The organism is Exiguobacterium sp. s101, from assembly GCF_018617835.1.
Classification (GTDB): Bacteria; Bacillota; Bacilli; order Exiguobacteriales; family Exiguobacteriaceae; genus Exiguobacterium; species Exiguobacterium marinum.
Genome location: NZ_JACSKX010000007.1, coordinates 57431 through 113500 on the forward strand (window position 1 = coordinate 57431; position 56070 = coordinate 113500).

The window sequence follows — 56070 nt, forward strand, 5'->3', positions numbered from 1 at the left end:
ACGACAGCCACTCTAATCCGACACCGATTTGGACGAGTCGACGCCGTGCCGTATGGTCCGCCCATACACCAGTCGGTACTTCTAACAGAACGATGATGAGCGCATACACCATCTCTAAATAAACGACTTCCTGAATGGAGATGCCCCGTGACTCCCAGAACAGCCGTTCAATCACGTATGCATGAATCAGCCCTTCAAACCAACGAACCCACCCTAGTCGGACAACGTTTCGACGAACTTAACTCGGTGAACGTGCTCGTTTTCTCACTTGAATCTCCTCCTTACTTGTCTATTCCCGAAAACACAAAAAAACCACGAGACGAATCTCGTGGTCGACGTGTTATTTTAATAAGTTGAGAATCTCGCGGTTGAACGCTGGAATGTCATCTGGCTGACGGCTCGTCACGAGCTGGTTTTGGCAGACAACGACTTCTTTGTCCGCATATTTCGCTCCGGCATACTCCATGTCGACTTTAATCGATTTGTAGCCGGTCGCATCACGACCTTCAAGCGTCTTCGCCGTAATCAATAGCTGTGGTCCGTGACAGATGGCAAACACAGGCTTCTTCGCGTCCATGAAGGCTTTGGCGAACGAAACGAACCGCTCGTCTTCACGTAACAAGTCAGGAGAGAATCCGCCTGGTAAGAGAAGGGCGTCAAAATCTTCTGGCGATACATCGTCAATCGATTGATCGATGTTCACTTTCGCCTCTCCTTGTTTTCCTTCTACCGTATTGCCTGCTTTCTTCTCGATTGTCACGACGTCATGTCCCGCATCCACCAATGCGTCACGGGGACCCGTGAATTCTACATCTTCAAACATATCTGTAATGAGCGTTGCTACTTTTGCCATGTTCTAAACACTCCCTCTGTTTGTTTTATGCACATAGGGACTGTTCCACAGGCATGAATCACTTAAACATCACTGCATGCATTCAACGGAACTTCGAGACGTACGGATTGTCGCGTTCAAAGAAGCGATACGGGTAGTCACGAGCCTCGCCCGTATTCGGAATCCCGATACGTGGACCCGCCTCGATCACCATTTCGGTCTCACCTTCCGCAATATAGAGCGGGTCTTGTTGGAACGAGTGTCCGTATAAATCCATCGTGATTCCGAGTGCTTTCGTCAACTTCCCCGGACCGTTCGTTTGGTCATATCGCTTCACCCCAGGACGGTTCGCCGCAACCCAGTCGTGTCCTTGAATCGGTTCGACGGCCCGAATCAACACGGCTTCCGGTGTGCCGACCGGTCCACTGACCACGTTCAAGAGCGTATGTGTATGCATTTGATACGTGTATACATGTCCCGGTTTTCCGAACATGACTTCCGTTCGCTTCGTCCGACGTCCCCCGAAACTGTGTGCCGCTCTGTCGATGGCACCGAGATAAGCTTCTGTCTCGACAATCTTTGCGATGATGTCGCCTTCCGGGTGTCGTCTCACCAAATATTGACCGAGTAAGGAGCGGGCCAAATCGAGTGTCGGTTGTTCATAAAATGCCACATCGAGTCGCTTCATAGTTCCACCTCCGTTTGTCCCATTTTCTCAAAAGTCGTATCCTTCATACAAAAAAGATGCCCTGCACGGCAGGACATCACTCATTTACGATGCGATTTTTAGTGATTCATGCTGCTTCCCCAACCGAACGTATCCCAAAATGATAGAGAAGACCGGGCTGAGCCAAAGGAAGAACGCAAATGGTGCATATTCCAATACAGGTACACCGAGCGTCGCTGCGAAGAACGCTCCGGAGACACCCCACGGAATGAGTGGGTTAATCACAGTCCCACCATCCTCAAGCGCACGTGACAAGTAGCGTGGGTCAATCCCGCGATCGATGAATCCTTGTTTGAACGCCTGTCCTGGCAAGAGAATCGATAAGTACTGCTCTCCCGCGAGCAAGTTGACACCGATTGAACTGAGGACGACCGAGAGGACCGAACTTCCTGGTGATTTCAACCGCTCGAGCAACGATTCAACGATGGCTTGGAAGACACCGAGTTCGCGCAACAAGCCGCCGAATGCAAGGGCAATCAAGACGAGACTGACCGACCAAAGCATCGATTCAAGACCACCACGATCGAGTACCGTCGCAATCGTCTCGTTCTCGACACCTGACTTGAATCCAGACTGCATGACGCCGAGCCAGTTCGAGATGCTCCAGTTTCCTTGAACGAATCCAGCCGTCAACACACCAGCGAACATCCCGACGAGCATCGTCGGCAAGACCGGCATGCGGCGAAATGCAAGCACTGCGACAAGAACAGGGGCAATCAACGTGAGCCAAGAAAGATCAAATCGTCCGCCGAGCGCTGTCTGTGCTTCCGCGATTTGTGTCGTATCGGCAGTTTGACCACTGCGTCCAAGGAATGTGAATAAAATCAATGTGATGATAAACGCTGGAATCGTCGTCCCCATCATAAAACGAATGTGGTCGAACAGTTTGACACCTGCCACTGCCGGAGCAAAGTTGGTCGTATCCGACAACGGGCTCATCTTGTCTCCGAAGAGCGCACCCGACACGATCGCACCTGCGGCGAGAGCCGGCGAGATGCCTAGCGCCGTCCCGATTCCGAACAAGGCGACACCGACCGTACCGACTGTCGTAAATGCGCTTCCTGTGAATGTCGAGACAATCATCGTAATTAATAAGACACTTGGTAAGAACCATTCAGCAGAGATTGTATTTAATCCGATGGAGAGGATCGTCGCGACCGTTCCGGACATTTGCCATACCCCGATGAGCATCCCAATCAACAACAGAATCAACACCGGCATAATCGCTTCACGAATCCCGTTGATCATTGCTGTTTCAATCTGTTTGAAGTCGCGTGAACGATAATACGCGTATCCACCTACTATTACCATTGTGCCAAAAATCGCCATGTGTGGCGTCGCTTTGGCCAAAAACATCAGTGCGAGCAAGGTGATCCCGCTCATTAACACGACGAATACAGCTTCTTTTCCTTTCATCTGCATCGACGTCCCCTCCTTTCGTTATATCCTGATTATTTATTATTCCACCTAACCGCTTAAACGCTTTTATGCACAAAAGCGTATTAGTGATGTTTTTTACTATACTCGCTTCCTTTCTCCCTGTCAAACGACTTTTTATGATAAATTAAATGCTTGAGGGTGACCTCCGGAGTTCGTAACCTCCTCCGACATCAAAACTAGCGAAAAGGAAGTGTGCTTCATGCAACACGAAAAAGCATTGGTCGTCTTTAGTGGTGGCCAAGATTCAACCACTTGCCTGTTTTGGGCAAAACAACAATTCTCTCATGTGGAGGCGGTGACGTTCGCATATGGTCAACGCCATGATGCGGAAATCGAGGTCGCAAAAGAAATTGCGACAGAACTCGATGTCCCACACCACATCCTCGATTTGTCCCTACTCGGACAACTCACATCGAATGCGCTCACGAGACACGATCTCGACATCGACAATGCGGACGTCCCAAACACGTTCGTTGATGGACGCAACCATCTATTTTTATCATTCGCGGCCGTCATGGCCAAACAACTCGATATGCACCACATCGTGACCGGTGTATGTGAAACGGACTTTTCAGGCTACCCGGATTGCCGAGACCAATTCATCAAATCACTCAACGTGACACTCAATTTAGCGATGGATTATCCATTCGTCATCGACACACCACTCATGTGGCTCGATAAAAAAGAAACGTGGGCACTCGCCGACAAGCTCGGTGCGTTCGACTATGTCAAAGAACGCACGCTCACTTGCTACAACGGTGTCATCGGTTCAGGTTGTGGAGAATGTCCGGCGTGTATCCTTCGCCAAAACGGACTCACAGCTTATGAGGAGGTGCGCGTATGAAGCATGCTCCGTTCCTCGCTCCGACAAGTGTCGAATCAAAACAAGAAGGATCGCTCATCTACTGTCCGCATCGCGTTCAAATCGTCAAAGAAGTGACGTTCGACGCGGCGCACCATCTATTTGATTATGACGGCAAATGTCGTGCCCTTCATGGTCATACGTACAAACTCCAGATGGGTGTCAGCGGCTTTCTCGACAATCGTGGGATGACACTCGACTTTGGTGACTTGAAGACCATCTTTAAAGAAGAGCTTGAGCCTTATCTCGATCATCGCTATTTGAACGAGTCACTCCCTTATATGAATACAACTGCAGAAAACATGTGCTATTGGATTTTTGAACAGTTGGCGACACACTTGCCGAATGAACGCGACGTCCGCGTCGAATTCGTCCGTTTGTATGAAACGCCGACGTCGTACGCTGAGTTCCGCCGTGAATGGTTGGTGGAATCGTGAAAATCCCTGTTCTTGAAGTGTTTGGACCGACCTTCCAAGGAGAAGGCCGCGCCATCGGACAAAAGACGATGTTCGTCCGGACCGCCGGTTGCGATTACCGCTGTTCGTGGTGCGATTCCGCCTTCACGTGGGACGGTTCAGAAAAACCGGATATGCTGACAGCAGACGAGGTGATCGCACGCCTTGACGCACTCGGTATGTATGATTACCTCACCATCTCGGGGGGCAACCCGCTCCTCATCGCAGCCATGGAAGACCTCGTCGTGAAGTTGAAAGAACGTGGCATCACATTAGCTGTCGAGACACAAGGTAGCCGCTATCAAGACTGGATCACACAAATCGACGACGTGACCCTCAGTCCGAAGCCCCCGTCGTCTGGTATGAAGACAAACTGGGAACAACTCGACGCGATCGTCGAACGGTTGCGTCCGGAGCAAACGACATTTAAAGTCGCCGTGTTTGATGAAGTGGATCTTGCCTATGCAAAAGAAGTGCAACAGCGCTACTCACCGGACGTCATGTATTTATCTGCCGGTAACCCAGATCCGGGTGCTGATGGTGATATCACCGATGCCCAGCTTCGTCGCTTGAAACAGCTGTGGGAAGACGTCGCACGCGACCCGTCTTGGCAAAGCGTCCGCGTCCTACCGCAACTACACACATTACTGTACGCCAACGAACGTGGCGTGTAAGGAGAATGAACATGAGATCAGAAGACTTACAAGACCTCTCGCTCCTCGGACAGAAGAGCGTCCCTTATATTTTTGAATACACACCGGACGTACTTGAGGCGTTCCCGAACCGTCACCCGGAGAATGATTACTTCGTCAAATTCAACGCACCGGAATTCACTTCCTTGTGCCCGATTACGAATCAACCGGACTTTGCGACAATCTACATCTCGTACATCCCGGATGAGAAGCTCGTCGAGTCGAAGTCGTTGAAACTGTACTTGTTCAGCTTCCGTAACCATGGCGACTTCCACGAGAACTGCATCAACGTCATCGGGAAAGACCTCGTCAAGTTGATGGAGCCGCGCTATCTCGAAGTGTGGGGGAAATTCACACCGCGTGGCGGCATCTCGATCGACCCATACTACAACTACGGAAAACCGGACACGAAATACGAAAAAATGGCAGAACATCGTCTGTTCAACCATGACCTCTACCCTGAGACGATTGACAATCGTTAATTGAAAAGTAGGCGCTCCATGTGGAGTCGCCTACTTTTTTTGATAGCGATGAATCTGTCGTTTAATCGGTTCACGAAACACCGTCGCGATGAGCGTCAATACGAGCATGATTCCGAATGCCAAGGCGATGAGCGTCCAATCACCGCTAGCGATACTACTTCCGAGAAAATTGTTTGCGAACGCCCCCGGAATCATGCCGACGACGGTCGCAAACAGATACGCCGGCACCTTTACTTTCGCCAAACCTGAAGCGTAGCTGACCAAATCGAAATTGACGAGTGGAATGAGGCGTAAGATGAGGACATAAAAGAATCCGTCTTCTTCGATTTTTTGTTGAATCGCTTCATAGTTCGTCGATTCAAAATGATGCAGGAAACGATCGCCGAAATAGATAGCCACATAATAAGCGACGAGAGCACTTAGCGTCGCTCCGATGACAGTATAGATGACGCCAGGTATGATCCCGAATGCCAAACCGCCTGCGACCGACAGGACCGATGTCGGAAAAAGGATGAGCGGTCGAATGGTGAATAAAATGATATAGATCAAGGGAGCCAACCATCCGAATTGAATGATGTAGTCCCGAATGTCGCCTGGACTTATGTCAATCCACTGATACAGGAACGTCGCTGTCCCAAACAAGAGTAGGACGAATGCGATCATCCACTGTGTTTTCCATTTTTTCATCGTCCCGCCTCCTTTCTATTTGTTTTTATTCCCCTAATCCAGGATGTCATCCACCTTTTTTCGGCCATCTCGATGTGGTACGGTTAGAAAAAGCAGAAGGAGGAAATCGATATGAACCTTGCAGATGCCCTAATATTAAAACAGTTGCTCCATGAGCAAATCGATACATTGACCGAAGAGATTGAGAACGTAGCGTTCATCTCAATCGAAGCGACTGAATCCATTCCGACGATTCAGTCCCGTTCTCTTCAAGACATCGAGATGGAACTGGAACATATCCGTCTTGACTTACGCCAACTCGACCGCTTGATTCAAGAGGAGAACGTCCGATCCGTCGTCGAAACACACGACGGTCCACTCCCACTCGTCGAAGCGATTGAGCTTGCCATTCAGTTACGTGTTCAGGCACGGCTTTATGAAAAGTTGTCACTTCGTCCGAAAAAAGAATATGTACACGGGGTCGCCGTAATCAAACATGCCTTGTACGACCCAGAACTATATCGTTTGAAGGCACGTGACATTAAGAAACGGGCCATCCGAATCGAAAGTGCCATCCAAGCTATCCGTCATCAAGCAGACATTGAATTTGATGCATCACGATACATGTAAAAAGCGAAGGAACCCCTTCGCTTTTTACATGTGATTATGGTGATTGTGATGGATGTCGTGGTGACTCGACGAGGAACGGCTACGCGGGGGTGCTTCATCGGCAAATTTCTCCCCGTCCAAAATCCCGAGACGTTTATATTGTCGGTCGACCCGCTCTTTCGTCTCCTCACGAATGGAATTAGACTCCATAATCAGTTGATAGCACCCGAGCGCGACACGGAACGGCTCCATGCGTGTACGCTCAATGGAAAAGGAATCGATTCCTCGTAAATAGTCTGCCAATCGTTCGGCCGTATCGTCGTCTGGGTCATCGGCGAGCTGAGAGGCGAAGCGCTGTAAGTCTTTCAACGTACTTGATGTTTTAGAATAGTTCATTCCTGATTTGATAAACGCAAAAATAATCAGACCGAACACAACCATGAAAATGATTGGAAACACGCCAAATAACCCATTAAAGAATGAATCCCCTATCGAGTTACTAAACGGATCTCCACTAAATCCAAACACTTTCATTCCAAATTCCCCCTTTTTCTTTATGTACGTTCATTCAATCGAATTGGTTTCATCAAAAAACCGCGATCAAACGACCGCGGCATTTATTCAACTATTCAATTGTTTCTCCATCATGATGCGTGGCTCTCCATCTTCTGTGTAGGCGCCCATGATGTCATATCCACAAAGGAGGTTCAAGATGATGACTCCTTTGTTCGTATTGCGTGCTTTCGTCCGAATCGAATGGAACCCTTGCGCTTCGACCCACTCGAGTTGCGTGTCCATCAGCTTGCGACCGATACCATGCTTTTGAAAGTCCGGGTGTACGCCGCCCGCCCAGCTATAAAATCGATAAGGCTCTGCCTCATAGCCAATCTTAAAGCCGATTAGCTGATCTTCTGAGAATGCTAAGAGCACTAACGGATTAGCGTGTCGATACAGGCGCTCTTTAAATCGTAACTGATCGAGATCGCCATATAACGTACGATACAGTCGGAAGAAATCCTCTTCAAAATCTTTAAAGTTGTTTGTCACATCTTTTACGATAAATGAACTCGTCGTACTCATCGTTCCATCCCCTTTCAGTTTCTGGACAAAGATTCCGTACGTCTTTTCCTTTCGCCGTTCATTCCGAATTTCCTGTCTCCCGTTCGAAAGCCGTGACGCCTTTTTGTTTATATAGTCCGAGCGAACGTTTCGGTAGACTCTTGACCATCCAGTCTTTAAAGATGCGTGCTTGATCCTCGACAGGCAGTTCATAGCCATCCGTCACGATATGACGAGACCGTGTCGTGACATCATACAAGGAGATCGCAGCCGCCACGGAGATGTTCAAGCTTTGTACGTACCCTTGCATCGGAATGACAAAGTTCCCGTCCGCCTGCTTCAGTGCCGCTTCCGACACACCACTATGTTCATTCCCGAATAGAAGAACGGTTGGCTTCGACACATCGACTTTATCGAGTGGGATTGCTTCCTCACTTAATGCCGTCGCATACACTTGATAGCCGCCTTCTTTTAAGGAGTCAATCGCTTCTTCAATGGAGCCATGCTCTACGACGTCCACCCAGCGATCTGCGCTCTTGGCGATGATCGAGTTCGGTTTAAACTTCGCTCGCCCTTCGACCACGTGTAATGTCTGTACCCCGAACGCATCGGCCGAACGTAAGACGGCAGATTGGTTGTGTGGATCGTCCACACCTTCCGTTAAAATCGTGATATGGTTCGTTCGTATATTTAATACTTCATACATCCGTTTGATTCGGTCCGGCATGAGCATCTCATAGAGAGGAAGATCCTCTTTCAATAAGACACCTTTCTGTAGCAACTCTTCTTTTAATTCAATCTGCTCCTCTTTCGTCAAAGCAGATGTAGTCTGTCTCCATCCCATCTTTCTCGCTCCCTTCAACCTATCATATTGTAGCTAGATTCGATTCGACTGACAAGTTTGCCCCTATGTACCCCAATCCGTTTAAAGAATGAAAAAAATGAAAATAGCGAAAACGGTTGCACGAATTTATGCAATCGATTACAATTATTAATGCAAGCGATTGCACTATTGGCAAACATAAAAATAGACAAAACTCCCTCACAGGAAGGAAGCGTATAGTATGAAAAAAATGATCTCATTCGATTTCTGGCAGAAACTTGGCAAGGCCTTAATGGTCGTCATCGCCGTTATGCCAGCTGCCGGTTTGATGATTTCGATTGGAAAACTGATTGGAATGTCAGCCGGAGATGTCGGTATTTTATTAACGACGGCTCGCATCATTGAAGATTTAGGTTGGGGAATCATCGTCAACTTACATATCCTCTTCGCAGTCGCAATTGGTGGTTCGTGGGCAAAAGATCGTGCAGGTGGTGCGTTCGCAGCACTCCTCGCCTTCATTTTGATTAACCGTGTCACGGGAGCCATCTTCGGTGTCAACGGCGCCATGCTTCAAGACCCTGAAGCGACAATCGATTCACTATTCGGTGCAAACCTTGTCGTCGCGGACTACTTCACATCTGTACTCGGTTCACCTGCCCTCAACATGGGTGTGTTCGTCGGGATCATCGCCGGTTTCCTCGGTGGTGCACTTTATAACCGTTTCTACAACTTCAACAAGTTGCCGAACGCCCTCTCGTTCTTTAACGGGAAGCGCTTCGTACCATTTGTCGTCATCCTTGGTTCGGTCCTTGCTGCCCTCGTTCTATCGATTGTATGGCCAACCATCCAAGGGGCGCTCAACAGCTTTGGTGAGTGGATTGCCACATCTCGTAACACGGCTCCAGTACTCGCTCCATTCATTTATGGGGCACTCGAACGTCTACTCTTGCCGTTTGGCTTACACCATATGCTCACAGTACCAATGAACTACACGGAACTCGGTGGAACGTATACGATTTTAACAGGTGCGACAGCTGGATCGGTCGTTGCCGGGCAAGACCCGCTCTGGTTGGCATGGGTGACGGACCTCGTCAACTTGCGTGCTGCTGGTGATACTGCCGCATACAACGCGCTTCTCGCCGATGTCGTTCCGGCCCGCTTCAAAGTCGGTCAAGTCATCTTGTCATTCGCTGCGTTGATTGGTGCCGCATATGCGATGTATCGTAACGTCGATGCAGAGAAAAAAGAACAGTACAAGCCGATGTTCTTGTCAGCCGCACTCGCTGTCTTCTTGACAGGTGTCACAGAACCAATCGAGTTCATGTTCATGTTCGTCGCACCAGTTCTTTACGTCGTCTACGCACTCATGGCGGGTGCTGCCTTCGCCTTGGCAGATATCATCGACCTACGTGTTCACGCTTTCGGTGCGATCGAACTTTTGACGCGCATCCCGATGATCGTCAAAGCAGGACTTCTTCAAGACTTGATCAACTTCGTTCTCGTTTCTGTCGTATTCTTCTTCCTCAACTTCGGTGTATTCAACTTCTTCATCAAGAAGATGAACTTGCCAACGCCAGGACGTAACGGGAACTACATGGAAGAGACGACAGAGAAGTCGTCTGTGACAGGTAACGAACAAGTCATGGGGATTATCACGCTTCTCGGCGGGGAAGAAAACATTGAGGATGTCGACGCATGTATGACTCGTCTTCGCGTGACCGTTAAAGACGTCTCACTCGTCTCTGACGAACAAGAATGGAAGAAAAATGGCGCTATGGGTCTGATTGTGAAAGACCGTGGGGTCCAAGCCATCTACGGCCCGAAAGCCGACGTATTGAAATCAGACATTCAAGACGTCATCGGTGCATAATCTACCGGCCAACTCGCTCGAGAGTTGGCCTTTTTCTAAAGGAGGACTATCGTGAACATTTTAACGCTCAATTGTCATGCCTGGTTAGAAGACCGCCAACAAGAGAAAATTGATGCCATCATCGAACGCATTGCGAGCGAAGAGTACGATCTCATTGCGCTTCAAGAAGTCAATCAACATAAAGAGGCTCCAATCCTCTACGGGAACATCCGTGAGAACAACTTCGCACACGTCCTCGTCGAGCGCCTGAAAGAGTTAAATCTTCCCTATCACATGACATGGGACTTTGCTCATTACGGATATGACATTTATGAGGAAGGCGTCGCCATCTTGTCACGCACGCCGTTTCTATCGATCAATTCATTCTTCGTATCGAAGACGACGGACCCTGACAATTACAAGTCCCGTAAGATTGTCAAAGCTGTCATCGAAGGAGCAGATGCTCCGACGACCGTCTACTCGTGTCACCTCGGATGGTGGCATGACGAAGAAGAACCGGTGAAGCATCAACTCGATGAACTGCTGCGTCGCGTCGAGCATGACGATCATGCTCTTCTACTCGGTGATTTCAACAACGATGCCTTCATTCGAGGCGAAGGATACGATTATTTGATGGAGAAAGGGCTCCAAGACTTGTTCCATCTCGCAACGGAACGCGAAGGCGATGCGACCGTCCAAGGGAAAATCGCTGGATGGGATGAAAACAAGAAATCGCTCCGCATCGACTTGATGTTGACGAATGCACCGATTCACGTCTCCCGTCATGCCGTCGTTTTCGATGGCGAGAACGGGCCCGTCGTCTCCGACCACGCCGGTGTCGAAGCGACCGTGTTTTGGCGCTGATTCACCTTTTTCTTCCGACTTGGGAGAAAAGGGTTTTTCTTTTGGGGAAAATCTTGTAACGTGATAAAAGACTGATGTCTAACTACTAATGAATGAAATAGAAAGAAGTGTTTGAACATGAAGACAAGCTCGCTCAATCGAAGCGACTGGACCCTAGTCCTATCCCTCTCCTTATTAACCTTCGTTCTCGGAACGAGTGAATTTGTCATCGTCGGCATTTTGCCTGATATCGCAAGCGGTCTATCCATTTCCATCGCGACGGCAGGAAGTCTCGTATCGGCATTCGCCATCAGCTTCGCCGTCGGCACACCCATCATGATGTCCTTGACGAGTCATCTCCCAAAACGTAAATTGATGCTCGGTCTGACCATTCTGTTCACTATTCTGAACTTGTTGAGCAGCCTGGCCCCACTGTATGAATGGTTACTCGTCTTACGCATGTTGACGGCCGTCGTCACAGGTGTCTTGATTTCGCTCGCCATGCTCGTCGCCAGTGAAAGCGTCCCTCCAGCAAAACGAGGTGTGGCTGTGTCCTTTATTTTCGGTGGCTTCACGATGGCTAACGTGTTCGGTGTTCCAATCGGGACGTTTATCGGACAGCAGGCAGGTTGGGAATCCACATTTTTATTAACGACTACACTCGGTGCAGTCGCCTGGATCGCCATTTATCGTGTCTTGCCGAACCAGTTGTCTCAAGAAAAAGCATCACTCCGTGAACAAATGGCACTCCTGACGAATCCGCGCATTTTGATTGCCTTCCTGATTCCGGCGTTCGGTTTCGGGGCAACGTATGTCGTGTATACGTATCTCGTGCCGATTTTAAAAGATGTACTCGGTGTACCGGTCGCTTGGGTCAGTCCGATTTTATTCGCATACGGATTCATTTCGATTTTCAGTAATATCGCTGCCGGAAAAATCGCTAGTCACAATCCAATCGGACGCCTACGGTTCGTCTTTCTCGTCCAGGCGTTCGTCCTGGCCGCGCTATTTGTGACGACGTCGAATGTGACGCTCGGTCTTCTCAATATCGCACTCATGTCGTTCATGGCAATTTTATTGACGACATCGACTCAGATTTATTTGATTGATTTGGCAGAGAAGTTCAATCCGAACGCCAAAGGTCTCGCCTCGTCACTCATGCCAGTGGCAAGTAATGTCGGAATTGGACTCGGTTCCGCTCTCGGTGGTGTCGTCTATGCGACGAGTCCGATCATGACGCTCGCGCTCGTCGGCGGATTGGTCGCCCTCGTCACAGCCGGGTTGACTGCAATCAGTTATTCGCTCGACCAACGCTAAAACGTGCGCACCTCGATGCAGGTGCGCACGTTTTTTTATAACCATTCGAGAATCGCCGAAAGGACTTCGTCCAATTGTTCTTTCGATGTAAGCGGACTTTCCTGATCTCCTTTTTGTGGACCATACATCCCGAAGTTCGCATGATTCCCGTCTTCAATTTGCACGAATTGACTATCGTCAGGAAGATCGTTTCGACTCGCATCGATGTCTTCCGGGACAGCCAGCCCATCCAATTCACCTGAAATCGATAGCACGCGTAAATCACTATCGACCATCGAACTGATCGGATACGAGGCGAGGAAAATCACACCGTCCACCAACTCTTGATGCTCGAGCGCGTAACCCGATGCCGCCGAACCTCCGAGCGAATGACCGGCCACGATCCAGCGTTCAATCTCCGGATGTGCCTCGATGATTGAATCGGCTGCGTCGATATCTAAAATGCCTAAGTTGAGACGAAGCGACGGAATGGCGACGAAAACACCTTCCTCGGCTAATCGTGTTCCATAATACGCATACGCCTCTTTCTCGACTTTTGCCCCTGGGTAGAGAATGACCCCGACCTCGCTCGCCGTGTCTCCGAACTCGAGACGATTGTCAACCAAGGTCCCTTCTTCCGCATACTGCGTCGCTTCATCGGTCGGTCCATACGTGAACTGTGTCCAAATGAAAAAGCCAGCGACCGCGATGACAAGCAGTCCTAAGACTACCAGTCCTGCCCATTTAAAGAATTTCTTCATTATATAGCCTCCATTTGCATCCACTTCATCATAACGTTACACTAATAAGAAAAAGTATGATCAGGGGGACACCATGACCAGAAGTAATGTAACCACGACGATTCAGTGGTTTATTTTTATTTTAGCTACAAATATTGTACCACCACTCTCCATCGCCGCCTTGTTTGAACTGTCACCAGGTGAGACGATGACCTTCATATCCCGCTCACTCTTCATCTTCGCACTCTTTAGCATCGTTCAGACGATGCTCGGACATCGCCTCCCGATTCTCGAAGGACCTGCCGGCATTTGGTGGGGTGTCTTCACCCTGTACGCATCCATCGGTCCCGCCCTATATGGAAGTCAGCAAGAGACGCTGCAGGCACTCGGTTTTATGTTGTTCTTAAGCGGGATCATCGGTGTATTGTTGACCGTCACCGGCATCCTGAGACGCATGCTTTCCCTGTTTACACCGCAAGTGCTCGGCGTCTATATGATTTTGCTCGTCCTCCAATTATCAGGGGCTGTCATCAAAGGCGGCTTCGGGGTGACGGAAGACGGGATCAACATCGTCCAAGCCGTCGCGACGGCTGGTCTCGTCTTGTTCGCACTCACGCTCGAGCAAAGTCGCTTCAAGCAATATGGACTCGTCATGACACTATTCGTCGGATTCGGTTTGTTTCACTTACTCAACCTCGGGAATCCAATCGTTCGTTCGGAATCCTTCTTCCTCGTACCGGAATTGCTTCCGTTCGGAAATTGGGTGTGGGATTGGAACTTGTTGCCGACGGCTTTCGTCATCACCTTGCTTCTCATGACGAACGTACTCGCGAATATCAAGTTGATCGAGCGCATCGTCAGTTCTCGTGAAAAACGAGAAATCAAAGGGAACGTTCCCGCGTCGGGTGTCGCCAGTGGTGTCAGTCAAATCGTGGCCGGTCTCTTCGGTACACCGGGTCCTGTCGCTATTTCAGGGACGGCCGGATTCCTCTCTTCTACGGAGAGCGTCCAACGCGCCCCTCATCTGATTGCTCACGCCCTCATGATGGGGTTAGCACTCATCGGTCCATTCGTCTCGTTGATTGCGAGTATCCCGGCCGCTGTCGGCTATGCGATTGTGACTCCGCTCATCGCGACGATGATCATCATCGGAATCAATGAGGCAGCCTTTGAATTAAAACAATCAACGGCTTCTCTCACGGTCGGTCTCCCGCTCGTCATCGGTGCCGGAGCAATGCTTCTGCCACCTGGTTCGATGAATGATTTGCCACCGCTCCTTGCGACCGTCTTCTCTAACGGACTCGTCCTTGGAACAATTGTTGCCTTAACGACGGCCATCTTAAGTAAAATCAAGGATTAAAAAAAGAACTGGCCTATGGTCAGTTCTTTTCACGTACATGCATATGGTAACGGGCATCGTGCGGTAATACGGCGCCTTCTTCTTGTTCGAAATGCGCACGGTCTTTCCAATAACGAACTGCTGACGAGGTGTCACGATATAGGGCGCGCTGTAACGCCTGCTTCGCCGTGACAGCCGTGCCGTCATCATTTTTCAACTCGAGTCCCATCAGTTTATAGCCGATTGTTTGTCCTCCTCGACTCATTTGGCAAGCTTCCATCACATACGTTAATAGCGTCGGTGTCACGACCGCATGTACGAACTCGCTCTTCACTTTCTTTCGAACAAGTTGTTCTACGCCATAACTGACGAACCCTGCGATGACACTGTCAATCAAGACCGCTTTCGTTCGTTTCTTCGTCAATGTATTCATCGGCTCATCCTCTGCATCATCCCCGACGTCAACACTTCGATTCCTTCACCTTCTTCAGACGCCATGATCAAGGCACGTGCAACGTGCAGCGCTTGAATCGGTGCGACTTCCGGTGTCTTCTCAAGCAAAAGTGACTGGAACGGTCGACTGATGACCTCGGCCGCTTTCTCCCCAAGTCGGAAAGAATCACGCTCTCCGAGTAATAGAGAAGGACGTGCGATAATCAAATGACGGAAGTTGAAGACGCGTAACGCGTTCTCGAGTTCCCCTTTCACACGGTTGTAAAAGAAAGATGAACGCAACGACGCACCTTGTGCCGATACAACTGCATAGCGCGTCGCACCATGTGCCTTGGCGACACGAGCAACTTCAAGTGGTAATTCTAAATCGACTTGTTTGAACGCTTCCTGCGAGCCGGCTACCGCAATCGTCGTGCCGAGTGCACAGTACACGTCGTCGATCTGTGGAAGCGCTGCATCCATCTCCTCGAATCCGACGACCTCATGTAGCTTCCGATGACTCCAACGCTTTGAGCGTCGGACGACAATCCAGACCGCATCATAACGGTCACTTTCTAACAACTGTTCAACCAATTCGCGGCCAATCAAACCGGTCGCGCCTACGACAAATGCAGTTTTCCCCATCTATGACTCCTCCTAGACTACTATTTCCTTCAGTCTAGCCGACTTGTCGTTCCTCGGCAATGATCGTCGTGGGACGATAACGGTCCATCGTACGGAAGAACCCGTTCAAGAGGAGCGCTGTGAACGAACCTGCTACGATGGCGCTATCTGTGAACAGCTGAAGCCATTCCGGCATGTTTGCGACGATAGCCGGGTTTGCCGTAATCCCGAGTCCGACACCGATTGAGAGGGCAATGGTGATCAAGTTCTCGTTTTTCGAAAAGTCGACCTGGCTCAGAATCCGAATTCCAGAAGCGGCGACTGTTCCGAACATGACGAGCATCGCCCCCCCAAGCACTGGTTTTGGAATCAATGTCGTGAACGTAGCGACTTTCGGAAGGAAGCCGAGCAAGATGAGCAACCCACCTGTCCAAAAGATGACACGCCGTGATTTCACACCTGACAATTGGACGAGTCCAACGTTTTGACTAAACGTCGTGTACGGGAAACTGTTGAAAATCCCTCCGAGAATCGTCGCGACTCCTTCCGCACGATACCCCTTCGTCAATTCTTTCGCACCGATTGGCTTTTTCGTGATATCGCTGAGCGCCAAAAATACACCGGTCGATTCAATCATCGAGATGATGGCGACGAGCATCATGACGAGGATGGCGGACACGTCGAATGTCGGCATCCCGAAATAGAACGGCTGGACCATTTGGAACCAACCCGCCTCACGGACAGGACTGAAGTCGACGAGCCCGAGTGAAGCGGCGACCCCCGTTCCAATCAGTATGGCAAAGAGGACAGCCGCGGCACGTGTGAAGACGGTCCCGACACGATTCAAGACGAGAATGAGTACAATCGTTAAACCACCTAATCCGAGATTTTGCATCGATGCGAACCCAGGCTCACCCGGCATCACGCCGCCGATGTCATTGATGGCGACTGGGATGAGTGAGAGACCAATGATTGTCACAACAGAACCGAGAACGACTGGTGGAAAGAAGCGTGCGAGCTTCCCAACAAATCCGGAGATGAGGATGACGATCAGTCCGCTCGCAATCAACGCGCCATAAATGGCCGTAATTCCGTTCGCGCTGCCGATGGCGATCATCGGACCGACCGCCGTGAACGTACATCCGAGGACGACCGGCAATCCGACACCGGTAAAGCGTGTCGTCCATACTTGTAGTAACGTCGCCACCCCACACATGAATAAATCAATTGCGACGAGATAAGCGAGTTCGGTTGGACCTAGACCAATGGCACCACCAACGATGAGCGGGACGATTGCCGCTCCCGTGTACATGGCGAGTAGATGTTGGAATCCTAGACTTGCCGTCTTGAATGTATTCATCGAACGACCTCCACGAATGAGATGTGATTTTTCTCTAATTTCGCGATGCGTGCCAGCGATTCGACGTGATAGCCACGCTCGATCAATTTATCGCGCCCCGGTTGGAATGACTTCTCGATGACGATGCCAACCCCTGCGACCTCCGCACCTGCCGCTTCGACGAGTTGTGTCAGTCCGAGTGCCGCCTCCCCATTCGCGAGGAAGTCGTCGATAACGAGAACGCGTTCGCCTGGTAAGACGAAGCGTCGACTTAAGCTGATGCGGTTCGTCTCTTGTTTTGTGAACGAATAGACGTCTGCCTCCACGAGGTCATCTTGGAGTGTCAGCGATTTTCGTTTACGCGCGAATACGAACGGGATACCCATCTCAAGTGCCGTCATCATCGCCGGCGCAATTCCACTCGATTCGAGTGTGACGATTCGGTCGATGTTGGCGTCTTTGAAACGCTCTGTAAATTCCTTTCCGATAGCTTGCATGAGCACCGGATCGACCTGATGATTCAAGAAGGCGTCGACTTTCAACACTTGGTCGGAAAGGGCCCGACCCTCTTCACGGATTTTGTCTTCTAACTGCTTCATTGTTTTCCCTCCAATAAAAAATGCGATTCGTCACCCCTCATCGGGAGGCAACGAACCGCATGGAAATCAAAGATAGCATACGACAAGCGCCACCCGTAGTCGAACCATTTACGGTAGTTCGGTAGAGACTTGCGGACCATATTTCCGCTGATATACGAGTGCGAATCTATTTATTTAAGATAGACCTTATTGTAGACGAGCTGACGAGAAATGCAATAGGTTGGAATCAAACGGTGAAATGTTCGATTTTTCTGAAACTGCTGTATACTGTATATATTGGATATGAGAGAGGAGCCCTACCCTTATGAAGTTATTCGTATTAGGCGCAACCGGTCGGACCGGACATCAATTCATCGATCAAGCCATCGAGCACGGTCATGATGTCACTGCGTTCGTCCGTGAACAGAAAAAGCTGATTCGGACGCCACAACTTGAAATCATCGAAGGCGACTTATATGACATCGATTCGTTAACGGAAGCGATGCACGGTCACGACGCAGTCGTCAGTTGTCTCGGAACGGATTTGAGCGACCCGGACTTTTTAGCGAGTGTCACGGACAAGCTCGTCCCAGCGATGAAGACGAATGGCATCTCACGCGTCGTCTATTTGGCCTCAGCCGGTATTGACAATGAGATTCCGGGACTTGCGGGGAAAGCCATTACGTTTATGCTTCGGAAGCCGCTCCGCGATCATCGAGCAGCCGTGGACTTATGGCGCAATTCGTCATTCGATTATACGATTGTACGACCGATGCAATTGACGGATGGCCCTCGCACCTCGACTTATCGCACGGCCATCGATGAAGTGCCAGAGAACGGGAAGCACATCTCCCGGGCAGATGTCGCCCAGTTCATGCTTCATACGATTGAAGAACATGAACACGTACGGGAGTCGGTCGGACTGGCGTACTAATTTGGTTCGATTCATGCTACAATATCGGGTAGTTTACTTTGAAAGGAACGAAAACGAATTATGAGTATATTAACGGTACAAAACTTGAGCCACGGCTTTGGTGACCGCGCTATTTTGAACGATGTCTCTTTCCGCCTCTTAAAAGGAGAGCATATCGGTCTCGTCGGAGCGAACGGTGAAGGAAAATCGACGTTCATGAACATCATCACACGCAAACTGCAACCGGATGAAGGGAAAATCGAATGGGCGAAAAATGTCCGTGTCGGTTATCTCGACCAACACGCGGTACTCGAGCGTGGAATGACGATCCGGGACGTCTTGAAAGGTGCCTTCCAATACTTGATTGACATGGAGACACGCATCGGCGAACTCTACATGGAGATGGGAGATGCTACACCTGAACAGATGGAAGACATGCTCGCTGAGGTCGGTGAACTTCAAGAGACGCTCGACTCGAACGACTTTTATATCATCGATGCGAAAGTAGAAGAAGTCGCACGTGGTCTCGGTATTTTAGACGTCGGTCTCGACCGTGACGTCACGGACTTGTCAGGCGGACAGCGTACGAAAGTATTGCTCGCGAAATTGCTTCTTGAGAAGCCAGATATCTTACTCCTCGATGAGCCGACCAACTATTTGGATGAAGTCCATATCGAGTGGTTGAAACGCTATCTTCAAAACTATGACAATGCCTTCATCTTGATTTCGCATGATATCCCGTTCTTAAATAGCGTCATCAACTTGGTCTATCATATGGAGAACCAAGAGTTGAACCGCTACGTCGGGGATTATGACAAGTTCATGGAAGTGTACGAAATGAAACGCTCACAACTTGAAGCCGCATACAAGCGTCAACAAGCCGAGATTGCCGACTTGAAAGACTTCGTTGCCCGTAATAAGGCACGCGTCTCGACACGAAACATGGCGATGTCACGTCAGAAGAAGCTTGATAAGATGGATGTCATCGAATTGAGCGCAGATCGTCCGAAACCGGAATTCCGCTTCTTGCAGGCCCGTACGTCAGGACGACTCATCTTTGATGCGAAAGGTCTCGTCATCGGATACGATGAGCCACTCTCACGTCCGCTCGATCTGCAGATGGAGCGCGGTCAAAAGATTGCCCTCGTCGGAGCAAACGGGATCGGGAAGACGACCCTCTTGAAGAGCTTACTCGGCTTAATCAACCCGCTTGAAGGGACAGTCGAACGCGGCGAGTTTCTTGAAATGGGTTACTTCGAACAGGAAGCAGTAACGAGCAACAACACGTGTATCGAAGAAATTTGGAGCGAGTTCCCGTCACTCAATCAACAGCAAGTGCGCGCGATGCTCGCGAAATGCGGTCTCATGACGAAGCACATTGAAAGTAAGATCTCGGTCCTCAGTGGTGGAGAAAAGGCGAAAGTTCGTCTTTGTAAACTCCTTAATAACGAGACAAACCTTCTCTTGCTCGATGAGCCGACGAACCACTTGGACGTCGACGCGAAGGAAGAGTTGAAGCGTGCGTTGAAAGAGTACAAAGGAAGCGTCCTCCTTATCAGTCACGAACCAGAATTCTATGAGGATATCGTCACAGACGTCTGGAACTGTGAATCGTGGACGACGAAAGTATTCTAATTCAGTAAAGGACGTGTCGTATGGCTGGCCCAATTCAAACGAATGAACGGATTATCTTGTATGACATTATCCGAGGGTTTGCCCTCTGCGGCATTTTCCTCGTTAATATTCCTACCATGCTCGGGAGCGACTGGATGTTCGGTCGCCCCGACTATGCGGGAAGCGATTTATTCGTCCGCACCCTCTTTGACTTGTTCGTGCAGACGAAATTTTATACGATCTTCTCCCTCCTATTTGGGATCGGCTTTTCGATTTTCCTCGAGCGCTCTTACGCTCGGGGCGATTCGGTCAGTCGTTACATACGCCGAATCTTGATTCTTTTCTTGTTCGGTCTCGCGCACTTGGCGATTTGGTCGGGTGACATCCTTCATACGTATGCGATGTGGGGCTTATTGCTTCCTCTTTTTTACGGATTGAGTAACCGTGCCATTCTGACGTGGGCATGGGGACTGTTGACTGTAAATTTCTTACTATTCAACGTTGCCCCTATCTATGTAGAGTGGGCTTTTGGATACATGTATTTAGGAGAGTCGTTCCCGACGGTCTTTAATTCAGGCTTCGGTCCTTGGCTAGGCTATCGATTCGACAACGAGATTTTTACTATGATTCAAAATTCACTTTTTGTCGGAATCGAGATTCTCGGTCTGTTCTTACTCGGTCTCTTCATCGGACGGGAACGAAAGCTTCTGACTTGGAGCATCCAAGGGTTGACCCGGACTGCTGCCATCTGCGCAATTGCAGCCATGCCATTCTGGGGAATCATCATCTGGCATCATTACGGTGATGGCGCCTCTTATATGTCAACGAACTCAGCAGCCGTATGGATTTCCGGGAAGCTACTCGCCACGACATATGTCTGCCTGTTCACGGTCGCCGTTCGAAAAGGTCGCACGTTCGCACCGCTCCAAGCGCTCGGTCGGATGGCACTCACGAACTATTTGACACATACGTTGATTATTGTCTTGCCAGTGATCGCACTCGGGGCGTACGGGGCGCTTTCTTTAACCGAAGGCCTATTCCTCAGCATCGCCATTTTGATTGCCCAATCGTTCTTCTCGATGTGGTGGCTAAAAAATCACCGTTACGGACCGTTTGAGAAGCTGTGGCGTCTCGGAACATACGGAAGACAAACAAAATCATCTTAAGATCGGACTTTATTGTCCGGTCTTTTTTTAAAACAAAAACTGCAGACGTATTCACGTCTGCAGTTCCGCTCGAGGCATAGGCTTCGAGTTTTTATTTTGTTGCCGCTTCAGTTAAAACGGGTACGATTTGCTTCTTACGCGAGACGACGCCTGGAAGTGTCGCCAATCCGCTTTGAAGCGTCACGTTGAACGCTTGTTCGAAGAGTTCTGGTTTTGGTCCGACGACGATGGCTTCCGAATCGTTCGTCAAAATGTTCGTGATGGCGAATACGAACAAGTCTAAGTTTTTCGCTGCAACCGTGTTGGAGATGGCCGCTTCGACTTCCTCTTTGCGGTTCAAGACATCGTTCGCGTCGACCGTGTTCACTTGTGCGATTTCGACACGATAGTCACCCATCGCGAATTCTTTCGCATCGAGTGAGATGAGCTCTTCAATCGTTTTTTGGCTGAGGTCCGCACCCGCTTTGAGCATCTCAAGACCGTATGCTTCCACATCGACGCTAGCGATGTCTGCAAGTTCTTTCGCTGCCTTGATGTCTTCATCCGTACATGTCGGCGATTTGAAGAGAAGCGAATCCGAGATGATGGCTGAAAGCATCAAACCGGCCATGTCCGCTGCAATGTCGACACCATTCTCTTTATACAACTTCAACAAAATCGTCGCTGTACATCCGACTGGTTCCGCACGATAGTAGAGCGGGTCTGCCGTTTGGAAGTTCGCGATGCGGTGGTGGTCGATGACTTCAAGAATTCGCACGTCTTCAATGCCGTCCGCACTTTGCTGGAACTCGTTGTGGTCGACTAAGATGACTTCTTCCGCCTCACCTTTCACGCCTTCGATCAAGCGTGGTGCTTTTACGCGGAAGTGATCGAGTGCATATTGTGTTTCCCCGTTCACTTCACCGAGACGGACTGCCTCTGCGTCCATCCCTAATTTCTTCTTCAACTCGGCATAGGCGAGCGCTGACGTGATCGTATCGGTATCTGGATTTTTATGTCCGAAGACTAGTACTGTACTCATATCTCATTCTCCTCACTAAATAGTTTTCCCTTATCCATTATAACGTCCACGACATTTCTTTCAATTCCCAAACAAAAAGAGCCGTGTCGGCTCTTATGATTGTTCGTCTTCATCTGTCTCTTCGAGGTCGGAATGATCTCCTTTTGAATCCTCTTCGTGGGAGATGTCCGGTTGATCTCGTTTCAACTTCTCTTTTTCTTCTTGTTCACGCTTTTCTTTGTCTGACATATCACGTCATCCTTTCGAAAATCTGACTTGTCGTAACCTGTTCCCCAAGCTAGATTTCATGAAACGATATTTCATCAAACGTAAACAAACTGAAACGTCAGGCTTGTACGAAGACGATTTCTTCTTCGCGAAGTTCGACTTTCACGTCTTGGCCTTGGAATAACCACTCATCTTGTTCCGCCACGACGAAACGGATGCCATCTTCTTCTGTCTCAACGGCCGCATTGTTCACTTCTTCCGTGATGACCCCGACGGAGAAACCGTGCGTCAAGTCTGTCGAACCCCCGTATTTCGCAAACAAACGAACCGTTTGACCCGCTTCGACTTCCATCTCTTGTTTGAACCATTGGAGCGCTTCTTCTGTTACTTGAATCTTCATAACATCTCCTCCTCTCGACTACTCCTTTCATTCTAAACGTTTCAAAACAGTCGAGCGAGGAAGTTGCCTAAAGTGTTGTCCCGACTTGATAGCTGACTGTCATCCCATGTGTTTCAGGTTGAGCACCGTTCATCTCGGCAAGCGTCGTTTCAAATAAACGCCTGCCAATCTGTTCATTCGGAGAGAGCATCGTCGACAGTCCGAACGCCCGACCAATCGGATGCCCGTCAAATCCGAGCATAGCGACTTCTTCGGGAATGGCAATATGCCTTCGTTGCATCTCTCCTAAAAATCCGAGCGCGACATAATCAGACGAGAAAAAGAGCGCTCGAGGACGCTCTTTTTGAGAGAGGAACGTTTCAGCCAACCGAACGCCATCCTCGCTCGTCAAATACCCAGTCCAAATCCATTGCTCACGCGCATGCGCTACTTCATCGAAATAGGCTTGCTGACGCGCAAGGGAACTCGGACTATGGCTTCTCGACAAAATCATACCAATCTGCTCATACCCGTGACTCTGTAATACACGAATACCGGATACGAATGATGCGTAATGATCGACATGAATCGATGAAATCGTCTCTGGTGCACCGACGGTCGCCACGGCAATCGGTCCGTAAGCGCGGTACGTCTCCATTTCTTTAAAGGACATCTCGTGAGACAAGACGATCGCCCCGTCGACTTCGCGATGCTTCAATAAATCGAGTGCTTGTCGCTCCTCACTCAGCTTATACTCCGTTTGCCACATGACGAGTCGGTAATCGTGCTCGAGGGCCGCTTTCGCGAGCCCGTTGACGAAGAGACCGTAATACGGATGATCCATGTAAGGCAAGATGACGACAACACGTTGCGTTTTTCCTGTCGACAACGTCAACGCCTGTTGATTCCGCAAATACCCGAGCTCCTTCATCGCTTTATGGACACGGGCCCGTTTTTCTTTCGATACGTACGGATGCTCGTTCAAGACGCGCGAAACCGTCGTCACCGAAACGTCAGCGTGCTTTGCGATATCTCGAATATTCGCCATTCGTCTCACCTCAACTTGTCAGTCTTTGCATATAGTGTACCCACTCTGCTTGCTGACTGTCACCTCTTTCGACGACTTGGCAACGGATCGCCTGAACGAGACGGAAGCGCTCTTCTAACGGTAAATGAAGAAACTCTTCACGGAAACGGGTACACAACATTTTTCCAAACGGTGTATACAACTGATTGATGACGAGCTCGTATACGATTCCACTGCACCATGTCTTCCACGTTGTCGGCTTCATATCGGTTCCCCTCCCTTTGTCTATACCGTATCTTCTGAAACGCGTTTCAGAGCAAGCATCTTTTTAGAAAAGTTAATTTCCGAACATTTTTTACTACTATTCCTCATTTTCCATGTTTTTTACGTAAAACAATTGACGTGAATCGAACATTTTTGTATAGTCATCAAGTTGATAACGTTAATTTACTCATTTTTTTCAATTAATGTTCGGAAATAGACTGTAATAAGGAGTTTTATCGATGAATATCTTTCAGCTGAAACAACATGGTACGAATGTTAAACAGGAAGTGACCGCTGGGATCACAACGTTCGTGACGATGGCGTACATCTCTGTCGTCAACCCGGCGATTCTATCTGACGCAGGTATCCCGTTCGCACAAGCGTTCACGGCGACAATCATTGCCATCCTCATCGGGACAGGCTTGATGGCGTTTTATGCGAACTTACCGATCGCTGTAGCGCCAGGGATGGGGCTAAACGCATTCTTCGCTTACACGCTTGTCGCCCAAGAGCAGATTGCCCCGTCTGCCGCACTCGGTGTCGTCTTCGTCTCGTCTGTCTTCTTTTTAATTTTGTCGCTCTCTCCGATTCGGACGAAACTGATTCAAGCGATCCCGACTTCGTTGAAGCATGCCATCACGACCGGGATTGGGCTCTTCATCGCTTCACTCGGTTTGAAGTTATCGGGCTTAATCGTCGCCGACGAGGCGAACTTGGTGCGTCTCGGTGACGTGTCTTCTCCAGAAGCTCTACTCGTACTAGGCGGTTTGATCATCTCAGCACTCCTCTTCTCACGAAACGTACCCGGTTCTTTACTCATCGGGATGGTACTTACCGGGATTGCGGCATACTTCATGGATATCTTAAAAATCGACGGTGTCACGGCGATGCCAACCCTTCCGGAGGGACTCATGGTCAACCCCGTGACGGCATTTAGTGATGTCATTCAATACGGTTTGTTCGGTGCCGTGCTCTCGTTCTTCCTCGTCACATTGTTCGATACGACAGGTACGCTTGTCGGTGTCGGAAAACAAGCCGGTCTCTTAAAAGAAGACGGAACGATCGAGAATGGTCACCGTGCACTCTTTGCCGATTCGCTTGCTACAATGGGTGGATCACTCGTCGGAACGAGCCCATCTACGGCATACATCGAGTCTGCTGCCGGTGTCGCCCAAGGTGGACGTACGGGTCTCACGACGGCCATCGTCGCTGGATTGTTCGGATTGACACTCTTCTTCAGCCCGCTCATCGGTGCCATTTCTGGCGTAGCGGCGATCACGGCTCCTGCCCTCATCATCGTCGGTGCGCTCATGTTGACGAATGTCCGGTACATCGATTGGAGTGACTTTAGCGAATACTTCCCGGCGTTCATGACGATTTTGATCATGCCTTTGTCAGGAAGCATCGAACGCGGAATCGCATTCGGGTTCATCTTATACCCAATCTTCAAAGCAATGAACAAAGAGACGGTTCACCCGCTCATCTACTTGTTCGGCGCACTCTTCATTTTGGAAATGTTCTTCCTATAAGTTAGACAAAAGATCCTTGTCATGTGACGAGGATCTTTTCTGTTATACGTGCTCCTTCCCTGTTTTATATCAGAAAAGAGATGAATATCGGTTCAGTGAGATGCGTTATCAATTACACAGTATTTTACAAATAAATAAGTTTTTCTCCCCATTTTTCTGTCACTTTCCTACGCTTTATGAAATAATGACGTTGAAATCGTTATTATTTAGAAGAAAGAAGGAATGACTATGCCGAATGTAGCTTTATTCGTCACATGTTTATCTGATACGTTGTTCCCCTCTGTCGGAAAAGCGACAGTCGAATTACTCGAACATTTAGGATGCGATGTGACTTTCCCGTTTGAACAGACGTGCTGTGGACAACCCGCCTATAATAGTGGTTATCATGAGGAAACGAAGAAAATCGCCAAGCACATGATTGAAACGTTTGAGAAGGCAGATGCAGAGTATATCGTCGGACCATCAGGATCTTGTGTCATGATGATGCGCGACTATCCACATTTATTTCAAGATGACCCGATGTGGAGACCACGCGCAGAAGCGCACGCCGCCAAAACGTTCGAACTGACGCAGTTCATCGTTGATGTGCTCGAAGTCACCGATGTCGGTGCTAAGTTCCCTAGTAAGGCGACGTACCATGCATCCTGTCATATGACTCGCCTCCTCGGAATTGAAGCAGCTCCCGGGAAATTGCTCGAGAACGTCGACGGTCTGACGATGATTCCACTTGAGAACGTACATAACTGTTGCGGGTTTGGAGGAACGTTCTCTGTCAAAATGCCGGATGTGTCGGTCCAGATGGTGGATGAGAAAGTCGAGTCCATCTTACAGTCAGGCGCAGAGGTGTTGATTGGAGCTGATGCTTCATGCCTAATGAATATCGGTGGACGTCTTCATAAACAAGGACATCCGATTAAAGTGATGCATATTGCCGAAGTCTTAAATGAAGGAGTGAAGCAAGCATGAGCATGGGGATTCGGTTAGATGAGAAGTTTCAGGACCGTCGGAAAGACGGGATTGAGGATGCGTTTATGCGTCAAGCCGTCAGTTCGGCTCAAAACCGACTGCGCGATGGACGGTTGAACGCTGCGGGCGAACTCGGGGACTGGGAAGCATTCCGTGACCACTCGGAAGAGATTCGTCAGCATGTGCTTGAACATCTGGACTATTACTTATATCAATTGAGTGAAAACGTCTCAAAACGCGGCGGGAGCGTCTTCTTTGCAGAGACACCAGAAGAAGCGAACCGCTACATTCGGGAAGTCGTTCGCTCGAAACAAGCCAAACATGTCGTGAAATCAAAATCGATGGTCACAGAAGAAATCGGATTGAACGAGGCGCTTCAGGAAGAAGGATGTACCGTCGTCGAGTCCGACCTTGGGGAATGGATCTTACAACTTGACGAAGACCCACCGTCTCACATCGTCGCCCCTGCCTTGCATAAAGACCGAGACGCTGTGCATGAAACGTTCACTGCTCACGGATATATCGGCTCGAACGACCCGACTGAACTCGGTCGCTATGCGCGACAAGAATTACGGAAAGACTTTTTGAAGGCAGAAGTCGGCATCACCGGCTGTAATTTCGCCATTGCGGAGAGTGGAGCCGTCGGGCTTGTGACAAATGAAGGAAACGGACGCATGGTGACATCACTTCCTGACACGGTCATCTCTGTTATGGGGATGGAACGCGTCGTCCCTTCCTATGAAGAGTTCGAGGTACTCGTCAATATGCTTTGTCGAAGCGCCGTCGGTCAGCGACTCACTTCATATATCACGACGTTCGCCGGAACGCGCGCAGTCGGGGAAGTCGATGGACCAGAAGAGTTCCATCTCGTCATCGTCGACAACAAACGATCAGGCATTCTCGGCACACAGTTTCAATCTGTCCTGCAATGTATTCGTTGCGCGGCCTGTATCAATGTCTGCCCTGTCTACCGTCATATCGGTGGTCATGCGTACGGCTCCATCTATCCTGGTCCGATTGGTGCCGTCTTGGCCCCACTCCTTGACGGGTATGAGAACTACAAAGAACTCCCCTACGCGTCGAGTCTATGTGGCGCCTGTACAGAGGCATGTCCTGTGAAGATTCCGCTACATGAACTGTTGATCGAACACCGCCGTGTCATCGTAGAAGAGAATAAACAATCACCTTTCGTGGAGCGGATTGCGATGAAAGGATTTGCCGTCACGGCTTCGAGTCCGTTCTTATTTGAAGCAGCGGAACACGTTGCACCGTTTGCGTCATCACCATTCGCCACGTCTGGTCAGATTGAAAAAGGACTACCAGCTTGGACGGACTCGAAAGACTTACCACAGCCAAATAAACAGACCGTTCGAGATTGGTTCAAGAAACGAGGGAACGTCTGATGAATCCTGGAACAATTACAAACCGTGAAGACTTTTTAAAACGCATCGCGAAACAACTTGGTCGTGAAATTGACCTCACACCACCGAAACGCGAATATAAGAACCATCCACAAGATCACGTGTTAAAAGGTGTGAGTGAAGAGGAACTGCTCGAGACGTTTCGCATGGTCGCGACCCGAATCCACACCGATTTAGTAGAATGTGAATCGAAACATCTTGATGATACGCTCCGTCTCTTGATTGAACGCTATGAAGGAACGCGCATCCTTGCGGAAAACGATGAACGGATTTCTGCTTGGGCACCCTCAACGAGTGAGACGTTCGCTTGGTGGGATTCGACACAACCGGAAATGAGTCGAGATTTGGCTATACGTGCTGACATCGGAATCACAATTGCGGATGCAGCGTTTGCGGAAAGTGCGACGATCGTCCAATATGCGAAACCTGGTAAATCACGGACCATCAGTCTGTTACCACAAGACCATATCGCGATCATCCCGAAGTCTGTCCTTGTTCCGCGCATGACGCAAACGGCACAACAACTTGCCGCACTAGACCGAGACGGCCTTCATTCCCCGAACGGTGTCAATTTCATCTCTGGACCGTCAAACTCAGCCGACATCGAGATGAATCTCATTGTCGGCGTTCATGGTCCTGTTCGAGTCGCCTATATTTTGGTGCATGATTTATAAGGAAAGCCCCTCTATCGATTGATGGAGGGGCTACTTTTATCATGACACGGTGACGCTTCCGTTTGAACTTGTTAACTTCACTTCAATCGCCCCGTCCCCAAACACGCATTCCTTCGATCGTTCGCCGAACACATCAACTTTACCATTTCGAGACTTCGCTCGAATCGTCACATCTTCCGGACGTTCATCGACATGTAAGTCAATTTTTCCATTGCTCGATTTTAACCGAATCGGTGCTTGAATCGCTTGTACGGAACAGTCAATCCGTCCGTTTGACGTTTTGGCATCAATCGCCCCCGTGACGTGATTGATATCGATTCGACCGTTCGACGAATGGATGTTGATGCGCTCCAGTCGAGAGTGTTTCGCTTCGACACGACCATTTGAGGAGTGAAGCTCCCAATCATGACCGTGACAACTCGACGCAAGCACTTTTCCGTTCGAGGTGCACAGTAAACCGTGTTTCGCTTGAATCTGATGCGCGACGACTCGACCGTTCTCACTTTCGACATGTAATCGTTCCGCTTGGAGATCCTGTACATCACTCGAACCGTGGCGATTTTTCAATTGAATTTGATGATAGGCGTGATGTGGCAATTCAACCCGAAGCACCGGTGCTTTCGACCCGAACCATGAAAATAGATCAGATAGACCAAAACGACGTTCTGATTCGATTCGAATCTCCAGTGTGTCCCCAACGATGTCCATCGCGACCCCATGATCCGTCTCTGTTTCGAGCGTTGCGTAAGCATAGCCATCTTGTGATGGAGTGACGAACACTTGCGCATTTTGTACTTGAATGAGGACACTTTGAAAGGCTACCGTCGAACTTTTAACAACCGCGGGTGGTCGTGTCGACTCCGATACTTCAAAATCGACGGAGGCGAGCAGTTCCGAGGCGAGTATGCTCGGTTCCCCTAACTCGCGTGCCATCTCTTCATCACTTCTTCCTTCTAATCGGCCGCTCGAGAAATACTCGGACACATCTCGTAATATATCGAGGCGATCCTTCACCTTTACTTTCATCAATAATTGCTCAAGCTCTGACAAGTACTGTTCTTCATTCATCTGTCGTCTCCCCCTCGGATTAAGTCATTGACGCCGTTTGTGAATACATCCCATTCCGCTCGCAACTCAGTCAAATGTGTTTTCCCTTGTTCCGTAATCTGATAATACTTTCGCGGTGGCCCTTCCCCGGACTCCGTTAAATACGTCGTGAAATAGCCATCTGTCGTCAGTCGACGTAACAATGGATAAACAGCACCTTCCGAAATGGCCACTTTGGCCGAAATCGCTTGAACGAGTTCATAGCCGTAGCGGTCTTGTTCTGCCACAAGCGCAAGTACACAAAGATTCAACACACCTTTTTTGAATTGAGGATTCATGATCCCACCCCCTACTATACATAGAACAATAGCACATCATTTACTACTATTTAATAAATAATAGTGAGTATTCCCCTAATTTCTTAATATATAGCATCTGAGGAAATGAATCTGTACAATGAAAGAACGACACTCGTAGGATATTTATCACAGCCGGAATGTTCATCATTCCAGGAAGGAATGGTCTTTATGAAGTCATGGATTGACCAACAGATTGGAAGACAATTTTTATTCGTCTTCTACTTATTCATCGCACTGATTCTCCTCACGTCTCTTGCCGTATATGTGTATACGGAAAACCAAATCGAACAGACGACATCATCGCTCGAGAACATTAGTGAACGGCGCACGAATGCGACCGAATTATTCGAGACATGGCAGTCGATGCAATATGAAATGCGTGGATACGTTATCCTCGGGGACGACGCGATGTTAGAGCGCGTCCAAGAAAAGCAAGTCTTGATTGACGAACAGACGACTTGGTTCGAACAGAACGCCGTGACCGATAAGGAAAAAACGTACGCGGGAGATGCTCGTACGCTCTTTGTCGCTTATCAGGAACGCGTCATGCCGAGCCTTGAACGTTATGTAGAAGGAAAGCGGAGCGGAAGTGTCACCGAGCCTTTCTTGAAAATGCCGACACTCGGGAAAGTAAATCCACAAAAAGAACCGCCGACGGATCGTAAATTCAAAATCAATTCGAAAAGTGCTGCAGATATGAGCGCGAGCATTGTCGATATGGAGAGCGTCTTCACGAAATACCGGAACACACTGAACGCAGAAGAGGAGGCCCTCCGTGCCCAACTTGCGACCCATACGAAATGGGCACAGGCACTTTGGCTTCTTTCTTTACTCGGTGTTTTATTCATTCTCTTCATCGTTGCCCGTCCTTACGTCAAACGATTGACAGGGCAACTTCAGGAGTTGATTGAAAATAGTAAGCGTCTTGCTGGAGAGCGACAGCCGGTCATCCCGGCAACTGCTCAATCTAAAAATGAAGTCGGGCAATTGACGACATCTTTCCGCCAGATGGCTTCGTCCCTCACGACACAACGTCATCGAATCGAGGAAGAACGTGAAAAGACAGCACGTCTTCTCCACTCGATTCGGGATGCTGTCATCTATGTGGAGCACACAACAAAAGAAAAAGTAGCTAATCAGGCACTCTTCGTCTTGTTTAATCAACCGATTACGAAACGAAATGAAGTCGATTTATATCGATTAGATGTGAGTCTAGAAGAACTCGGCCTCCAGGTCGACCAAAAGGATGCGTTTTTCGCCTTCATGGAACGGTCCTTCGATGGACAGTGTAAAGAAGAGAGCGTCACGTTCTCGATGAATCAAGAAGAGCGCTTCATTCAAATGTATGCGGAGAAGGTTTACTTGAGAGGGACACGCCACGGTACGATGCTTGTCTTCCGTGATGTGACACATGAGACTGAAGTCGATCGCCTGAAAACCGAGCTTGTGTCGACTGTATCTCATGAACTCCGTACGCCACTCACAAGTATCATCGGTTTCACAGAACTACTTCGTTTCCGTAAACTGTCTCCTGAACGTTCCGAAAAATATTTAGGAATGATTCATCAAGAGACATTGCGTCTCGAAGACTTGATTTCAAACTTGCTTGATGTGCAGCGGATGGAGTCTGGCAAACAGACGTACCATAACGAACCAGAACGTCTATCCGTCATTCTCGAACAGGCCATCACGGTGCACCAAGGATCGAGCCAACACCATCGCATCACGTTTGATTGTCAGGAAGATGTCTATGTATACGGAGACCGGACACGACTCGGACAACTATTTACGAATTTGCTGCATAACGCAGTCAAGTATTCTCCAAAGGGTGGCGATATCAATGTTCGTGTCGCATGTGAACGACCCGACTGGATTGATATTTCGATTGAAGATCATGGAATCGGAATTCCTCAGACGGCGCTGCCGAAGCTGTTTGACAAGTTCTATCGCGTCGACAATTCCGCAAGTCGTAAAATTGGGGGCACGGGTCTCGGGCTCGCGATTTGTAAAGAAATTGCAGAGGGTCATGGTGGTGCAATTCACGCCACATCAAACATCGGCAAAGGTTCCATTTTCACCGTGAGTCTCCCAAAAATGGATCTATCGAATCAAATGAGTAGTTAAACAACAAGAGGGTGCGACATCGCACCCTCTTGTTTACTGTACTTTGTTCTCTGGACCGAATGATGGATAGAGCGAAAGCCCACCATCAGCAAAGATTATTGTCCCTGTCACATAGGACGATTCATCTGATGCGAGCCAAGCGGCAACGGCAGCGATTTGCTCCGGCTTCCCAATCGCATGTGATGGGATGAGAGCCTCTAACCCCTCTTTTTCTTCCGGATCGTTCATCGTCTCTTCATTGATTGGCGTGTCGATTGCACCTGGCGCGATCGCATTGACGCGAATATGGTTCGGTGCGTATTCGAGAGCGACTGATTTCGTGAACATTTTCACGCCACCCTTACTTGCTGCATAATGTGTATAGCCAGGTCGTGGAATGACCTCATGAACAGAAGACATATTGATGATATTGCCCTCGATTTCATGTTCAACAAAGTATTTCAAAGCGGCACGAACGCCAAGGAATGTCCCGTTCAAGTTAACGTCGATAATCTGTTTCCAGTTATCGAATTCCATTTCATGCGTCTTCGCTTCGACTTGTACACCGGCATTGTTGACGAAAAGATCCATCTTCCCGAATTCAGAGATGGCTTTCTCAATCATCTTCTCCGCAAGCCCTTCTTCAGAGACATCTCCTTTCACGGCGACCGCTTTCCCGCCACCCGCTTCGATTCCCCGGATGACCTCTTCCATTTCCTTTTCACTGCTTCGATAGTTGAGGACGACATTCATCCCCTCTTTTGCGTAGCGTTCCCCGATCGCTCGACCAAGACCTTTCGAGCTTCCGGTGATGACTGCGACTTTTCCTTTCAACTCTGGATAGTTTGCCATATCAATTCCTCCTTCATCTTCTCGGTTTTAGTTCCCGCATTTCCCTTTTCCTCAAACATAGTTGGCTGCATTTTGAATATTTGATACAAATCAACTATACTGAAACAAACTATTCGTTTTCAGGAAACGCCTGAAGGACGTTTGATCTTATTCTTAATGGAGGTGACTCCCCGATTTTTGGGGGAATTGTTGGACAGTCCCATGTTACTTAGCTTATTCATCGTTACGCTCTTAATCTTTTTGACTGCCTTTTTCGTGGCAGCCGAATTTTCAATTGTAAAAGTGCGTAGCGCTCGACTCGACCAGCTCGTGCTCGAAGGAAACAAGAAAGCCGTCACCGCGAAAAAAGTCATCGAAAATATTGACGACTCGCTCTCTGCTTCTCAGTTCGGGATTACGCTTTCCGCACTAGGTCTCGGATGGATCGGCGCTGACCAAATCGAAAAATATATCCACACGTTGGTTGAACAGTTGAACTTATCACAATCACTCGTGACGTTCTTGTCGTTTCTGATTGCATTTTTACTGATCGCGTTCCTGCACGTCGTCATCGGGGAATTAGTTCCAAAGACGCTTGCGGTTCATGAATCTGAAAAGTTGACGCTCCTTGTCGCGCGTCCGCTCTATGTGTTCACGAAACTCTTCTATCCGTTTATTCGTGCCTTGAACAGTATGGCTCGACTGACTCTCCGCTTGTTCGGGGTTCAGACGACGGCTCAAGAAACGGCTCACTCGGAAGAAGAACTGAAAATCATCATGACAGAAAGTTTCCGTAGTGGTGAGATTAACGAAAACGAGTTAGCATACGTACAAAACATCTTCTCCTTTGACGAGCGGATTGCCAAAGATGCCATGGTTCCACGAATGAACATGGTGACGATTGATGAAGAAGATACAATCGAAGAAATTATTTCGGTTGTCGAAGAACACCAGTACACGCGTTATCCGGTCACACGGGATGGCGATCGGGACGATGTTCTCGGATTCGTGAACGCAAAACAACTTTTCACTGCTCAACTTTCGAAAAATGATGCGCCGTTCGAATCGTTCATTCATCAATTACCACTCGTTACTGAGTTCACTCCACTTCAAGAAGCGATGGTGAAAATGCAAAACGCACAGACGATGATGTGCCTCGTCATCGATGAATACGGGGGAACTGCCGGCCTTTTGACGATTGAAGATATTTTAGAAGAAATCGTTGGTGAAATCCGAGACGAGTTCGACCGAGATGAACAAGCTGAAATTACAGAAGTCGCTCCGAAACATTACCGTCTCTCGGGACTCGTATTAACACAAGAACTCGAAGAGCAGTTTGGCATCGAAATCGAGGATGATGTCGATACGGTCGGCGGATTCGTTTTATCACAAAAAGCGAACGCACGAACGGGCGAACGCTTCACTTTGCCTGGTAATCACGAACTGATCGTGAGTGAAGTCGATAATCACCGCATCGTCTTCGTTGATTTGATTTTAGCCTCATATGAAGAGGAAGAACCTATATCAGAATGATGCTTTTTTTTCATGCCCTTCTCCTAAATGTAGAGAAGGGTTTTTAACATTCGAATCGAACTGTCGCTATATTTTCGCCTCTTACCGTGATATACTGCACATATGTTGCTTATTTGAGTGTCACCCACTCAATGACACAACATCACCGAAACATGGCGAGATGTTCGGTTTAAACAGAAAGAAATAGAAAGAAGGTTACGCATGGAACGCAAACTATTTTTGATTGACGGTAACTCCATGCTGGCCAGTGCTTATTATGGTGCCGCCGCGAGCCGAACGAAAAAAGGACGCGAGGTATCCAAAAACGATCGGAGTGCCGTCATCGGAATGACCGGCCTCATTCGGACGATTCTACGTAGACATCGTCCGACTCATTTTGTCGTCGTCTGGGACGTCTCACGTGAAACATTATGGCGTCGAGAACTGTACCCGGGCTATAAACGCCGCAGACGCCAAACACCGCCTGAATTGAAAGCGCAGATGGAACTCATGCGCCAATTGCTTGAGGATAGTGGGATTCCACAATTCCAAGTAGAAGGGTATGAAGGGGAAGATTTGATTGCCCATATCGCGCGTAAATTCAGTTGTAGTGCCCCTGTGGTCATCATGACAAAAGATAAAGACTTGTTACAGCTTGTCAGTCCACGAATCACCGTTTGGTTACAAACACAGGAGCTTCAGCAAATGCAGGCTCGCTGTGACATTCGTGATAACCGTCCGTTACCTCTCAAACGTCATTTAGAAATTCGACCAGAAGAGATTGCAGCATTATACGAAGGGTTGAAACCGAAGCAATTGTCAGCCGTCAAAGCGTTGACAGGAGACCGTTCTGACGGGATTCCTCCAGTGGCTGGACTCGATGAAAGTCAATCGGTTCAACTGATCAAACGATTCGGTTCACTCGATAAGCTGTATTCTGCCTTGAGTATCAAAGGTGACAAACGACAACAAGTAAATGAAACGATCGCGGCACTGACGTCAGAGGAGGTGCCCCGTAACTTGAGACGAACACGCAAAAAAGCAGAGCGTAATATGGAGCTCGTTCGTCTTGATGTCACGGTGCCAGCACTTGAACATTTGAAGCTAGCTCATCTCGAGCTCAGCATCAACCCGAAGAGAGTCGAGCAAGCGTATCAAAAACGCGGACTCCGCATCTCATTCAATGCAAGTCAGAAGAAAGTATCCGCACATTAAAAGAACGGACGTCAAGCGTCCGTTCTTTTTATATGCACGGTAATCCCGTCTTCATCGGTCAACGACCATTCAGATGACGTACCACCTAATGCTTGATTCGTCTGCTCATTGACGAGAAGCGTCCATGTCTCGAGTCCTGCCTCAACTTCTAGAGCATCACTCGGACGTGCCCACACGTTCGTACCAATGTGATGGTGATATCCGTCTGCCGAAAGGAACAGTGCCCCTGGATAAGAATCCGTCGTAACGGAAAATCCGAGTCTGTCATGGTAGAAGCGTTTTGCTGCTTCGATTGACCGAACTTTAAAATGCACATGTCCTATCGTCGTACCTACCGGTAAACCTGTGAACGGTCGATTCGCCGCAGCTTGAAGCATCGATTCATACTCGACAGGCTCTGTCGCCATTTTCACATGACCGTTTGCTTCATACGTCCATTGGTCTTTCGGACGATCGGCGTACAGCTCGATTCCATTCCCTTCTGGGTCACTCAAGTAGAACGCTTCACTCACCAAGTGGTCACCTTGCCCGACTTCGATACGCCGCTCAATAAGATGTGCCAAGATGCTTCCTAACTCCACGCGATCCGGCAATAGAATTGCTAAATGAAATAACCCTGCCGCTCGTGGATTCGTCTTCGCTTGTGGCACACTGTGCAAGATAACGAGTGAACGTTCTTTCGTTCCGAGCGTGACAAGTTCTTCGGTTTCTTCTAGGACGTTCATCCCAATCACGTCTACATAAAATTGTTTCACCTGTTCGATGTCACGGACCCGAAGCGTCACCGGTCCTAGTTCAATTTTCTCGATTTTCATATAAAATCACCTCACCCCCACTATACCCGCTCAGCTTACGTTACAGAAGTAGGCACAAAAAGGTGGTATAGTTACTTCAACGATACTATTGGAAAGGAAGAGCGATGTGACCAACATAACAAGCTGCGAAGTCGATACGGCACTCGAACTGATCACAGGAAAATGGAAGCATTCCATCCTCCTCGTACTAATCAACGGGGATACGTTACGCTTCAGTGAGTTGAAGCGATCGTTACCAAAAATCAGTCAAAAGATATTGACCGCACAACTCCGTGACTTAGAAGAACAGGAGATTGTCATCCGAACCGTCTATCCAGAAGTCCCTCCCCGTGTTGACTATCGCTTAAGTGAGTATGGGAAAACGCTCATCCCGATTCTCGAAGCGATGAATGAATGGGGAATACGTCATGCCGAACGAATGCGCTCTAATTAGTTGTCCACATGTGGATAACCATTTTAACCCATTCCAATCATCACTTATCCACAGGAGGTCGTCATGATTCGTTATCCACAGTTGACCGGGCATCACATCGGTGTCACTGCCCCTTCGTCAGGTATACCAGAAGAACTGCACCATTTATTGCATCAATCGGAACAGAAGTTTTCCACTCGAGGGTTCACGTTGCAATTCACTCCGAATGCGTGGAAACAACGATTTGGGAAGTCCGCTCCGGCTCGGGTCCGTGCACATGAACTGACATCTCTACTTCAAGATGACAAAATCGACTTGATTGTCCCGCCCTGGGGTGGGGAACTCTTAATGGAGATTCTCAATCAAATCGAGTGGCAGACATTACCCGCAAAATGGATGCTCGGCTATTCGGATACAAGTTTATTGCTTTTTGTGTATACGCTAAAAACTGGAATCGCCTCGGCACACGGTCCAAACTTAGTCGACTTACGTGCCGAAGTGTGGGACGAGACGAGTTCACGCTGGCTCGATGTGTTGTCGACGCGGACCAACGAGACGGTCATCCAACGTTCGTCCGAGAAGTTCCAAAAAGAATGGCAGTTTGATAACCCAACGCCACATCTGTTTCACTTGACGGAAACGACTGAATGGAAAGCTGTCGGTGGTCAACACGCGACAGGTCGATTGCTCGGTGGATGTCTTGATGTGCTCTTACATACAATCGGGACGCCATATGGAAACGTCAAGACGTTCCAACACGAGCACCTGAACGGCGAACCGATTCTTTGGTATTTTGAAAACGCCGAGATGAACATTCCGGCACTAAAAAGGACCCTCCTTCAAATGAAGTGGGCCGGTTGGTTCGAGCATACGTCTGGTATTCTATTTGGACGGAGTGAGGCACCTTCTGTGCATCAAGACTATACGGTCGAGATGGTGTATGAAGAGCTTCACCACATGCTAGGTATTCCAATCTTTTACGATATCGATTGTGGACACGTTCCCCCGCAGATGACGCTCGTTAACGGGGCGCACGCTTCTGTGCAGGTCGAACATGGTAAAGGTACATTGATTCAAACGTGCAAGGGCTGATTCGTCAGCCCTTGATTTGTTGTAGTAATAATTCTAAACGTTTGCGAAACAGACCTTGTGGGAATTCCTTCACTTTTTCTTCGATCACGGATACCCAGTCGTCCCCGCATCCGTTCAGTGTTCCCCTTAATAACCCTTCGTAGTAAATCGCGATATCGACTAAACTATGTGTTTTCCACTCGTCTCGATTTTCCCATAATGCCAATAAACACTCTCTTCCTTTTTCCGATTCCCCTCGAAAAGCGTAGTACACACCTTTCGCCATCGAAATCGCCGCAATGAACGGCTCAATCTCTGTCGTGAGTGATTCCATCAACTTGACGTTTTCTCCTAACAGATCAATATGTCGGTATTCCATCGCATAGAGTGCTTCGGAAAGTGCCACTTTGATTTCTGCCAAGCGGTCTTCCGTGAATTGAATGTATTGCTTCGCTTTTTGTAAAGACTCACGAATTTTCGTCTCATCATTCAAATAGAGCGCACAAATCGAAATGGTCCGATATACGTCATCCGCACGGTAGTAGATTCTAGTCCGCTTCATATACTCAAGCGCGTCTTCAAGCTGTCGAATGGAGCCTTCCAAATCCTCATCACAAAGAAGATTTTTAAAGACGATCAACATGGCATACTCAGTTCTCGTTTTCGCTTTCATGTACTTCGCATCAAGGAGTTCAATCGCGTCAATCCGCTCAATCGATTCTTCATATCGGTTCCACATCAATAAATAGTAAGCTTGGCTGATGCGCCCCATCGCCAATTCATCTGTTTCTCCTAATTTTTCAAAAATCTCAATCGCTCGGTCGTAGTAGGCTAACACCTTCTCATTTTCTTCTTCTTGAAAGTACGTATCGCCATACAACATATACGCTTTCCCTTGCCACACAGAGTTCATTTCTTCTTTTAAGTATGGGGAAAGCATCTGTCGTATTTCTTGATCCGAACGCGAGATGATTATCATTTCTTCATATTCTAACTGTTCGACCATCGTTTGTAGCTCAGCTTCTTTCGGGTCCGTCAATAACTGTTGCATCGACACACCTAAACGACTGGAAAGTTCTCGCAAACTGCGCATCGATGCCTCCGCTTTCCCGTTCTCAATCATACTGAGCATCGATTTCGTGACAATCCCTTCCGCCAACTGCGTCTGGGTCATTTTTTTCTGTTTTCGTAACGCTTTAATTCGTTCACCAATCATATGCCACCTCGAAAAGTTAAATTATATTGAACTTTTTGTTTACATTTCACTTTCGTGCCTTTATGATAATGTTAAATCACATTTAACTATTTTGCAAAGGAGTGCTTCCTATGAGATTCTTTTCGTCCAACCTCTCCATTTTATTACTCGGTAAATTCATGTCACTGTTCGCATCCAACTTATTTACGTTCGTAGCAGGATTAACGGTATTGACGACAACTGGATCTGGACTGCAATTCGCATTTGTCTTACTGGCAGGAACATTGCCACGCGTTCTTTTGTCACCATTTGCCGGCGCTTATGCGGACAAACTTGACCGAAAAGGCGTCATCATCAAGATGGAGTCTTTGAATGGAGGATTATTTTTACTCGCAGGGATTGGAAGTCTAATGTGGACGTTTGAAGCACCTGCCTTTTATGTCATCACATTCTTCCTATCCATCGTTTCCACCTTCTTATCGGTCACGCTATCGAGTTCGATCCCACTTCTATTTGAAGAGGAAGAGCTTCAACGTGCCAACTCCCTCATTCAGAGCATCATCTCCATCTCAAGTATCGGTACTCCGCTTCTTGCCGGAGCACTGTTTAAACTCATACCGATTCCAGTGTTTTTATTCAGCTCAGCCCTATTCTTCATGATTGCTGCGCTACTTGCTTCTCGACTCACATTTCATCAGAAAGAGGTTGCTCCAACCGAACAATCCGCCTGGGAAGATGTACGGTCCGGTCTGTCTTATTTGAAACAGCAGCGCGTTTTATGGACGGTCGCCGTCCTCGCCGCATTCTTGAACTTCTTTTTCGTCGCGTCAGAAGTGTTGTTCCCGATTGCAGCATTACAAGAGGTCGGTGTGTCCCCGTTCCAGTTCGGACTACTTGAAAGCATGGTTGCCATTGAATTTTTAGTCGCTTCTTTACTTCACGCCTTGCCGTTATTCAACATCAAACATCGCCTATCGACCATGCGATCAGCACTGACCATACTCAGCATTCTATTTGTCGGCCCTGCCATTCCATTATATTTGAACTTCAACGTCATCACGTCGATTTTCTTTTTTGCGATGTTCGCTTTACTAAGCGGTTTCTTCATCGTACGTGTCAATATCCCCATTCAATTGCTCTTACAAACGAATACGGACCCGAACTACTTAGGTCGTGTGATTGGAGTACTCGAATCACTCGCGATGGGGATCACACCAATCGGTTTCATCTTATTCGGAATATTAAGTGATCTTGTGCCAGTCGCTCATCTATACACAGCCTGTATGATTGGTCTACTCTTATGTACTTTCACACTCACCTATCGCATCCGTCACGACATGCAGGCAGAAAAAGCTGCACTTCAGTCAGCCGAATGTGTGTCGTAACGAAAAAGACATCGAACGAATCAGTTCGATGTCTTCTCTGTTGACGGGAGTACCCGTTTTTCTAATAAAAATGGTCCGAATGGGATGACGGATGCCATCACAGCAAGCGTCAAAACTTTGAAGCCCCAACGGAAGCGCCACGCCATGTACACGGCTGCGAGCACGTAAGCAACAAACAAGAAACCGTGCGCTGCGCCGACAATACTGACCGCAAGTGGAATGCCGGCCATATATTTCAGTGGCATCGCGATTAATAGTAACAGCAAGAAGGATACCCCTTCTGTGTAGCCAATCCATTTAAAATGAGTCATAGTCATATGCGTTCTCCTTTATCTCTGTTAGGCTACATCTATCGTAGCCGAAACGTGAGAGGTTTGTCACAGGAGAACATATAAAAGTTACGAGGCTATTTGACGATTTGGTGAACGGTGTAATACTTTCGTTTCAACGAAGGTACGAAGGAACAAGCCGTCGACTCCGATTTTTCCTGCGTTATGTCCAGCAACCAAAATCAATACGGAGACGATCAACATCGTTGGGTTCGTGCTGACTGTTCCTGATAGTAAGAACGCCATGTTCATGACAAGTCCGAAGAATGCTGCACTACGTGTGAGTGCACCGAGCAATAACCCTAGGCCGACCAAAAATTCACCGTAAGGGATGAGGACATCGAATAATCCAGCGTTCGGGATTGCAAAGTTTTCTAAGAATGCGGCCCACCATCCTGCGACAGCTGGATGTTCTCCAGTGGCGAGTGACACCGCGTTGTTTAAAAATCCTTCTGTTCCAAAACCACCTGTGATTTTACCCCAACCTGCCGTCAACCAATGATAACCAAGCCATACACGTAATACCGTTAAAATCGCTGTGGCAACATTGTGATTTTGCCAAAATTTCGTGAACATAATAATTCCTCCCTTTAAGAAGTTAAATAAATGAATAATGTGATTACATTCACAATATATAATCTATGTTCACTTTTTCACATATATAATCTTCCTTGTTCATAATTCGTACATATGTATGCCACAGTCTATTCACATATACAAAAAGACGCCTTCGTTAGGCGTCTCTAAGAGTATTATAAGGTGACTTCTTGAGATGGTTGACCTTTTTTGTTCATCACACGCATTGATTCAGGTTCGATTTTGAGAATGATGAGTTTTGGATCATTCGGTCCATCGAACCATCCTTCAAGTTTGTCATTCCATACTTTTTCTTTCATCGATTCATCATCTGACACCGTTGCTTTTCCTAAGATTTCTAGGTACGTGTCGCCGACTCCATCTCCATCGTAGCCAATTAAGATATGAGTATATGGATTTCTCTCTAATTCCTCTACCTTATCTGTATCATTTGAAGTTGCTGTATAGAGCGTGAAATCTTCATGGAAAAATGTCATATACCGACTGTGCGGTTTTACTTTATATACAGTCGCCATTGTACCTACATTACTTGAGTCTAATATTTTTAATGCTGTTTCTTTTGCACTCATTCCGAATTCCTCCTTCACGATTTGTCGCTCGTATACTGTTCCCTCAAACCATATGGTTAAACACAAAAAAACCTGCTCGCCGATGCGAGCAGGTATCATATTCCTTAGAAAGGAAGATTAGATTTTTTCAACGTTAGAAGCTTGTGGTCCACGAGCTCCGTCTGTGATTTCGAAAGTTACTTCTTGGCCTTCTTCAAGTGTTTTGAAGCCGTCGCCTTGGATTGCTGAGAAGTGTACGAATACGTCGTCTCCGCCTTCCATTTCGATGAAGCCGTAACCTTTTTCTGAGTTAAACCATTTTACTTTACCTGTGTTCATGAATGAACCCTCCTGAAATAAACGCTATGCGTTATAGTAGTGCCTTACTAGAAAAAACTTGACCAAAAAAAATACAAGCCTCTGGAATTATCTAATGAAAAATAATCCCAAGCACTTGTGAATTATGATTCCAGCTATTCTTAATTAAGCACATATTGAATATAACATGGTTAGATGCTTCTGTCTAGTAAATACTTCTGATTGCTAAAAATAAGTCGAAACGGGTACACCCTAGAGAAGATGACACTAGGGGGATCTATTATGAAAAAATCAAATGATCAACAGTCAATCGCATCGATGATTGCTGCTTATTCCGACTGGTCTGAAGAAGAATTGATTTATCAAACACTCAAGTGGCATCATACCACGAGTAAAACAACTTATCCAGCAATGAGCCAAACATACGCTTGTCGAATCCCATTAACGGAGAGAGTTTCGCCTGTCCGGACGTCTCTTCCGCTTGAACAGATCGATGGAGTGGTTCGTCCCGTTTGGATGCGCCGACTCGATGCGGAATATTTGAATCTGATGCATATGACAAAATCACGTGTCGATGTGACGAACTATGGGGCTGTTGGAGATGGCAAGACGGACTGCACCCTCGCCTTTCGTCTCGCCCTCCGCTCTAATCGCCGTGTCTATGTGCCACCAGGTGTATATATCGTTCGAGGAATTCGCCTCCCTTCTAGTTGTGCACTTGAAGGTGCCGGACAAGACGTCACAATCCTCAAATTATCCGATCGGGCTCCGAAGCATCGCCGTCTTTTACGAAATACGACCCCATTCGCCGGCAATCATCATATCGAGGTATCCCATCTTACACTTGATTGGAACGTTGATCGTTTAGGTGACGTGAAACGAACGACAAGCGGTGACACGACATCGAGCGCTTTGACATTCGCGCACGTGACGTATGGATGGGTGCATCATGTGACGGCTAAAAATGCCGGGCTCCATGCGTTTGACATCACGTCCCCGCACTATCACTACCTAGGTGACGGACTTCGTGCGGCAAACGGAAGTCGGTATATCCATCTCAATCAACTCGAAGCAACGAATTATGGGGACGATGGGATCACAACACATCATAGTGATGCCATCTACATCACTAACTGTTATTGTCATCACCCCCATGGCCGAACGCACGCTTTAGGATTCTCAAACTCAAACGGCATTGAAATTGATGACGGTTCGCGTCACGTCACGCTTGTTCACAACAGAACGGAAGGCTGTTTTGGAGGTATCGAAGTAAAAGCGCATGGAACCTCGTCAGCCGCACACGACGTCCATATCTTTGGACATCTCTCCGTTCACGACAATCGTTCGTTCAACTTCCGCCACATCGGTCATCATTTGGCAGACGATCCGGATTCCGCGACTGCACGCTTCCTGTCCGGTACAAATTTGGTATCCATCGAGCCAGTCCGAAGCCCGCTTTATGCAAAATCCTCGCCACGGAGTCTGGTCGTTTCCGCATATCAAGATGTCTTCATCCATGGTTTGACTGCCATCGGCGACCCGACCTACGACTATGAACAGCATCCAGCACTTGCGATTCAATATAAGTCAAGACGTGTACAGTTGAAACGAATTTCCGTTCGCGGGTTTACCACAGCCCGAGCCGACCTCGAGCTATTTGGAGGGGAGAACCGCACCGACGAAGTGACTATCGAAAACTTACGATGCCATGAATCTGCGCCAATCGCTTTGAAAATAGGACGTCAGATAGAACAAATTGCGCTTCATCAAATCGAAGGACAGAAAAAAAGTGGAGATGCTCTCATCTCCACGAAAAGTCCGATTGATGTGCAGGACATACTCGCTTACGGGTTCTCAGACCGGGTACGTTCGGACGTTTGAGCCGCCTCCACGAGCCGGGCTAATTTGTCGTCATCGAGTTCAAGCGAGCTTTCTTTCTGCTTTACCATCATCCGGACGATTGCTTTGTCTAAAAAACCCATTCGTTCAAAGTCATAACCACTGCCAACGACCTCGACAAAATAGGCATGCTCGCGGAGTGATTCACGGTACGCCTCTTCTAACTCACGAATCCGCTCTGATTCTGTCGGTGTCCCGGCACACAAATATAAAGCGAGGGGATGCTTAAGCAAGTGTGCTTCGTGAAGCGCCAACCATTCCTTCATTTCGTCCTGGATGGTTCCCATCCGAATCGAACTGCCGACGATGACGTGATCGATCGTCTCCCACATCGCATTCGGCTCTTCTACGATATTTTGGACATGAACGTCACCCGACAGACGTTCAGCGAGTAGAGCCGCTACTTTTTCACTCGTCCCATACCTGGAAGAGTAAGCGATTAAAGTACCCATGTCGTTCCCTCTTTTCATGTCAGACGTTACTTACACTATTCCCGAATCATGAAAAGAAGATACGTTACCATTCAAAAAAGCTCGCCGAATGGCGAGCTTTTGGTCACAGTTTGTACACTTGCGCTTCGTACGGACGAAGCGTGAACGGTTCAATCGGTTCCATGTTGCCGATGACGCGTTCGTTTACGTCATATGGTATATCACGTTGTTGTGTTTCGCCCGAGAAGTTACAGAGCACGAGCCAAGTTTCCCCTTCGAACGAACGTGTGAATGCATAGACCGCTTCATCTTCCGGCAACAAGAGCTCATACTTTCCATAGACAACGATTGGATTGGCTTTACGGAGCGCAATCAATTGACGGTAGTAATGGAAGAGCGAATTCGGGTCTTTCCGTGCCGCTTCCGCATTGATGTCGACATAGTTCGGGTTGACCCCAATCCATGGCGTCCCAGTCGTGAAGCCGCCGTGCGCTTCGTCCGACCACTGAACTGGTGTGCGTGAATTGTCACGTCCCCGCTCATGAATCCCACGGAAGATTTCATCGTGTGTCAACAATCCTTTTGATGTGTAATCATGATAGGCATTCAACGTTTCAATATCTCGGTATTGATCAATCGAATCAAAGGCGACGTTCGTCATGCCGAACTCTTCCCCTTGATAAATATATGGTGTTCCTTTTAATAGGTGAAGGAGTGTCGCGAGCATCTTCCCAGAACGGACACGGTATTCCGGTGAATCATTCCCAAAACGTGAGATAGCTCGAGGCTGGTCATGGTTACTCCAGTACAAGCTGTTCCACCCTTCTTCTTCAAGTCCTTCTTGCCAACGTGAGAAGATCGTCTTCAGCTCAGTCAACTTCCAGTCTGTCGGATTCCACTTCCCGAAGCTCCCGTTCCCGACGTCCACATGTTCAAAATGAAAGACCATGTTCAGTTCGTTGCGGTCTTCACCCGTATAAAGCTTCGCTTCTTCTACACTGACCCCTGGCATCTCCCCGACCGTGATCGTGTCATATTTCGATAAGACTTCCCGATTCATCTCCTGCATGAATTCATGGATGCGTGGTCCGTTAAAGAAGAATGGTGTCCCGTCTCCATACCCTGTTCCTTGCGTTTGACCGTCTGGGTAGCTTTGGTCTTTTGAGATCATATTGATGACGTCCATCCGGAACCCGTCGACTCCTTTATCGAGCCAATATGTCATGAGGTCGTACACTTCACGACGAAGCGTCTCGCTTTCCCAGTTCAAATCCGGTTGTTTCTTACTGAAGAGGTGGAGGTAGTACTCATCACTCGCCTCATCATACTGCCAAGCGCTGCCGCCGAAGAAAGCCCCCCAGTTAGTCGGAGGTTGACCGTCCTTTCCTTTTTTCCAAATGTAATAGTCACGATACGGACTATCTTTTGAAGAACGTGACTCCATGAACCATTGGTGTTCGTCAGAAGAGTGGTTGACGACAAGGTCCATCATGATTTTAATCCCGTGACGGTGTGCTTCTTCAAGCATCGCATCGAAGTCATCCATCGTACCAAACTCGTCCATGATGGCACGGTAATCACGAATATCGTATCCATTGTCGTCGTTCGGTGAATCGTATACCGGCGAGAGCCAGATGACGTCGATCCCGAGTTCTGCCAAATAAGACATCTTCTCTGTGATTCCTTGGATGTCGCCAATCCCATCACCGTTTGAGTCATTGAAGCTACGTGGATAAATTTGATATACGACCGCTTCTTTCCACCATTGTTTCATGTTACGTCCTCCTTGAAGTTCATTTCCGTTTCAACGCTTTCATCGTACTGTCTTCAAGGATTCATGACCATCCATGATATGATTAAGATATGTACAATTTTGCTATAAAATAAGGAGACTATTATGGAAATCGGCTTTTGTGGCTATTCATATCATACAACGACCTATACTTTTCCATTCGCCAGCTTACTCGATACATATCTGATTCGCTTACAAACGGAAGGAACGGCTCGGATTGTGGTCAATGGAGAAACGATGATCACACGACCTGGTGACGTATTGATTGTCCGTCCGGGTGACTTCTATGAAATGCATGTCGATACACCTGCGAGCGGAGACTATCATATCTTCTGCACCGGACATTCAATCGATACATGGTGGCATGCGACTCCACGGGGGCGATTGAATACCATCGCCATCGATTCACGCCTTCTTTCGCTATGGCAACACATTACGGAAGAAGTGCGCCGTCCACCGTCTGAACAAAGTGCCGTACTAATTGAAACGCTCGTCCAAGCCCTTCTACTCATGCTCGATCGTTCGATTCAAGATGTGCATTCCCAGGCGCGACCTCCAGTCGTCTCTCGTATGATGCGCTTTATCGAAGCACACGTCACGAGTGACTTCAAAGTTTCAGACGTCGCCGACGCCGTCGGACTGAGCGTTTCACGGACCGTTCATCTCTTTAAAGAAGGGACCGGGGTGACGATCATCGAATATGCACAATCGATTCGCTTGCAGCTTGCCGAAGAGCAAATGCGCTATACAAAACATTCGTTAGAAACGATAGCGGAACTGTCTGGATTTCGAAGTTACCCATATTTCCACAGAATTTTTAAACGAAAATATGGCGTCGCACCAGGGGTTTATCGCACTCTTCAACAAAAAAACGAAAAAAAATAAAAAAAGAGTGATCCATTTTTTGAACCGCTCCGTTAGATGGGTGTAAATAACGACAACACTCACTTACGAAAAGGAGCGATTACCCATGAAGAAGAAGACGTTAAACAAAATCGTAGCCCCGGCACTTGCCTTAGGACTACTCGTACCAGTGAACGCACAAGCAGCGGACCACATGCCAACAGCGAGCACACCAGCAGGTGACCTTCGCGCGACACTCGACCAACTCTTATCTGAGCACTATGTATTAGCCGTCACATCGATGATGAAAGGTTATGACGAGGCAGCAGATGCCGCGGTCGCAGATCAAGCACTCGATCAAAACGCACTCGATATGACACCAGCCATTTCTTCTATCTATGGAGAAGAAGGTGGCATGAAATTTGAAGAAATCTTCCGTGGTCACAATGACTACTCAGCCGACTTCGTCGAAGCTGCAAAATCAGAAAACAAAGAGTTACGCATGGAAGCTGAAGCTGAAGTTGATGAGTTCGTAGAAGAATTCTCAACATTCCTCGACGCAGCGACGGAAGGGAACTTACCGAAGGAAGCAGCAGCTGACGCGCTTGAACTTCACGAAGACCAAGTCCTCTCGGTATTCGATAACTACGTCGAAGGAGATTACGAAGAAGCTTACATGACGTTCCGTGAAGGCTACAAGCACATGTTCAACATCAGTAAAGCCCTCTCAGGCGCAATCGTCACACAAATGCCTGACAAATTCACGACTGGAGCCGACACACCAGCTGTTGAACTCCGCTCAACATTGAACAGTCTCGCAGGTGAGCACTTCGCCCTCGCAGCAATCGGTATGCAAAAAGGGTACGATCAAGCAGAGGACTATGACTACGTAACATGGGCAGAAGACCAAAACACACTCGACTTCAAAGCAGCCATCGCTTCTGTATATGGTGACGAAGGTGCTGCACAGTTCGAAAAAGTATGGAACTCAGATCACATCACAGCACAAGGTGACATCGTCGCTGCTACACTTGAAGGTGACGAAGCGAAGATTGAAGATGCACGTATGAAACTCGACCAATTCGCTGTCAACTTCAGCACATTCCTCGATGCTGCAACAGAAGGTAACTTACCACAAGCTGCCGGTGAAGAAGCGATCAAACAGCACGAAGCGCTCGTACTCGACACGTTCGATCAATATGTCGCTGGCGATGCAGAAGCTGCTTGGATGTCATTCCGTGAAGGATATGCATTCATGTTCGGTGTTGGTGAAACACTCGGTAACGCGATCGTGACACAAATGCCTGACAAGTTCGAAGAAACAATGATGCCTGAAGAGATGCCTGAAACAGGTCTCGGTGGTGCACAAGAACAATCAATGAACAGCCTCTACGCTGGATTAGCTGTACTTGGCGGAATCTTACTCGCCTTCGTAACGCTTCGCAAACGTAAAGTGTCTGAACAATAATCAATAAGGAGGGAGTCCCATGAACAAGCGCCTTTTGTTTCTGGCGCTCTCTCTCTTTTGTTTTAGCTTCTGGACGTGGACGAGCGCCCAAGAATCGTCGTCACCACCTGTAGAAGAAAAACAAATAGAGGAGAGCCCGGATTTAACGGCTGAATTCTCACTTCTACAGGAAGAGGTGAAAAAGCTACGTTTAGCCGAGGAAGAAGAAAACGCCAAGGCCGTCACCCCTGTTCAAATCCAGATCCCTAAAATCGATGTCGACACGGCAATCGAACAAGTCGGTGTCCTGGACAATGGACAGATGGGCGTACCAGAAGATGAGAACCAGGTCGGGTGGTTCGAACCCGGTGTCACACCAGGTAGCAAAGGAAATGCCGTGATTGCTGGTCACGTGGATAGTAAGACCGGCCCGGCTATCTTTTATCAACTCGACCAACTGACAAAAGGCGATGACGTTCTGATTCAAGATGAGGCGGGAAACACCTTACGATTCCGCGTCACGAAAACAGAACGCTATGATACGAAAACCGCGCCAATTGAAGAGATTTTCGGTGCCACATCAAATCGGAACTTAAATTTGATTACCTGTTCGGGGACGTTCGGGGACGGGGGCTACGATGAACGATTCGTCGTCTATACAGAGCTGGTGGATACCGAACTGAACGAAACTGTCGATCTCGAGACACCGACGGCAATCGAGCTGAAAGGTAACTTATTGACATGGCACGCCGTTCGTCAAGAGAGCGTGATTGGATATCGGATCTATGAAGTCATCGACGGAAAAGCGACTCATATCGAAAGTATCCCATCCCATGCACGAAAAAGTATCGAGGTCACAAGTGAGAACAACGCATCCTACTACGTGACTGCGATTGACAAGCTTGGAAATGAGTCAAAACCGTCTCAGATGACAAAATGACAAGAAGACCCCTTACTCACTTCAATGTGAATAAGGGGTCTTCTCAATTATACGAAGCAAGGAATTTGCGGGTTGAACGTCTTGTTGTTCTCCGTCATGACCTGCTTTTTAATTTTGCCTTCTCCGAGGTAGACGATGCGGTCAGCAAGCGCTTCGGCATCTTCCTCATCATGTGTCACGAAAATCGTCGTCGTGCCCGTCTGCTTCAACAGGCGACGCAAATCGTCGCGAATCCGGTGCTGAAGTGACGTATCCAAGTTACTGAACGGTTCGTCTAGAATCAAGAGCGCTGGCTTCGGTGCGAGCGCACGCGCGAGCGCGACACGCTGCTGTTGTCCCCCACTGAGCTCATAAGGGTAGCGGTGGCGAAATTCCGTCAAGTTGACGAGTTCGAGCATCTCTTCGACACGCGCATTCCGTTCCTTGCGGTTCAGTTTATGAAGACCGAACCGAATGTTCTTTTCAACGGTCATGTGCGGAAAGAGTGCGTAGTCTTGGAAGACCATCCCGACGCCACGATCTTCTGGCGGCATGAACTGACAATCGTCGCAACAGACACAGTCGTTCACGACGACGACGCCCTGGTTCGGCATCTCGAGTCCCGCGATCAAACGGAGAATCGTACTTTTCCCAGAACCGCTGTCCCCAAGAAGCGAGACGATTTCACCTTTTGTGATTGAAATCGAAAACCCTTTGATGGTTTCTTCATTTGCACCTTTATAGCTAAAATATAAATCGTTGATTTGAACGAACATTAGTCGGCCTCCTTATCAAGCACCTTGTGGGAAACGAATATCAACAGTCCACTCATGAGGACGATGACGATGGAAGCGAGTGCCGCTTCGTGAATCTTCTCATCACTCACGTATTTGAACGCCTGTGTCGCAAGCGTCGAAAAGTTAAATGGTTGTAAAAAGAGCGTCAGCGGCAACTCTTTCATAATATCAATAAAGACGAGGATGAACGCGCTCATGATGGCACCTTTGATCATCGGAATATCGACGCGGAAGAACGTTTGGACGGTATTCCATCCCAACATGCGGGACGCTTCCGTGAACGACTTCCCGACCTTCTCGAATCCGCTCTCAATCGAGTTGTAACCGATCGCGAGGAAGCGGATGACGTAAGCAAAGATGAGCATGATGAGCGTCGTTCGGAATACGAACGTCTGACTCAAGTCGAGCGCACGTGCCAGATTAAGCACTTTGTCATCGAGCCATAAGAAGAGCGTGATGACCGCGATGGCGATCGCTGCTCCCGGAATCGAATACCCAAGCGTCGTCACTTTTGAAATGACGCGTGTCATGTTCGACGGGAATAGTCGCGTATAGTTCGCAATGATGAGTGCGAACAGTAGGATAATCACGGTCGCGGTAAAGGCGACCCGTACCGTATTCCAAACGAGTTGCCAAAATTCTTCCGTAAAGACCGTATCGAACGTCAGGAACGTCCATGCCGTCAGCTGCGTGAACGGGATGACGAATGCAATCGCAAAGACGATCGAGACATAAGCGAATACCGCATAGCGATGCCAGCCTTGAAGCGGCCTCGGTTTGAGCGGTTTCACTTTTGTCGAAGCGTAACTGAACTGTTTCCGTCCTCGTACGAGCCGCTCCATCGTCAAGATGGCGATGACGAGAATCATAAGGGTACCTGCTAGCTTCAATGCGGACGACGTGTCTTTCATCCCGAACCATGTGCTAAAAATGGCCGTACTGAACGTCTGAATCCCAAAATATTTCACGACCCCATAGTCGTTCAGCACTTCCATCAAAACGAGACTGACACCACCGATGATGGCGACTCGAGAAATCGGTATGACGACGGTGAAGAAAATGTCCCACGACCCGCGACCGAGAATCCGTGCGTTCTCAATCATCGAGGACGACTGGTTATGGAGGAACGCACGAGTGATTGTATAAATATATGGATAGAGGAACAAGGTGAAGATGAACACTGTCCCTTGAATCGACATGATATTGAAGTACGATTGATCGACGGTGATACCAAATTCATTTCGTAACGTCGTTTGAATCACTCCGGTGTAATTTAAAATGCCATGATACGTGTACGCCCCGATATAAGGCGGAATCGCGAGCGGCAAGATGAGTGCCCATTTAAAGAAACGACGGAACGGGAAATCATAGACGGTCACGAACCAAGCGAGGCTCGTCCCGATCACGGTCGTCAGTACACCTGTGGCTAACATGATGAATAGCGTGTTTCGTACGTAACGGGGAAGCAAGTACTCTTGGATGTGCTGCCAATTGTCATTGACCGGCGCAAACAATTCGACGAGCACGACAATTCCCGGTAGGACGATCAATAAAATCGCAAGAAAGCTGAGAATCGCCCATCCATTCAGTTGTCGTTTTACTGCGTGCCAGTTCATGTCGTACCGCTCCCGTTCTGTAAACTATCAATTCCTGTCCCATCATATCAGTTTCCATGCTTCCCGTGTAGCGCCTAGGGTGTGAGAAACGCAAAAATCTCCGGCCTGAACTCTCGTTCAAGCCGAAGTCATCTTACTTCCAACCTACTTCGTTAAAGATGCGAATTGCTTCTTGTTGGTTTTCACCAAGTACTGAGAGGTTGATGTCTTGTTCCTTGAACTCGCCCCATGATTGAAGAAGCTCGTTCGGCTCAACCGACTCGTTGACTGGGTATTCGTAGTTTACACTCGCAAACTTCTCTTGAGCTGACGGTTCTGACATGAACTCCATCAATTTTTGAGCATTTTCTGTGTTCTTCGATGCTTTTGTCATCGCGATTCCAGAAATGTTCACGTGTGTGCCTGTTGTATCCTGATTCGGGAAGAAGACACCGAGCTCTTCAGCGACTTTCTTCTCTTCTTCGTCTTCAGAGTTCAACATGAGTCCCATGTAATACGTATTCATGATGGCGACGTCCCCTTCACCGGCGACAACGGCTTTCGCTTGGTCACGGTCATTCCCTTGTGGATCACGTGCCATGTTGTTCACTAAGCCTTTCGCCCACTCTTTCGCCTCATCGACGCCGTTTACTTCGATGAATGATGCGAGGAGTGAGATGTTGTACATGTTTTCAGACGGACGGACGAGTACTTTGCCGTTCCATTGTTCTTCCGTCAACGCTTCATACGTCGACAACTCTTCTGGCTTCACGCGATCTTTTGAATACACGATGACACGCGCACGTTTCGTCAAACCGAACCATTCGTTGTCCGTGTCACGATATTTCGCAGGGATGTTTGACTCAAGCTCATCGCTATCGACCGCTTGGAGGTGCCCCGCTTCTTTTGCCTGATACAAGTTCCCAGCATCTGCCGTAATGAAGAGGTCCGCCTCAGTACTCTCACCTTCAGTGTTCAAACGCTCGAGGAGTTCGTCACTCTTTCCTTCCACCACGTTGACTTTGATGCCTGTTTCTTCTTCAAACTGCTTGTATAATTGTTGATCGACATCGTAGTGGCGACTCGAGTAAACATTGACGACGTTCGAATCGTCTGAGCCTTCATTTGAAGTTGTCTCATCTGTGCTTGCACAAGCGGCAAGGAGTGATGTCGTTAACGCTGCTGAAATTCCTAAAGCTGCATATTTTTTGTTCATCTGTCATTCCCCCACATTCGGTTATTTCTCTCTGGTAATGATAATTACTCTCAATAACTATCATTACTGATAATCATTCTCACGTCAAGGATTTTCTGCAATCGCTATCCGTTTGAATGTGCGCTTTATGACAGTTTTGAAGGTATCATTTCTTGACTTCAAAAGATTGCGGACGATATAGTAAGACCAAACAAACCGTCTGGTCGGTACAGAAAGAGGTGAATGTATGACAAACCGATCGAACATCACAAAACAAAAGCTATTGGATGCGGCAACGGACATCATTATGAATCATGGAGTTCACCAACTCACGTTGGACGAGGTCGCCAAAACTGCAGGGATTTCAAAAGGTGGCCTCCTTTATCACTACCCTTCAAAGGAAGCATTGATGACTGCGATGGTTGAACGATTACAACAAGAACAAAACGAGTTATATGTTTCGTTGCAACAAGAAGGTCACGGACCAGTCGAAGCATTCGTTCGTCTGTTTGACGAGACGAAGTTACATCCTGAGCGAGCAACCATTCAAATCGACGTCGAGAAAATGATTGCATTTCTTACGTTGTTCGCTGTCGACCAAGAGTATGCGGATCGTTGGAAACATGATTTAGATACGTTCTTCGCACAGTTCCAACAAACGGCCGACCCAGTGGAAACGATGATCATTCGTTATGCACTCGAAGGCATGATGATGTCCGAACACTTCGGTGTCGGTGTTCCCCCTACCGAACTCAAACAAGCAATCATCGAACGCTTGATTGATCGGGCACATAAAATCGACAACCATTCATAAAAACAACACAACCATTCATAAAAACAACATTAGAGGAGATTAAAACACATGCAGAAAATCACGTCCTTCTCCGTCAACAACAAGTTCGCCGTCTGGTTGATGACAATCATTTTGACGGCCGCCGGTCTTTTCGCCGGTTTGACGATGAAGCTTGAGACATTACCGGACATTACGACACCGACCGTCTCAGTCACAACCATCTATCCTGGTGCTTCACCTGAGCAAGTGCTTGAAGAAGTCAGTAGCGTCCTCGAAGAGCGCCTTCAAAGTCTAAATGGCGTTGAGCAAGTTCGTTCTTCATCGTTCCAAAACGCATCAAACATTCAAATCGACTATGACTTCAGTACAGACATGGATGAAGCCGAACAGCAAGTGAAAGACGCGTTAAGTAACGTCGAGTTGCCCGAGTCGACACAAGAGCCTCAAGTGTCGCGTCTCAGTTTCGACGCTTTCCCAGTAGTCGGAGCTGCCATCTCGGATGAAAGCCTTGATTTGGCCGAATTGACAAAGCTCGTTGAAGAAGAAGTGCAACCTGCCCTTGAAGGGGTAGAAGGCGCACAAACCGTCCAAATTGCCGGACAAGAGATTCGCCGCGTCGAACTCCAATTCGACCAGGAAGCGCTCGCTGAATACAATTTGACGGAAGATACGGTCAAACAATTGATTCAAGCGAACGATGCCCGTATCGTCCTCGGGTTATATGAATTAGGCGACACAGAGCAAGCGGTCGTCATCGACGGAAAATCAGAGACTCTCGAAGCGTTCCGCGACCTTCAAATCCCGTACTCACCAGCCCAGTCTACACCGGCGACACCGTCTGCTCCGACGGAATTGCCACCTGGTCAAACGCCAGACGTCCCGACGGAAACGCCATCGGCATTACCACCGAACGTCCCGACTGCGGTTCCGACCGTTGCGTTGAGTGAGCTTGCAACGATCGAAGACAAAGGAATCGAAGAATCGATTTCTCGCTCGAACGGTGAACGTTCAATCGGCGTACAAGTGACGAAAACACAAGATGCGAACACGGTTGATGTCGTCAACGCCGTCAAAGAAGTATTGAATGACTTCGAGGCAGAGTATGATACAGCGAACGTATCCATCACACTCGACCAAGGACAACCAATTGAAGAATCGGTCGAAACGATGTTATCAAAAGCATTGCTCGGTGGTTTATTCGCCATCTTGATTATCTTAGTGTTCTTGCGTAACTTCCGATCGACGATTATCGCTGTCATCTCGATCCCATTGTCACTTCTCATGGCACTCATCGTGTTGAAACAATTGGACATCACGTTGAATATCATGACACTCGGTGCGATGACCGTTGCGATTGGACGCGTCGTCGATGACTCCATCGTCGTCATCGAGAACATTTACCGTCGACTCACACGGTCGAACGAACCACTTCGCGGTAAAGAATTGATCATCGCGGCGACAAAAGAAGTATTCATCCCGATCGCCTCGTCGACAATCGTTACAATCGCGGTATTCTTACCGCTCGGATTTGTCACAGGATTTGTCGGTGAATTGTTCTTGCCGTTCGCATTGACTGTCGTATTTGCCCTTCTCGCTTCGTTGCTCGTGGCGATTACGGTCGTTCCGATGATGGCCGACTCGTTCTTTAAAAACCGTGACAAGTTGAAGCCAGAAGAAGGTCCAGGTAAGCTCGCGGAATGGTATCGCGGCGTCTTGAACTGGTCACTGAACCATAAACTCGTCGTCTTCGGACT

Annotated in this window: 60 protein-coding genes and 1 riboswitch (2 of these 61 only partly in view); of the genes, 28 read left to right on the forward strand and 32 right to left on the reverse strand. The window is 48.3% G+C overall.

The genetic code is table 11. The annotated features are described in order from the left end of the window. From KNO76_RS07650 to nhaC, 4 genes are all read right to left on the reverse strand, one after another. Positions 1 to 175, reverse strand: partial view of an MFS transporter gene (locus tag KNO76_RS07650; RefSeq protein WP_214884351.1) — the beginning only. It extends 896 nt beyond the left edge of the window; only the first 175 of its 1071 coding nucleotides appear in the window; the start codon lies at positions 173 to 175; the stop codon falls past the left edge of the window. A gap of 165 nt (positions 176 to 340) precedes the next feature. Further along, entirely contained in the window at positions 341 to 853 is a 513-nt protein-coding gene (locus KNO76_RS07655; protein WP_026824537.1) for a type 1 glutamine amidotransferase domain-containing protein, read from the reverse strand. Positions 854 to 935: 82 nt separating this feature from the next. Continuing rightward, positions 936 to 1520: a DNA-3-methyladenine glycosylase gene (locus KNO76_RS07660; protein WP_214700940.1), complete on the reverse strand. Its 585-nt coding sequence runs from the start codon at positions 1518 to 1520 to the stop codon at positions 936 to 938. An 84-nt stretch (positions 1521 to 1604) separates the two neighbouring features. Next, positions 1605 to 2981, reverse strand: a complete 1377-nt coding sequence (nhaC, locus tag KNO76_RS07665) for a Na+/H+ antiporter NhaC (RefSeq protein WP_214884354.1) — start codon at positions 2979 to 2981, stop codon at positions 1605 to 1607. A gap of 217 nt (positions 2982 to 3198) precedes the next feature. Between nhaC and queC the strand changes: the two genes are divergently transcribed. The 4 genes from queC to queF are packed head-to-tail and all read left to right on the forward strand — an operon-like array spanning position 3199 to position 5490. Further along, positions 3199 to 3843 (forward strand): 7-cyano-7-deazaguanine synthase QueC, encoded by a 645-nt coding sequence (gene queC / locus KNO76_RS07670; RefSeq protein ID WP_214884357.1) that lies wholly within the window; start codon positions 3199 to 3201, stop codon positions 3841 to 3843. After that, positions 3840 to 4298: a 6-carboxytetrahydropterin synthase QueD gene (queD, locus tag KNO76_RS07675; RefSeq protein WP_026824541.1), complete on the forward strand. Its 459-nt coding sequence runs from the start codon at positions 3840 to 3842 to the stop codon at positions 4296 to 4298. Before queC ends, queD begins: the two co-directional genes overlap by 4 nt. Then, positions 4280 to 4990, forward strand: coding sequence for a 7-carboxy-7-deazaguanine synthase QueE (gene queE, locus KNO76_RS07680; RefSeq protein ID WP_214884360.1), 711 nt, complete (start codon positions 4280 to 4282; stop codon positions 4988 to 4990). Before queD ends, queE begins: the two co-directional genes overlap by 19 nt. A gap of 11 nt (positions 4991 to 5001) precedes the next feature. Next, complete coding sequence (gene queF / locus KNO76_RS07685; protein WP_483297388.1) at positions 5002 to 5490, forward strand: preQ(1) synthase; 489 nt, start codon at positions 5002 to 5004, stop codon at positions 5488 to 5490. A gap of 30 nt (positions 5491 to 5520) precedes the next feature. Here the strand turns inward: queF and KNO76_RS07690 are convergent, their stop codons facing one another. Beyond that, positions 5521 to 6177 (reverse strand): TVP38/TMEM64 family protein, encoded by a 657-nt coding sequence (locus tag KNO76_RS07690; protein ID WP_214884363.1) that lies wholly within the window; start codon positions 6175 to 6177, stop codon positions 5521 to 5523. Positions 6178 to 6288: 111 nt separating this feature from the next. Between KNO76_RS07690 and KNO76_RS07695 the strand changes: the two genes are divergently transcribed. Further along, positions 6289 to 6786, forward strand: coding sequence for a hypothetical protein (locus KNO76_RS07695; RefSeq protein WP_214878963.1), 498 nt, complete (start codon positions 6289 to 6291; stop codon positions 6784 to 6786). Between the two features lie 24 nt (positions 6787 to 6810). Here the strand turns inward: KNO76_RS07695 and KNO76_RS07700 are convergent, their stop codons facing one another. The 3 genes from KNO76_RS07700 to KNO76_RS07710 form a co-directional block, all read right to left on the reverse strand. Beyond that, complete coding sequence (locus tag KNO76_RS07700) at positions 6811 to 7299, reverse strand: hypothetical protein (RefSeq protein ID WP_251127940.1); 489 nt, start codon at positions 7297 to 7299, stop codon at positions 6811 to 6813. An 87-nt stretch (positions 7300 to 7386) separates the two neighbouring features. After that, entirely contained in the window at positions 7387 to 7956 is a 570-nt protein-coding gene (locus tag KNO76_RS07705; protein ID WP_026824547.1) for a GNAT family N-acetyltransferase, read from the reverse strand. Next, on the reverse strand, positions 7904 to 8668 hold the full coding sequence (locus KNO76_RS07710; RefSeq protein WP_214884366.1) for a TrmH family RNA methyltransferase: 765 nt from the start codon (positions 8666 to 8668) through the stop codon (positions 7904 to 7906). Before KNO76_RS07710 ends, KNO76_RS07705 begins: the two co-directional genes overlap by 53 nt. 220 nt (positions 8669 to 8888) lie before the next feature. On the opposite strand from KNO76_RS07710, the gene KNO76_RS07715 reads away from it, so the two are divergent. From KNO76_RS07715 to KNO76_RS07725, 3 genes are all read left to right on the forward strand, one after another. After that, positions 8889 to 10517, forward strand: a complete 1629-nt coding sequence (locus KNO76_RS07715) for a PTS transporter subunit IIBC (RefSeq protein WP_214884369.1) — start codon at positions 8889 to 8891, stop codon at positions 10515 to 10517. Between the two features lie 51 nt (positions 10518 to 10568). Next, positions 10569 to 11360 (forward strand): endonuclease/exonuclease/phosphatase family protein, encoded by a 792-nt coding sequence (locus KNO76_RS07720; RefSeq protein WP_214884372.1) that lies wholly within the window; start codon positions 10569 to 10571, stop codon positions 11358 to 11360. Between the two features lie 117 nt (positions 11361 to 11477). Then, positions 11478 to 12656, forward strand: a complete 1179-nt coding sequence (locus KNO76_RS07725; RefSeq protein WP_214884375.1) for an MFS transporter — start codon at positions 11478 to 11480, stop codon at positions 12654 to 12656. A gap of 35 nt (positions 12657 to 12691) precedes the next feature. On the opposite strand, the gene KNO76_RS07730 is transcribed toward KNO76_RS07725, so the two are convergent. Beyond that, entirely contained in the window at positions 12692 to 13396 is a 705-nt protein-coding gene (locus KNO76_RS07730) for an alpha/beta hydrolase (RefSeq protein WP_214703675.1), read from the reverse strand. 73 nt (positions 13397 to 13469) lie between these two features. On the opposite strand from KNO76_RS07730, the gene KNO76_RS07735 reads away from it, so the two are divergent. Then, a complete protein-coding gene (locus KNO76_RS07735; protein ID WP_214884379.1) occupies positions 13470 to 14735 on the forward strand; it encodes a purine/pyrimidine permease in 1266 nt (421 codons plus the stop codon). A gap of 19 nt (positions 14736 to 14754) precedes the next feature. Here KNO76_RS07735 and KNO76_RS07740 read toward each other — a convergent pair whose 3' ends face one another. Genes KNO76_RS07740 through KNO76_RS07755 form a run of 4 tightly spaced genes read right to left on the reverse strand, consistent with a single transcriptional unit; the run spans position 14755 to position 17708 of the window. Next, the gene (locus tag KNO76_RS07740; protein ID WP_214884382.1) at positions 14755 to 15147 is read right to left on the reverse strand and encodes an RDD family protein; all 393 of its coding nucleotides are present in this window, start codon (positions 15145 to 15147) and stop codon (positions 14755 to 14757) included. Beyond that, a complete protein-coding gene (locus KNO76_RS07745; protein ID WP_214884385.1) occupies positions 15144 to 15791 on the reverse strand; it encodes an NAD(P)H-binding protein in 648 nt (215 codons plus the stop codon). Before KNO76_RS07745 ends, KNO76_RS07740 begins: the two co-directional genes overlap by 4 nt. A 34-nt stretch (positions 15792 to 15825) precedes the next feature. Continuing rightward, positions 15826 to 17130, reverse strand: a complete 1305-nt coding sequence (locus tag KNO76_RS07750; RefSeq protein WP_214884388.1) for a nucleobase:cation symporter-2 family protein — start codon at positions 17128 to 17130, stop codon at positions 15826 to 15828. Continuing rightward, positions 17127 to 17708, reverse strand: a complete 582-nt coding sequence (locus KNO76_RS07755; RefSeq protein WP_214884391.1) for a xanthine phosphoribosyltransferase — start codon at positions 17706 to 17708, stop codon at positions 17127 to 17129. Before KNO76_RS07755 ends, KNO76_RS07750 begins: the two co-directional genes overlap by 4 nt. 76 nt (positions 17709 to 17784) lie before the next feature. Continuing rightward, positions 17785 to 17886, reverse strand: a riboswitch (purine riboswitch). Between the two features lie 126 nt (positions 17887 to 18012). Between KNO76_RS07755 and KNO76_RS07760 the strand changes: the two genes are divergently transcribed. Genes KNO76_RS07760 through KNO76_RS07770 form a run of 3 tightly spaced genes read left to right on the forward strand, consistent with a single transcriptional unit; the run spans position 18013 to position 21380 of the window. After that, positions 18013 to 18621: an NAD(P)-dependent oxidoreductase gene (locus tag KNO76_RS07760; protein ID WP_214884393.1), complete on the forward strand. Its 609-nt coding sequence runs from the start codon at positions 18013 to 18015 to the stop codon at positions 18619 to 18621. 60 nt (positions 18622 to 18681) lie between these two features. Beyond that, complete coding sequence (locus tag KNO76_RS07765) at positions 18682 to 20235, forward strand: ABC-F family ATP-binding cassette domain-containing protein (RefSeq protein ID WP_214884396.1); 1554 nt, start codon at positions 18682 to 18684, stop codon at positions 20233 to 20235. A 20-nt stretch (positions 20236 to 20255) separates the two neighbouring features. Further along, positions 20256 to 21380 (forward strand): DUF418 domain-containing protein, encoded by a 1125-nt coding sequence (locus KNO76_RS07770; protein WP_214884400.1) that lies wholly within the window; start codon positions 20256 to 20258, stop codon positions 21378 to 21380. 91 nt (positions 21381 to 21471) lie between these two features. Here KNO76_RS07770 and KNO76_RS07775 read toward each other — a convergent pair whose 3' ends face one another. The 5 genes from KNO76_RS07775 to KNO76_RS07790 form a co-directional block, all read right to left on the reverse strand. Then, the gene (locus tag KNO76_RS07775; protein WP_214878967.1) at positions 21472 to 22401 is read right to left on the reverse strand and encodes a manganese-dependent inorganic pyrophosphatase; all 930 of its coding nucleotides are present in this window, start codon (positions 22399 to 22401) and stop codon (positions 21472 to 21474) included. 93 nt (positions 22402 to 22494) lie between these two features. Next, positions 22495 to 22629 carry a hypothetical protein gene (locus tag KNO76_RS14175; RefSeq protein WP_256441184.1) on the reverse strand — a complete coding sequence of 45 codons (135 nt, stop codon included), beginning with the start codon at positions 22627 to 22629 and terminating at the stop codon, positions 22495 to 22497. 97 nt (positions 22630 to 22726) lie between these two features. After that, positions 22727 to 23008: a HesB/YadR/YfhF family protein gene (locus KNO76_RS07780; RefSeq protein ID WP_214703658.1), complete on the reverse strand. Its 282-nt coding sequence runs from the start codon at positions 23006 to 23008 to the stop codon at positions 22727 to 22729. Positions 23009 to 23075: 67 nt separating this feature from the next. Next, positions 23076 to 24035, reverse strand: coding sequence for a LacI family DNA-binding transcriptional regulator (locus tag KNO76_RS07785; protein ID WP_214884403.1), 960 nt, complete (start codon positions 24033 to 24035; stop codon positions 23076 to 23078). 10 nt (positions 24036 to 24045) lie between these two features. Then, positions 24046 to 24279, reverse strand: coding sequence for a hypothetical protein (locus tag KNO76_RS07790; RefSeq protein ID WP_026824564.1), 234 nt, complete (start codon positions 24277 to 24279; stop codon positions 24046 to 24048). 244 nt (positions 24280 to 24523) lie between these two features. Between KNO76_RS07790 and KNO76_RS07795 the strand changes: the two genes are divergently transcribed. The 4 genes from KNO76_RS07795 (at position 24524) to KNO76_RS07810 (ending at position 28868) form a co-directional block, all read left to right on the forward strand. Continuing rightward, positions 24524 to 25807 carry an NCS2 family permease gene (locus KNO76_RS07795; protein WP_214703822.1) on the forward strand — a complete coding sequence of 428 codons (1284 nt, stop codon included), beginning with the start codon at positions 24524 to 24526 and terminating at the stop codon, positions 25805 to 25807. A 228-nt stretch (positions 25808 to 26035) separates the two neighbouring features. Next, complete coding sequence (locus KNO76_RS07800) at positions 26036 to 26773, forward strand: (Fe-S)-binding protein (protein WP_214884406.1); 738 nt, start codon at positions 26036 to 26038, stop codon at positions 26771 to 26773. Between the two features lie 2 nt (positions 26774 to 26775). Then, entirely contained in the window at positions 26776 to 28176 is a 1401-nt protein-coding gene (locus KNO76_RS07805; RefSeq protein ID WP_285800440.1) for a LutB/LldF family L-lactate oxidation iron-sulfur protein, read from the forward strand. Further along, positions 28176 to 28868, forward strand: a complete 693-nt coding sequence (locus KNO76_RS07810; protein ID WP_026824568.1) for a LutC/YkgG family protein — start codon at positions 28176 to 28178, stop codon at positions 28866 to 28868. The genes KNO76_RS07805 and KNO76_RS07810 overlap by 1 nt, the downstream gene beginning before the upstream one ends. A gap of 39 nt (positions 28869 to 28907) precedes the next feature. Here the strand turns inward: KNO76_RS07810 and KNO76_RS07815 are convergent, their stop codons facing one another. Both KNO76_RS07815 and KNO76_RS07820 read right to left on the reverse strand, forming a co-directional pair. Then, positions 28908 to 29936 (reverse strand): DUF4097 family beta strand repeat-containing protein, encoded by a 1029-nt coding sequence (locus KNO76_RS07815; RefSeq protein ID WP_214703652.1) that lies wholly within the window; start codon positions 29934 to 29936, stop codon positions 28908 to 28910. Beyond that, the gene (locus KNO76_RS07820) at positions 29933 to 30253 is read right to left on the reverse strand and encodes a PadR family transcriptional regulator (RefSeq protein ID WP_026824570.1); all 321 of its coding nucleotides are present in this window, start codon (positions 30251 to 30253) and stop codon (positions 29933 to 29935) included. The genes KNO76_RS07815 and KNO76_RS07820 overlap by 4 nt, the downstream gene beginning before the upstream one ends. Before the next feature lie 189 nt (positions 30254 to 30442). Here KNO76_RS07820 and KNO76_RS07825 point away from each other — a divergent pair, with 189 nt between their 5' ends. Beyond that, entirely contained in the window at positions 30443 to 32398 is a 1956-nt protein-coding gene (locus KNO76_RS07825) for an ATP-binding protein (RefSeq protein ID WP_214884414.1), read from the forward strand. A gap of 33 nt (positions 32399 to 32431) precedes the next feature. Here KNO76_RS07825 and KNO76_RS07830 read toward each other — a convergent pair whose 3' ends face one another. Next, a complete protein-coding gene (locus KNO76_RS07830; protein WP_214884417.1) occupies positions 32432 to 33229 on the reverse strand; it encodes a glucose 1-dehydrogenase in 798 nt (265 codons plus the stop codon). A 189-nt stretch (positions 33230 to 33418) separates the two neighbouring features. Here KNO76_RS07830 and KNO76_RS07835 point away from each other — a divergent pair, with 189 nt between their 5' ends. Together KNO76_RS07835 and KNO76_RS07840 are read left to right on the forward strand one after the other, a co-directional pair. Continuing rightward, a complete protein-coding gene (locus KNO76_RS07835; RefSeq protein ID WP_251127939.1) occupies positions 33419 to 34741 on the forward strand; it encodes a hemolysin family protein in 1323 nt (440 codons plus the stop codon). A 201-nt stretch (positions 34742 to 34942) separates the two neighbouring features. After that, positions 34943 to 35935, forward strand: a complete 993-nt coding sequence (locus tag KNO76_RS07840; RefSeq protein ID WP_026824581.1) for a 5'-3' exonuclease — start codon at positions 34943 to 34945, stop codon at positions 35933 to 35935. An 11-nt stretch (positions 35936 to 35946) separates the two neighbouring features. Here the strand turns inward: KNO76_RS07840 and KNO76_RS07845 are convergent, their stop codons facing one another. Continuing rightward, a complete protein-coding gene (locus KNO76_RS07845; protein WP_214884420.1) occupies positions 35947 to 36750 on the reverse strand; it encodes a VOC family protein in 804 nt (267 codons plus the stop codon). A 106-nt stretch (positions 36751 to 36856) separates the two neighbouring features. On the opposite strand from KNO76_RS07845, the gene KNO76_RS07850 reads away from it, so the two are divergent. Both KNO76_RS07850 and KNO76_RS07855 read left to right on the forward strand, forming a co-directional pair. Beyond that, the gene (locus tag KNO76_RS07850; protein WP_214703645.1) at positions 36857 to 37183 is read left to right on the forward strand and encodes a winged helix-turn-helix transcriptional regulator; all 327 of its coding nucleotides are present in this window, start codon (positions 36857 to 36859) and stop codon (positions 37181 to 37183) included. A 63-nt stretch (positions 37184 to 37246) separates the two neighbouring features. Further along, on the forward strand, positions 37247 to 38254 hold the full coding sequence (locus KNO76_RS07855; protein WP_214884423.1) for a S66 family peptidase: 1008 nt from the start codon (positions 37247 to 37249) through the stop codon (positions 38252 to 38254). A 4-nt stretch (positions 38255 to 38258) separates the two neighbouring features. On the opposite strand, the gene KNO76_RS07860 is transcribed toward KNO76_RS07855, so the two are convergent. Next, positions 38259 to 39449, reverse strand: coding sequence for a helix-turn-helix domain-containing protein (locus tag KNO76_RS07860; protein WP_214884426.1), 1191 nt, complete (start codon positions 39447 to 39449; stop codon positions 38259 to 38261). A gap of 110 nt (positions 39450 to 39559) precedes the next feature. On the opposite strand from KNO76_RS07860, the gene KNO76_RS07865 reads away from it, so the two are divergent. After that, positions 39560 to 40813, forward strand: a complete 1254-nt coding sequence (locus tag KNO76_RS07865; RefSeq protein ID WP_214884429.1) for an MFS transporter — start codon at positions 39560 to 39562, stop codon at positions 40811 to 40813. A 20-nt stretch (positions 40814 to 40833) separates the two neighbouring features. Here KNO76_RS07865 and KNO76_RS07870 read toward each other — a convergent pair whose 3' ends face one another. From KNO76_RS07870 to KNO76_RS07885, 4 genes are all read right to left on the reverse strand, one after another. Continuing rightward, the gene (locus tag KNO76_RS07870; protein WP_026824587.1) at positions 40834 to 41130 is read right to left on the reverse strand and encodes a DUF3817 domain-containing protein; all 297 of its coding nucleotides are present in this window, start codon (positions 41128 to 41130) and stop codon (positions 40834 to 40836) included. An 81-nt stretch (positions 41131 to 41211) separates the two neighbouring features. Then, a complete protein-coding gene (locus tag KNO76_RS07875; protein WP_214884431.1) occupies positions 41212 to 41718 on the reverse strand; it encodes a DoxX family membrane protein in 507 nt (168 codons plus the stop codon). A gap of 176 nt (positions 41719 to 41894) precedes the next feature. Next, complete coding sequence (locus KNO76_RS07880; RefSeq protein WP_214884433.1) at positions 41895 to 42308, reverse strand: pyridoxamine 5'-phosphate oxidase family protein; 414 nt, start codon at positions 42306 to 42308, stop codon at positions 41895 to 41897. Between the two features lie 117 nt (positions 42309 to 42425). Then, on the reverse strand, positions 42426 to 42626 hold the full coding sequence (locus KNO76_RS07885; protein WP_015880427.1) for a cold-shock protein: 201 nt from the start codon (positions 42624 to 42626) through the stop codon (positions 42426 to 42428). A 261-nt stretch (positions 42627 to 42887) separates the two neighbouring features. Between KNO76_RS07885 and KNO76_RS07890 the strand changes: the two genes are divergently transcribed. Continuing rightward, entirely contained in the window at positions 42888 to 44486 is a 1599-nt protein-coding gene (locus KNO76_RS07890; protein ID WP_214884435.1) for a glycoside hydrolase family 55 protein, read from the forward strand. On the opposite strand, the gene KNO76_RS07895 is transcribed toward KNO76_RS07890, so the two are convergent. Together KNO76_RS07895 and KNO76_RS07900 are read right to left on the reverse strand one after the other, a co-directional pair. Next, a complete protein-coding gene (locus KNO76_RS07895; RefSeq protein ID WP_214884436.1) occupies positions 44450 to 44956 on the reverse strand; it encodes a flavodoxin domain-containing protein in 507 nt (168 codons plus the stop codon). The two genes, KNO76_RS07890 and KNO76_RS07895, sit on opposite strands and share 37 nt — an antisense overlap. A gap of 103 nt (positions 44957 to 45059) precedes the next feature. Beyond that, positions 45060 to 46709, reverse strand: coding sequence for a glycoside hydrolase family 13 protein (locus KNO76_RS07900; protein WP_214884438.1), 1650 nt, complete (start codon positions 46707 to 46709; stop codon positions 45060 to 45062). A gap of 123 nt (positions 46710 to 46832) precedes the next feature. Here KNO76_RS07900 and KNO76_RS07905 point away from each other — a divergent pair, with 123 nt between their 5' ends. From KNO76_RS07905 to KNO76_RS07915, 3 genes are all read left to right on the forward strand, one after another. Then, entirely contained in the window at positions 46833 to 47612 is a 780-nt protein-coding gene (locus KNO76_RS07905; RefSeq protein ID WP_214884441.1) for an AraC family transcriptional regulator, read from the forward strand. 85 nt (positions 47613 to 47697) lie between these two features. Further along, positions 47698 to 49038 carry a globin family protein gene (locus KNO76_RS07910; protein WP_214884444.1) on the forward strand — a complete coding sequence of 447 codons (1341 nt, stop codon included), beginning with the start codon at positions 47698 to 47700 and terminating at the stop codon, positions 49036 to 49038. Between the two features lie 19 nt (positions 49039 to 49057). Next, positions 49058 to 49957 (forward strand): class F sortase, encoded by a 900-nt coding sequence (locus tag KNO76_RS07915; RefSeq protein ID WP_214884449.1) that lies wholly within the window; start codon positions 49058 to 49060, stop codon positions 49955 to 49957. Positions 49958 to 50004: 47 nt separating this feature from the next. Here the strand turns inward: KNO76_RS07915 and KNO76_RS07920 are convergent, their stop codons facing one another. From KNO76_RS07920 to KNO76_RS07930, 3 genes are all read right to left on the reverse strand, one after another. After that, positions 50005 to 50712: an ABC transporter ATP-binding protein gene (locus KNO76_RS07920; RefSeq protein WP_214884456.1), complete on the reverse strand. Its 708-nt coding sequence runs from the start codon at positions 50710 to 50712 to the stop codon at positions 50005 to 50007. Then, positions 50712 to 52349, reverse strand: coding sequence for an ABC transporter permease (locus KNO76_RS07925; protein WP_026824596.1), 1638 nt, complete (start codon positions 52347 to 52349; stop codon positions 50712 to 50714). The genes KNO76_RS07920 and KNO76_RS07925 overlap by 1 nt, the downstream gene beginning before the upstream one ends. 133 nt (positions 52350 to 52482) lie before the next feature. Continuing rightward, complete coding sequence (locus KNO76_RS07930; protein WP_214790212.1) at positions 52483 to 53544, reverse strand: Fe(3+) ABC transporter substrate-binding protein; 1062 nt, start codon at positions 53542 to 53544, stop codon at positions 52483 to 52485. A 226-nt stretch (positions 53545 to 53770) separates the two neighbouring features. Between KNO76_RS07930 and KNO76_RS07935 the strand changes: the two genes are divergently transcribed. Then, positions 53771 to 54337 (forward strand): TetR/AcrR family transcriptional regulator, encoded by a 567-nt coding sequence (locus KNO76_RS07935; RefSeq protein WP_034770712.1) that lies wholly within the window; start codon positions 53771 to 53773, stop codon positions 54335 to 54337. A gap of 48 nt (positions 54338 to 54385) precedes the next feature. Continuing rightward, a protein-coding gene (locus tag KNO76_RS07940) for an efflux RND transporter permease subunit (protein WP_214884459.1) crosses the window boundary here: on the forward strand, positions 54386 to 56070 show its 5' portion. Its footprint extends 1456 nt past the window's final position; only the first 1685 of its 3141 coding nucleotides appear in the window; the start codon lies at positions 54386 to 54388; the stop codon falls past the right edge of the window.

Bases quoted from the DNA above. Each gene is read 5' to 3' on its own strand.
- KNO76_RS07655 (WP_026824537.1), bottom strand. From the start codon at position 853: ATGGCAAAAGTAGCAACGCTCATTACAGATATGTTTGAAGATGTAGAA.
- KNO76_RS07660 (WP_214700940.1), bottom strand. From the start codon at position 1,520: ATGAAGCGACTCGATGTGGCATTTTATGAACAACCGACACTCGATTTG.
- nhaC (WP_214884354.1), bottom strand. From the start codon at position 2,981: ATGCAGATGAAAGGAAAAGAAGCTGTATTCGTCGTGTTAATGAGCGGG.
- queC (WP_214884357.1), top strand. From the start codon at position 3,199: ATGCAACACGAAAAAGCATTGGTCGTCTTTAGTGGTGGCCAAGATTCA.
- queD (WP_026824541.1), top strand. From the start codon at position 3,840: ATGAAGCATGCTCCGTTCCTCGCTCCGACAAGTGTCGAATCAAAACAA.
- queE (WP_214884360.1), top strand. From the start codon at position 4,280: ATGGTTGGTGGAATCGTGAAAATCCCTGTTCTTGAAGTGTTTGGACCG.
- queF (WP_483297388.1), top strand. From the start codon at position 5,002: ATGAGATCAGAAGACTTACAAGACCTCTCGCTCCTCGGACAGAAGAGC.
- KNO76_RS07690 (WP_214884363.1), bottom strand. From the start codon at position 6,177: ATGAAAAAATGGAAAACACAGTGGATGATCGCATTCGTCCTACTCTTG.
- KNO76_RS07695 (WP_214878963.1), top strand. From the start codon at position 6,289: ATGAACCTTGCAGATGCCCTAATATTAAAACAGTTGCTCCATGAGCAA.
- KNO76_RS07700 (WP_251127940.1), bottom strand. From the start codon at position 7,299: ATGAAAGTGTTTGGATTTAGTGGAGATCCGTTTAGTAACTCGATAGGG.
- KNO76_RS07710 (WP_214884366.1), bottom strand. From the start codon at position 8,668: ATGGGATGGAGACAGACTACATCTGCTTTGACGAAAGAGGAGCAGATT.
- KNO76_RS07715 (WP_214884369.1), top strand. From the start codon at position 8,889: ATGAAAAAAATGATCTCATTCGATTTCTGGCAGAAACTTGGCAAGGCC.
- KNO76_RS07725 (WP_214884375.1), top strand. From the start codon at position 11,478: ATGAAGACAAGCTCGCTCAATCGAAGCGACTGGACCCTAGTCCTATCC.
- KNO76_RS07730 (WP_214703675.1), bottom strand. From the start codon at position 13,396: ATGAAGAAATTCTTTAAATGGGCAGGACTGGTAGTCTTAGGACTGCTT.
- KNO76_RS07735 (WP_214884379.1), top strand. From the start codon at position 13,470: ATGACCAGAAGTAATGTAACCACGACGATTCAGTGGTTTATTTTTATT.
- KNO76_RS07740 (WP_214884382.1), bottom strand. From the start codon at position 15,147: ATGAATACATTGACGAAGAAACGAACGAAAGCGGTCTTGATTGACAGT.
- KNO76_RS07745 (WP_214884385.1), bottom strand. From the start codon at position 15,791: ATGGGGAAAACTGCATTTGTCGTAGGCGCGACCGGTTTGATTGGCCGC.
- KNO76_RS07750 (WP_214884388.1), bottom strand. From the start codon at position 17,130: ATGAATACATTCAAGACGGCAAGTCTAGGATTCCAACATCTACTCGCC.
- KNO76_RS07755 (WP_214884391.1), bottom strand. From the start codon at position 17,708: ATGAAGCAGTTAGAAGACAAAATCCGTGAAGAGGGTCGGGCCCTTTCC.
- KNO76_RS07760 (WP_214884393.1), top strand. From the start codon at position 18,013: ATGAAGTTATTCGTATTAGGCGCAACCGGTCGGACCGGACATCAATTC.
- KNO76_RS07765 (WP_214884396.1), top strand. From the start codon at position 18,682: ATGAGTATATTAACGGTACAAAACTTGAGCCACGGCTTTGGTGACCGC.
- KNO76_RS07770 (WP_214884400.1), top strand. From the start codon at position 20,256: ATGGCTGGCCCAATTCAAACGAATGAACGGATTATCTTGTATGACATT.
- KNO76_RS07775 (WP_214878967.1), bottom strand. From the start codon at position 22,401: ATGAGTACAGTACTAGTCTTCGGACATAAAAATCCAGATACCGATACG.
- KNO76_RS14175 (WP_256441184.1), bottom strand. From the start codon at position 22,629: ATGTCAGACAAAGAAAAGCGTGAACAAGAAGAAAAAGAGAAGTTGAAA.
- KNO76_RS07780 (WP_214703658.1), bottom strand. From the start codon at position 23,008: ATGAAGATTCAAGTAACAGAAGAAGCGCTCCAATGGTTCAAACAAGAG.
- KNO76_RS07785 (WP_214884403.1), bottom strand. From the start codon at position 24,035: ATGGCGAATATTCGAGATATCGCAAAGCACGCTGACGTTTCGGTGACG.
- KNO76_RS07790 (WP_026824564.1), bottom strand. From the start codon at position 24,279: ATGAAGCCGACAACGTGGAAGACATGGTGCAGTGGAATCGTATACGAG.
- KNO76_RS07800 (WP_214884406.1), top strand. From the start codon at position 26,036: ATGCCGAATGTAGCTTTATTCGTCACATGTTTATCTGATACGTTGTTC.
- KNO76_RS07805 (WP_285800440.1), top strand. From the start codon at position 26,776: ATGGGGATTCGGTTAGATGAGAAGTTTCAGGACCGTCGGAAAGACGGG.
- KNO76_RS07810 (WP_026824568.1), top strand. From the start codon at position 28,176: ATGAATCCTGGAACAATTACAAACCGTGAAGACTTTTTAAAACGCATC.
- KNO76_RS07815 (WP_214703652.1), bottom strand. From the start codon at position 29,936: ATGAATGAAGAACAGTACTTGTCAGAGCTTGAGCAATTATTGATGAAA.
- KNO76_RS07820 (WP_026824570.1), bottom strand. From the start codon at position 30,253: ATGAATCCTCAATTCAAAAAAGGTGTGTTGAATCTTTGTGTACTTGCG.
- KNO76_RS07825 (WP_214884414.1), top strand. From the start codon at position 30,443: ATGAAGTCATGGATTGACCAACAGATTGGAAGACAATTTTTATTCGTC.
- KNO76_RS07830 (WP_214884417.1), bottom strand. From the start codon at position 33,229: ATGGCAAACTATCCAGAGTTGAAAGGAAAAGTCGCAGTCATCACCGGA.
- KNO76_RS07840 (WP_026824581.1), top strand. From the start codon at position 34,943: ATGGAACGCAAACTATTTTTGATTGACGGTAACTCCATGCTGGCCAGT.
- KNO76_RS07845 (WP_214884420.1), bottom strand. From the start codon at position 36,750: ATGAAAATCGAGAAAATTGAACTAGGACCGGTGACGCTTCGGGTCCGT.
- KNO76_RS07855 (WP_214884423.1), top strand. From the start codon at position 37,247: ATGATTCGTTATCCACAGTTGACCGGGCATCACATCGGTGTCACTGCC.
- KNO76_RS07860 (WP_214884426.1), bottom strand. From the start codon at position 39,449: ATGATTGGTGAACGAATTAAAGCGTTACGAAAACAGAAAAAAATGACC.
- KNO76_RS07865 (WP_214884429.1), top strand. From the start codon at position 39,560: ATGAGATTCTTTTCGTCCAACCTCTCCATTTTATTACTCGGTAAATTC.
- KNO76_RS07870 (WP_026824587.1), bottom strand. From the start codon at position 41,130: ATGACTATGACTCATTTTAAATGGATTGGCTACACAGAAGGGGTATCC.
- KNO76_RS07875 (WP_214884431.1), bottom strand. From the start codon at position 41,718: ATGTTCACGAAATTTTGGCAAAATCACAATGTTGCCACAGCGATTTTA.
- KNO76_RS07880 (WP_214884433.1), bottom strand. From the start codon at position 42,308: ATGAGTGCAAAAGAAACAGCATTAAAAATATTAGACTCAAGTAATGTA.
- KNO76_RS07885 (WP_015880427.1), bottom strand. From the start codon at position 42,626: ATGAACACAGGTAAAGTAAAATGGTTTAACTCAGAAAAAGGTTACGGC.
- KNO76_RS07890 (WP_214884435.1), top strand. From the start codon at position 42,888: ATGAAAAAATCAAATGATCAACAGTCAATCGCATCGATGATTGCTGCT.
- KNO76_RS07895 (WP_214884436.1), bottom strand. From the start codon at position 44,956: ATGGGTACTTTAATCGCTTACTCTTCCAGGTATGGGACGAGTGAAAAA.
- KNO76_RS07900 (WP_214884438.1), bottom strand. From the start codon at position 46,709: ATGAAACAATGGTGGAAAGAAGCGGTCGTATATCAAATTTATCCACGT.
- KNO76_RS07905 (WP_214884441.1), top strand. From the start codon at position 46,833: ATGGAAATCGGCTTTTGTGGCTATTCATATCATACAACGACCTATACT.
- KNO76_RS07910 (WP_214884444.1), top strand. From the start codon at position 47,698: ATGAAGAAGAAGACGTTAAACAAAATCGTAGCCCCGGCACTTGCCTTA.
- KNO76_RS07915 (WP_214884449.1), top strand. From the start codon at position 49,058: ATGAACAAGCGCCTTTTGTTTCTGGCGCTCTCTCTCTTTTGTTTTAGC.
- KNO76_RS07920 (WP_214884456.1), bottom strand. From the start codon at position 50,712: ATGTTCGTTCAAATCAACGATTTATATTTTAGCTATAAAGGTGCAAAT.
- KNO76_RS07925 (WP_026824596.1), bottom strand. From the start codon at position 52,349: ATGAACTGGCACGCAGTAAAACGACAACTGAATGGATGGGCGATTCTC.
- KNO76_RS07930 (WP_214790212.1), bottom strand. From the start codon at position 53,544: ATGAACAAAAAATATGCAGCTTTAGGAATTTCAGCAGCGTTAACGACA.
- KNO76_RS07935 (WP_034770712.1), top strand. From the start codon at position 53,771: ATGACAAACCGATCGAACATCACAAAACAAAAGCTATTGGATGCGGCA.